Annotated in this window: 52 protein-coding genes and 3 pseudogenes (1 of these 55 running past the window's edge); 28 read left to right on the plus strand and 27 right to left on the minus strand. The window is 38.3% G+C overall.

The window, feature by feature from the left end:
* Window positions 1–498 (plus strand): tetratricopeptide repeat protein (locus CY0110_RS09375; protein WP_035799007.1); only part of this gene is annotated, 498 nt, incomplete at its 5' end.
* Window positions 499–654: 156 nt separating this feature from the next.
* Here the strand turns inward: CY0110_RS09375 and CY0110_RS09380 are convergent.
* Both CY0110_RS09380 and CY0110_RS31635 read right to left on the minus strand, forming a co-directional pair.
* The gene (locus tag CY0110_RS09380) at window positions 655–2,355 is read right to left on the minus strand and encodes an LIC_10190 family membrane protein (RefSeq protein WP_008275171.1); all 1,701 of its coding nucleotides are present in this window, start codon (window positions 2,353–2,355) and stop codon (window positions 655–657) included.
* A gap of 114 nt (window positions 2,356–2,469) precedes the next feature.
* Window positions 2,470–2,589 carry an IS1 family transposase gene (locus tag CY0110_RS31635; RefSeq protein WP_085961795.1) on the minus strand — a complete coding sequence of 40 codons (120 nt, stop codon included), beginning with the start codon at window positions 2,587–2,589 and terminating at the stop codon, window positions 2,470–2,472.
* Between the two features lie 90 nt (window positions 2,590–2,679).
* On the opposite strand from CY0110_RS31635, the pseudogene CY0110_RS29915 reads away from it, so the two are divergent.
* Both CY0110_RS29915 and katG read left to right on the plus strand, forming a co-directional pair.
* A pseudogene (locus tag CY0110_RS29915) lies at window positions 2,680–2,799 on the plus strand (ISAs1 family transposase); the annotation flags it as partial.
* 85 nt (window positions 2,800–2,884) lie between these two features.
* Window positions 2,885–5,176, plus strand: coding sequence for a catalase/peroxidase HPI (gene katG, locus CY0110_RS09385; protein ID WP_008275172.1), 2,292 nt, complete (start codon window positions 2,885–2,887; stop codon window positions 5,174–5,176).
* 705 nt (window positions 5,177–5,881) lie between these two features.
* Here katG and menD read toward each other — a convergent pair.
* From menD to CY0110_RS09455, 14 genes are all read right to left on the minus strand, one after another.
* A complete protein-coding gene (gene menD / locus CY0110_RS09390) occupies window positions 5,882–7,645 on the minus strand; it encodes a 2-succinyl-5-enolpyruvyl-6-hydroxy-3-cyclohexene-1-carboxylic-acid synthase (protein WP_008275173.1) in 1,764 nt (587 codons plus the stop codon).
* Between the two features lie 183 nt (window positions 7,646–7,828).
* Entirely contained in the window at window positions 7,829–8,605 is a 777-nt protein-coding gene (locus CY0110_RS09395) for a polyprenol monophosphomannose synthase (protein ID WP_008275174.1), read from the minus strand.
* A gap of 81 nt (window positions 8,606–8,686) precedes the next feature.
* Window positions 8,687–10,231: a GAF domain-containing sensor histidine kinase gene (locus CY0110_RS09400; protein ID WP_008275175.1), complete on the minus strand. Its 1,545-nt coding sequence runs from the start codon at window positions 10,229–10,231 to the stop codon at window positions 8,687–8,689.
* Between the two features lie 334 nt (window positions 10,232–10,565).
* Window positions 10,566–11,597: a DUF1611 domain-containing protein gene (locus CY0110_RS09405; RefSeq protein WP_035799013.1), complete on the minus strand. Its 1,032-nt coding sequence runs from the start codon at window positions 11,595–11,597 to the stop codon at window positions 10,566–10,568.
* A 147-nt stretch (window positions 11,598–11,744) separates the two neighbouring features.
* Window positions 11,745–12,044 carry an HU family DNA-binding protein gene (locus CY0110_RS09410; protein WP_269719946.1) on the minus strand — a complete coding sequence of 100 codons (300 nt, stop codon included), beginning with the start codon at window positions 12,042–12,044 and terminating at the stop codon, window positions 11,745–11,747.
* 349 nt (window positions 12,045–12,393) lie between these two features.
* On the minus strand, window positions 12,394–13,215 hold the full coding sequence (locus CY0110_RS09415; protein WP_232285706.1) for a hypothetical protein: 822 nt from the start codon (window positions 13,213–13,215) through the stop codon (window positions 12,394–12,396).
* Window positions 13,216–13,652: 437 nt separating this feature from the next.
* Window positions 13,653–14,144 carry a tRNA adenosine(34) deaminase TadA gene (gene tadA / locus CY0110_RS09420; protein WP_008275179.1) on the minus strand — a complete coding sequence of 164 codons (492 nt, stop codon included), beginning with the start codon at window positions 14,142–14,144 and terminating at the stop codon, window positions 13,653–13,655.
* Between the two features lie 157 nt (window positions 14,145–14,301).
* On the minus strand, window positions 14,302–15,429 hold the full coding sequence (locus CY0110_RS09425; protein ID WP_008275180.1) for a 5-(carboxyamino)imidazole ribonucleotide synthase: 1,128 nt from the start codon (window positions 15,427–15,429) through the stop codon (window positions 14,302–14,304).
* A 68-nt stretch (window positions 15,430–15,497) separates the two neighbouring features.
* Window positions 15,498–16,001: a pentapeptide repeat-containing protein gene (locus CY0110_RS09430; RefSeq protein WP_008275181.1), complete on the minus strand. Its 504-nt coding sequence runs from the start codon at window positions 15,999–16,001 to the stop codon at window positions 15,498–15,500.
* A gap of 85 nt (window positions 16,002–16,086) precedes the next feature.
* Window positions 16,087–16,986 carry a 50S ribosomal protein L11 methyltransferase gene (gene prmA, locus CY0110_RS09435; RefSeq protein ID WP_008275182.1) on the minus strand — a complete coding sequence of 300 codons (900 nt, stop codon included), beginning with the start codon at window positions 16,984–16,986 and terminating at the stop codon, window positions 16,087–16,089.
* 117 nt (window positions 16,987–17,103) lie between these two features.
* Window positions 17,104–18,681: a phosphoglycerate dehydrogenase gene (gene serA, locus CY0110_RS09440; protein WP_008275183.1), complete on the minus strand. Its 1,578-nt coding sequence runs from the start codon at window positions 18,679–18,681 to the stop codon at window positions 17,104–17,106.
* A gap of 267 nt (window positions 18,682–18,948) precedes the next feature.
* The gene (locus CY0110_RS09445) at window positions 18,949–21,063 is read right to left on the minus strand and encodes a xanthine dehydrogenase family protein molybdopterin-binding subunit (protein WP_008275184.1); all 2,115 of its coding nucleotides are present in this window, start codon (window positions 21,061–21,063) and stop codon (window positions 18,949–18,951) included.
* A gap of 21 nt (window positions 21,064–21,084) precedes the next feature.
* The gene (locus CY0110_RS09450; protein ID WP_008275185.1) at window positions 21,085–22,080 is read right to left on the minus strand and encodes an FAD binding domain-containing protein; all 996 of its coding nucleotides are present in this window, start codon (window positions 22,078–22,080) and stop codon (window positions 21,085–21,087) included.
* A complete protein-coding gene (locus CY0110_RS09455) occupies window positions 22,073–22,645 on the minus strand; it encodes a (2Fe-2S)-binding protein (RefSeq protein ID WP_008275186.1) in 573 nt (190 codons plus the stop codon). The genes CY0110_RS09450 and CY0110_RS09455 overlap by 8 nt, the downstream gene beginning before the upstream one ends.
* A gap of 114 nt (window positions 22,646–22,759) precedes the next feature.
* Between CY0110_RS09455 and CY0110_RS09460 the strand changes: the two genes are divergently transcribed.
* From CY0110_RS09460 to CY0110_RS28535, 6 genes are all read left to right on the plus strand, one after another.
* Window positions 22,760–23,407 carry a pentapeptide repeat-containing protein gene (locus CY0110_RS09460; RefSeq protein ID WP_008275187.1) on the plus strand — a complete coding sequence of 216 codons (648 nt, stop codon included), beginning with the start codon at window positions 22,760–22,762 and terminating at the stop codon, window positions 23,405–23,407.
* A 280-nt stretch (window positions 23,408–23,687) separates the two neighbouring features.
* On the plus strand, window positions 23,688–24,725 hold the full coding sequence (locus tag CY0110_RS09465) for a permease (protein WP_008275188.1): 1,038 nt from the start codon (window positions 23,688–23,690) through the stop codon (window positions 24,723–24,725).
* Window positions 24,726–24,758: 33 nt separating this feature from the next.
* Complete coding sequence (locus tag CY0110_RS09470; protein ID WP_008275189.1) at window positions 24,759–25,580, plus strand: TIGR03943 family putative permease subunit; 822 nt, start codon at window positions 24,759–24,761, stop codon at window positions 25,578–25,580.
* Window positions 25,581–25,599: 19 nt separating this feature from the next.
* Window positions 25,600–27,105, plus strand: a complete 1,506-nt coding sequence (locus CY0110_RS09475) for an Ig-like domain-containing protein (RefSeq protein ID WP_008275190.1) — start codon at window positions 25,600–25,602, stop codon at window positions 27,103–27,105.
* A 90-nt stretch (window positions 27,106–27,195) separates the two neighbouring features.
* The gene (locus CY0110_RS30840) at window positions 27,196–27,381 is read left to right on the plus strand and encodes a PDDEXK family nuclease (protein WP_008275191.1); all 186 of its coding nucleotides are present in this window, start codon (window positions 27,196–27,198) and stop codon (window positions 27,379–27,381) included.
* A gap of 8 nt (window positions 27,382–27,389) precedes the next feature.
* Window positions 27,390–27,764, plus strand: coding sequence for a Uma2 family endonuclease (locus CY0110_RS28535; RefSeq protein ID WP_232285709.1), 375 nt, complete (start codon window positions 27,390–27,392; stop codon window positions 27,762–27,764).
* A 249-nt stretch (window positions 27,765–28,013) separates the two neighbouring features.
* Here the strand turns inward: CY0110_RS28535 and leuC are convergent, their stop codons facing one another.
* The 5 genes and pseudogenes from leuC to CY0110_RS09510 form a co-directional block, all read right to left on the minus strand.
* The gene (gene leuC, locus CY0110_RS09490; RefSeq protein WP_008275193.1) at window positions 28,014–29,417 is read right to left on the minus strand and encodes a 3-isopropylmalate dehydratase large subunit; all 1,404 of its coding nucleotides are present in this window, start codon (window positions 29,415–29,417) and stop codon (window positions 28,014–28,016) included.
* A gap of 127 nt (window positions 29,418–29,544) precedes the next feature.
* Window positions 29,545–29,775: a Txe/YoeB family addiction module toxin gene (locus CY0110_RS28540; protein ID WP_071943817.1), complete on the minus strand. Its 231-nt coding sequence runs from the start codon at window positions 29,773–29,775 to the stop codon at window positions 29,545–29,547.
* Window positions 29,776–29,839: 64 nt separating this feature from the next.
* Window positions 29,840–30,493, minus strand: a complete 654-nt coding sequence (locus CY0110_RS09495; RefSeq protein ID WP_071943820.1) for a rhomboid family intramembrane serine protease — start codon at window positions 30,491–30,493, stop codon at window positions 29,840–29,842.
* Window positions 30,453–31,360 (minus strand): annotated as a pseudogene (locus CY0110_RS29215) (IS630 family transposase). Before CY0110_RS29215 ends, CY0110_RS09495 begins: the two are co-directional and overlap by 41 nt.
* A gap of 64 nt (window positions 31,361–31,424) precedes the next feature.
* Complete coding sequence (locus tag CY0110_RS09510) at window positions 31,425–32,582, minus strand: hypothetical protein (RefSeq protein WP_008275195.1); 1,158 nt, start codon at window positions 32,580–32,582, stop codon at window positions 31,425–31,427.
* Between the two features lie 255 nt (window positions 32,583–32,837).
* Here CY0110_RS09510 and CY0110_RS09515 point away from each other — a divergent pair, with 255 nt between their 5' ends.
* The 3 genes from CY0110_RS09515 to psbA all read left to right on the plus strand — a co-directional run bounded on the left by CY0110_RS09515 (window position 32,838) and on the right by psbA (window position 35,593).
* On the plus strand, window positions 32,838–33,818 hold the full coding sequence (locus tag CY0110_RS09515; RefSeq protein ID WP_008275196.1) for an ABC transporter ATP-binding protein: 981 nt from the start codon (window positions 32,838–32,840) through the stop codon (window positions 33,816–33,818).
* A 44-nt stretch (window positions 33,819–33,862) separates the two neighbouring features.
* Complete coding sequence (locus tag CY0110_RS09520) at window positions 33,863–34,357, plus strand: ureidoglycolate lyase (protein WP_008275197.1); 495 nt, start codon at window positions 33,863–33,865, stop codon at window positions 34,355–34,357.
* A gap of 165 nt (window positions 34,358–34,522) precedes the next feature.
* Window positions 34,523–35,593 (plus strand): photosystem II q(b) protein, encoded by a 1,071-nt coding sequence (gene psbA, locus CY0110_RS09525; protein WP_008274631.1) that lies wholly within the window; start codon window positions 34,523–34,525, stop codon window positions 35,591–35,593.
* Between the two features lie 250 nt (window positions 35,594–35,843).
* On the opposite strand, the gene CY0110_RS09535 is transcribed toward psbA, so the two are convergent.
* Entirely contained in the window at window positions 35,844–38,147 is a 2,304-nt protein-coding gene (locus CY0110_RS09535) for a transglutaminase TgpA family protein (RefSeq protein WP_008275199.1), read from the minus strand.
* A gap of 225 nt (window positions 38,148–38,372) precedes the next feature.
* Here CY0110_RS09535 and CY0110_RS09540 point away from each other — a divergent pair, with 225 nt between their 5' ends.
* The 4 genes from CY0110_RS09540 (at window position 38,373) to CY0110_RS09555 (ending at window position 42,879) form a co-directional block, all read left to right on the plus strand.
* Complete coding sequence (locus tag CY0110_RS09540; RefSeq protein WP_008275200.1) at window positions 38,373–39,125, plus strand: Uma2 family endonuclease; 753 nt, start codon at window positions 38,373–38,375, stop codon at window positions 39,123–39,125.
* A 109-nt stretch (window positions 39,126–39,234) separates the two neighbouring features.
* Window positions 39,235–40,335, plus strand: a complete 1,101-nt coding sequence (locus CY0110_RS09545) for a TRAP transporter substrate-binding protein (RefSeq protein ID WP_008275201.1) — start codon at window positions 39,235–39,237, stop codon at window positions 40,333–40,335.
* 36 nt (window positions 40,336–40,371) lie between these two features.
* A complete protein-coding gene (locus tag CY0110_RS09550) occupies window positions 40,372–41,133 on the plus strand; it encodes a DUF6816 family protein (RefSeq protein ID WP_008275202.1) in 762 nt (253 codons plus the stop codon).
* Window positions 41,134–41,208: 75 nt separating this feature from the next.
* Window positions 41,209–42,879, plus strand: coding sequence for an alpha-glucosidase (locus tag CY0110_RS09555; RefSeq protein ID WP_008275203.1), 1,671 nt, complete (start codon window positions 41,209–41,211; stop codon window positions 42,877–42,879).
* Window positions 42,880–42,980: 101 nt separating this feature from the next.
* On the opposite strand, the gene CY0110_RS09560 is transcribed toward CY0110_RS09555, so the two are convergent.
* A complete protein-coding gene (locus CY0110_RS09560) occupies window positions 42,981–43,166 on the minus strand; it encodes a PCP reductase family protein (protein WP_008275204.1) in 186 nt (61 codons plus the stop codon).
* A gap of 120 nt (window positions 43,167–43,286) precedes the next feature.
* Between CY0110_RS09560 and CY0110_RS09565 the strand changes: the two genes are divergently transcribed.
* Window positions 43,287–44,744, plus strand: a complete 1,458-nt coding sequence (locus tag CY0110_RS09565) for a RecQ family ATP-dependent DNA helicase (RefSeq protein WP_008275205.1) — start codon at window positions 43,287–43,289, stop codon at window positions 44,742–44,744.
* A 27-nt stretch (window positions 44,745–44,771) separates the two neighbouring features.
* On the opposite strand, the gene CY0110_RS09570 is transcribed toward CY0110_RS09565, so the two are convergent.
* From CY0110_RS09570 to CY0110_RS09575, 3 genes are all read right to left on the minus strand, one after another.
* Entirely contained in the window at window positions 44,772–45,542 is a 771-nt protein-coding gene (locus tag CY0110_RS09570) for a phosphate/phosphite/phosphonate ABC transporter substrate-binding protein (RefSeq protein ID WP_008275206.1), read from the minus strand.
* A gap of 523 nt (window positions 45,543–46,065) precedes the next feature.
* Entirely contained in the window at window positions 46,066–46,227 is a 162-nt protein-coding gene (locus CY0110_RS30370) for a hypothetical protein (RefSeq protein ID WP_008275207.1), read from the minus strand.
* 85 nt (window positions 46,228–46,312) lie between these two features.
* Window positions 46,313–47,221, minus strand: a complete 909-nt coding sequence (locus tag CY0110_RS09575; RefSeq protein ID WP_008275208.1) for a c-type heme family protein — start codon at window positions 47,219–47,221, stop codon at window positions 46,313–46,315.
* 515 nt (window positions 47,222–47,736) lie between these two features.
* Between CY0110_RS09575 and CY0110_RS09580 the strand changes: the two genes are divergently transcribed.
* The 10 genes from CY0110_RS09580 to CY0110_RS09625 all read left to right on the plus strand — a co-directional run bounded on the left by CY0110_RS09580 (window position 47,737) and on the right by CY0110_RS09625 (window position 56,574).
* Window positions 47,737–48,030, plus strand: a complete 294-nt coding sequence (locus tag CY0110_RS09580; RefSeq protein WP_008275209.1) for a hypothetical protein — start codon at window positions 47,737–47,739, stop codon at window positions 48,028–48,030.
* Window positions 48,031–48,116: 86 nt separating this feature from the next.
* Window positions 48,117–48,410, plus strand: a complete 294-nt coding sequence (locus tag CY0110_RS09585; protein WP_008275210.1) for a hypothetical protein — start codon at window positions 48,117–48,119, stop codon at window positions 48,408–48,410.
* An 86-nt stretch (window positions 48,411–48,496) separates the two neighbouring features.
* A complete protein-coding gene (locus CY0110_RS09590; protein ID WP_008275211.1) occupies window positions 48,497–48,790 on the plus strand; it encodes a hypothetical protein in 294 nt (97 codons plus the stop codon).
* Window positions 48,791–48,958: 168 nt separating this feature from the next.
* On the plus strand, window positions 48,959–49,282 hold the full coding sequence (locus tag CY0110_RS09595) for a hypothetical protein (RefSeq protein WP_008275212.1): 324 nt from the start codon (window positions 48,959–48,961) through the stop codon (window positions 49,280–49,282).
* 19 nt (window positions 49,283–49,301) lie between these two features.
* The gene (locus tag CY0110_RS09600) at window positions 49,302–49,673 is read left to right on the plus strand and encodes a hypothetical protein (RefSeq protein WP_008275213.1); all 372 of its coding nucleotides are present in this window, start codon (window positions 49,302–49,304) and stop codon (window positions 49,671–49,673) included.
* Window positions 49,674–49,816: 143 nt separating this feature from the next.
* Entirely contained in the window at window positions 49,817–50,254 is a 438-nt protein-coding gene (locus CY0110_RS09605; RefSeq protein ID WP_008275214.1) for a hypothetical protein, read from the plus strand.
* A 21-nt stretch (window positions 50,255–50,275) separates the two neighbouring features.
* Window positions 50,276–51,382, plus strand: a complete 1,107-nt coding sequence (locus tag CY0110_RS09610; RefSeq protein ID WP_008275215.1) for a hypothetical protein — start codon at window positions 50,276–50,278, stop codon at window positions 51,380–51,382.
* A gap of 274 nt (window positions 51,383–51,656) precedes the next feature.
* On the plus strand, window positions 51,657–54,131 hold the full coding sequence (locus CY0110_RS09615) for a caspase family protein (RefSeq protein WP_008275216.1): 2,475 nt from the start codon (window positions 51,657–51,659) through the stop codon (window positions 54,129–54,131).
* Window positions 54,132–54,202: 71 nt separating this feature from the next.
* Window positions 54,203–55,396 carry a sigma-70 family RNA polymerase sigma factor gene (locus tag CY0110_RS09620; RefSeq protein WP_008275217.1) on the plus strand — a complete coding sequence of 398 codons (1,194 nt, stop codon included), beginning with the start codon at window positions 54,203–54,205 and terminating at the stop codon, window positions 55,394–55,396.
* Window positions 55,397–55,401: 5 nt separating this feature from the next.
* Window positions 55,402–56,574, plus strand: a complete 1,173-nt coding sequence (locus CY0110_RS09625; protein WP_035799020.1) for a DUF1822 family protein — start codon at window positions 55,402–55,404, stop codon at window positions 56,572–56,574.
* 107 nt (window positions 56,575–56,681) lie between these two features.
* On the opposite strand, the pseudogene CY0110_RS09630 reads toward CY0110_RS09625, so the two are convergent.
* Window positions 56,682–56,918 (minus strand): annotated as a pseudogene (locus CY0110_RS09630) (IS701 family transposase); the annotation flags it as partial.
* 186 nt (window positions 56,919–57,104) lie between these two features.
* Here CY0110_RS09630 and CY0110_RS09635 point away from each other — a divergent pair.
* Window positions 57,105–57,671, plus strand: the 5' portion of a protein-coding gene (locus CY0110_RS09635) for a glycosyltransferase family 4 protein (protein WP_008275220.1). The gene runs 585 nt beyond the window's last position; the window shows 567 of its 1,152 coding nt (coding positions 1–567); it begins with the start codon at window positions 57,105–57,107; its stop codon lies beyond the right edge, outside the window.

The following is a 57,671-nucleotide window of genomic DNA, read 5'->3' on the forward strand; positions in this document are numbered from 1 at the left end:
TTGATTACCCGTTGTCCCTATAGTGCCATTGATTATAATAACCGAGGTTTAATGTATTTGAAAATAGCCAATTATGATCAGGCCATGGCTGACTTTAATGAGGCGATCACGTTAAATCCTAGTTTAGATCGAGCTTATAATAATCGGGGTAACTGTCACGCTCATCAAGGAAACTTAAGTAAAGCCATCGAGAACTATGAAAAAGCTTTAGATATTAATCCTTATAACCAAAAAGTCTGGATTAATCACGGGATTACTCTTAGGGAACTAGGAAACTATCAATTAGCCATTGAAACATTGGAACTGGCCAAAATTATTGGCGATCGCTACCTGGGGCGGATTTATGCAGAACGCGGCTATACTCATTATCTGATAGGCGATTGGAATTATGCGATCGCTGATTATCGTAGGGCTTTATCCTATTTACCCCAAGGCGATCGTTATCAGCATAAAGTAATGAAATGGTTAGGCCAAGTATTAGAACCGCTTATTTACTAAGGTCACTGAATAACTGGTCACTGATCAAGATGGTTTGTGTAAAACTGTGTAAGGATTGAGGTCTAGCAATTAGGAATTAACAGAAGGAAGCAAACCATCGAAATGACCAGCTTTTGCCATCAAAGACTTCTCGAAAAAATTAAGTTAATTTTATCTTCATTCAGACAATTTCTTAACAAAACCCCCTTGAATCCTAAGACCAGGATTTCTCAGTTCGATGTCAGAAATTTCTTGAGGACTACAAGGTATGACAGATGCTTTACAACTAGCGTCTACGGGAGAAAAATAAGTTACATTATTAACTTGTTTTTTAATCAGCCTTGTATCAGATAAAGGAGAAGGCAGCAAAACATTAGGATTACTTAAGCTGATGACCATCATCGTACCTAAAATGACTAAAATAATTCTCCGAATACCACATATACTCTTAGATTTCCTTAACCTAATTAGTTCTTTATTTTTAATTAGAAATCGTTGGTTTAAAAATATACTTGATGATAACGCTGGTAATATCAATAAATAACCTAATCCAAAACGAATTAATGGGCCTTTTACAAAAATAAAGATTATGCCCAATATTGCCACTCCAGATAACCAAATTTCTCCGTGTACCGATTTCCGTAATCTCTTCGATAACGCGATTAAACAGCCTAAACTTAGTACAGTCAGAATCATCATCACTAAATTAAGGTTTTTAGCTGTTATCCATTGACTTATCAGCCAAAATAGAGGAATTGTGTCCGTTGGCGGTTCTCCAAACCAATTTTCTAAACTACTGGTTTCTGCTGCAAATTGTTGAGTTGCCTGTAAGGGTAGAGACCAAGGAACATCAAGACACAACAAAGAAGAAGGATACAGGGGACAGCCAGATGTCCATAGACCAGTTACAATCATCGGAATGACTAATATGGTTGTGAATATCATTCCTTGTATCAGTCGCCCTAAAGATTTTCTCTCGTGCCATATATAAAAAATACCTGCAACCAATAATAAAGGGGTAGCTGACAATTTAATGGTGATTGCTCCAACTCCCAGTAATAAGGGAATTAAAGAGAGTTTTTGCTTGAAGATAGAAGGATTATTTGTGATCTGGGAGGAATTTGTCGTTAACAACATTGTCCAGGCTGTCATACCAATCCCTAAAGCAATTGGCCAGTCTGGGGATAAAGAAACGACAATCAATTGCATTTCGTCAGATATTGCTAGATACAGCAATACTAAACCATTAAATGAAATGGCAAACCAATCATATAATTGAGTTTGTTTTCTGATGCCTCGCCATAAACTCAAAAGGAAATGACCTAACATGACCAACAACATAAAACTGTTGACCAAAGCTCCGGCTCGAAAGTTGACCAGACTTCCATTGAATGGTGCAATTAAAGAAAACCAAGATGAGGTAATCCCCAAATTTTTCAGGATTAAAACAATTCCCGGTACTACCCCAAATTCAGATAACCAGCGTATTGCTCCGTAATGATACCATTTTGACTCTACCCAAGTTACTTGTGAGGTCGTCAGTAGGGCAACGGTCAAACTTAAGGTAAGGATTACTAGAAATAAATTGATGGATAGCTTTGATTTTAAAATTCTAATTTCTTGACGTATCGACGGTAACAAGATAGATAAAAAGCTACAGCCCAAAATAATAATAATTCCTGTCAGGAACGAGAGGGGAACCAATAAAGAAATAGCCAGCAATAAATTAGCTAAAATAATAATTCCCAACCACAGAGCAATAAAGAAGCGATCGCCAATACGCCTGAATTGTTGGGAAAAACAAGTTTTAAGAATTAGTGTACCTAAAAGATAACTGGTACAAGCCAATAGTAGCCAAATTAAAAGAAAATAAACCATTGGAGCTTAGAATAAGTCAAACTGGTCGTGGGATAAATTTGTTGATCACTCTGTAATGTCTCTATGAAACTCACATTTATTAATGTATAAACCAATGTACGATTTGGTTATTGGCTAGGCTTTCAAGAAACAGATTGTTTTTCTTTGTAGTTTTTTTATTCTGGTTCTTAATGTCAAGTGTTTTCTTTCAATAGAACGGCAATGAGGACATTCAACAGCTATTAACAGAGTCATTAAAATGCTTTTTTGAGTTCTTCGTTTTGCACTTTATCTAAAATAAAAATATATATCATCCTCCTTTCAACAGATTTTCTCTACGACCGAATCATCACTATTGATCCAATGGGGACTCGAACCAAAATTGTCCAACAGATTCGTCACCAAAAAGCTCACTACATCCTCACTCTTAAAGCCAACCATCCCACTTTATTTTCTCAAGTGAAGTAAAACAAAGCAATTAGCTTTAGTAAAAATATACTATGGATAATATAGATAAAATGAAAGACGACAATAGAAAGGATTGAACTGAATGGACAACAACCCTCCTAATACTCCTGCACAATGTCCCTTTCGTGGAACTCGCGTTGGAGGCGCACTCGGCTCTAAACCGCAAACTGATGATTGGTGGCCGAATCGACTTCAGGTCGAGCTGCTTCACCAAAATTCACCCCAGGCGAACCCGCTAAGAGATTTTAACTACAAGAAAGCGTTTGAAAAGATCGACTTCGAGCAGTTGAAAAAGGATATCAAAATTCTACTAACAGATTCAAAGGACTGGTGGCCGGCTGACTACGGTAACTACGGGCCTCAGATGATCCGCATGGCATGGCACTCCGCGGGAACTTACCGTATAGCAGATGGTCGTGGCGGAGCGAGCCGAGGTATGCAACGCTTCGCTCCGATCAATTCTTGGTGGGATAACGGTAATACAGATAAATCACGACGGCTACTCTGGCCAATTAAGCAGAAATACGGCGCAGCACTTAGCTGGGCTGATTTAATGATCCTGGTTGGCAACTGTGCGCTGGAAATTATGGGTCTGAAGACTTTTGGCTATGGCGGTGGTCGCATTGATGCTTGGGAGGCAGATCGCGCCACCTACTGGGGTCCTGAATTCTGGAACGGTCAGGCTTTTGGAGAAAATGGTAAGCAGCACGAGGGACATCCAGATGAGATGGTCACTCGAACAATTCGTTGGGTCGGCGAACCGAAGGACGAATACTACGACCTCGAAAATCCGGTGGCTGCTTCGCACCAGGCGTTGATCTACGTCGATCCCGAAGGTCCTGGCGGAAACGGCGATCCGATCGCATCGGCCCGTGATATTCGTGAGACTTTTGCTCGCATGGCGATGAACGATGAGGAAACTGTAGCCTTGATTGCGGGTGGTCATGCTTTTGGCAAAAGCCACGGTATGGTTGCGCCAGACAAGATCGGACCTGCTCCCGAAGGCGCGCCGATTCAAGCAATGGGACTGGGGTGGCAAAATCCCGAAGGCACGGGCTTTGCCGAATATACGATGACAAACGGCATAGAAGGCTCATGGACACCAAACCCAACTCAGTGGGACAATAGCTATCTAGAAAATCTCTTCAAATACGAGTGGGAAAAGACCAAGAGTCCAGCCGGTGCAGTGCAGTGGCAGCCAAGAGATCCTAGTGCGCCGAAGACACCAGATGCCCATAAGTCTGGTGTGGAGCATTCGTTGATGATGATGACTTCAGACATTGCGTTGAAGGAAGATTCCGCCTATCGTAAGGTCTGTCAGCGTTTTCTGGATGATTTTGATTATTTTAGTGACACATTTGCACGCGCTTGGTACAAGCTGACCCATCGGGACATGGGACCAAAAGTACGCTATCTCGGTCCAGAAGTTGCAGAAGAAGATCTGCCTTGGCAAGATCCGATTCCAGCACTCGACCACGAGGTTATTGACGATGCCGATATTAGTTCTCTTAAAGATAAGATTTTGGCGAGTGGACTCTCGGTTTCGGCATTGGTGTCGGCAGCTTGGGCATCAGCATCGAACTACCGTGACTCCGACAAGCGCGGTGGTGCCAATGGCGCACGCGTTCGCTTAGCTCCCCAGAAAGACTGGGAGGTGAACCGCCCGCAGGAACTCAGTCAAGTTCTATCGACCCTGGAAGAAATTCAGTCAGAATTTAACGGCACTCAGTCGGGTAACAAAAAAGTCTCGCTCGCTGACCTTATTGTCCTCGGTGGTTGTGCTGCAGTTGAGAAGGCTGCCAAAGATGCAGGAGTTGATGTCAGTGTTCCATTTACTCCAGGTCGAATGGATACGACTCAAGAACTAACAGATGTTGAAAGCTTTGAATGGCTCAAGCCAGTCTCGGATGGTTTCAGAAATTATCATAACGAGGCGGTGGGCTATAAGGTGAAAGCAGAGCGTATATTTCTTGATCGCGCACAACTTCTTACACTAACTGCGCCTGAGTGGACAGTTCTTGTTGGTGGTCTTCGCGCCCTTGATCAGAACTGGGATCGTTCAAAGCATGGTATCTTCACTGATCGCCCTGGTGTTTTGACCAATGACTTTTTCTGTGTCTTGACCAGTATGGACTACGAGTGGAAGCCGACTGACGATTCCGAGATGCTTTTTAATATCTGCGATCGCAAAACAGGCGAAACGAAGTTTACTGCGACACGCTGCGATCTGATCTTCGGCTCGAACGCAGAACTGCGTCAGGTGGCTGAAGTTTACGGGGCCGATGACGGTCACGAGCGCATGGTTAAGGACTTTGTCGTAGCTTGGAACAAGGTGATGATGCTTGATCGCTTTGACGTTTGCGCTCAAGTGTAATTGTTATATCAGATGAGTTTGTCAATGATTAAGCTCATCTGGTACAACAATTTCGGCAAAAAACCCTGCTGCCCTTCCTCTAAGATAATAATAATATCCAATGAATTGCTCAATTTGTTTTAGGAACTGGTTTTGATATAAGGATCGCTTAGCACAGTAGACAGAAAAAATTATTATTAAAAAGCTAATAAAGTAGTGAAAAATAAAGAAAAGACTGAAATTAAGACCGTAATAGCTAATACTTCAAGCTCATCAGACTGCATAACATAAATTCTCCCAAACATTCATTTGAATTAAATAATAACATAGCTTGAATTTCCAATATCCAGTGAAAATATTGTTGTTTAGACAAGAATATTTCTTGTTTTCCGTAAATATAGCAAGTCTAGATTATTAGTGATCAGGATGGTTTGTTTTAATGTCTTGGGGAATGTTATACCAAATCCGCTTATTTTAGTAGAGTAACATTTTTTCTCCCTGCTCCCTGCTTCAAGACTTAATACTATACTATCTAAAACGGATCTAGTAAAATAATTAATTTTAACCCGCTTTATTCAGGTTCAAGCTTTTTCGCTTTTTGTTTTACGAAGCTTAACAAGAGATTTTTGTATTAAGTTTTATTTTTATTTCATTTCTTTAACTCATTTTTTGTATTTTATATATACATTAATTGCCAATAAAAATATCCAATTATATGAATTAATATTAGGTTTCAATATCATCGATAATAGATAGTTTTTCTAAACTATTTTGTAACCAAATGGCATCTCTTTTTCGGTCTGTTTGTAACTCTAAAACGCGGATTCCAGTTGAGGGTAAAGGATTTACTAATTGTTTCAATTGTGTCCAGTTTTTAATTAAAATATGTTCAATATTATAAGTAAAACATAATTGAGAAAAATCAATATGCTGGGGAGTTGCGAAATAAGATTCAAAGAACGATTTTTCTTTAGAAATTGGTAACATTTCAAAGATTCCTCCCCCATTGTTGTTAATTAAAATGATGGTCAAATGTCCTTGAAACTGTTGACAAATTAACCAACCATTGGTATCGTGTAAAAGAGCTAAATCTCCTGTCACCAACACACTATTTCTTGCTTTATAAGCGATTCCTAAAGCCGTTGATAAAGTTCCTTCAATTCCATTTGCACCTCGATTAAAATAAGGCATAAATTGACGTTTATTCGGCATCCAAAAAAATTCGGCGTAGCGAACTGGCATACTATTGGCAATAAAAATAAGTGTTTCTTCTGGTAAACTTTTAGACAGGATAAAAGGGAGTTTTGCTTCTATTAAATCCTGAGTTTGATCAAAGTTAGCTGTTATATTGTGATTGACAATTTTATTAACTTTTTTCCATTGGTTAAGATAAGATAAATCTACTTTTTGGGGTTTATATTTTTCATCATATTCCATGTTTAAATGATGAATATCGGCTCGAATATGATAGGTATGATTGTGAAGGGGATCAAGACTATCTGACCGACTATCAATGACCCAATGTTTTACTTGATGATTGATTAACCATTGTCGTAATTGTTTACTGGTGGGAAATTCTCCAATTTGAATAACAACATCAGGAACTAACTGAGCAGCTACTTCATTATTACGAAGCAGAATATCATAGGTATTAATGAGATTAGGAAAATCTTGTACGTAATTTCTTAAAGGAGATAATACTTCTCCTAAGACTGGATAGTTTAATAACGTGGATAGACGAAAAATTTGCTTACAGTATCGAGAGGGATGCTTAGAATTAAAAACACCAGCAATAATAATTCCTTTTTCCTGAGAAAGCCAATGGTTTAAATAATTATATAAATAATCTGTGCTTGCAATTTCTTGATTACCTTGATAAATATTGACAAAAAAATTATCAAAGTTTATATTTGCGTATAAATTAGCAATATTTGGTTCAATAATAGGGGCTAAAGGTTCACGAAAAGGACAGTTTAAATGAACAATTCCCTGATAAGGAACTAAAGCATGATTCCAAGCAGTGATAATGGTTTGTCTAAGATAAGATAACAGTTTCATCTCTACCGAAGGTAAGGATAACTCTGTATACCAATTAGGATAATTACCATATAATTTAACTTGATCAATGGTTTGTCCTGCATGACAATTTCTTAATTCGGGAGGACGATCAGCCGTAAAAATTAATAAAGGAACTTGACTTTCTTTTCCTTCAATAACCGCAGGATAAAAATTAGCTCCGGCTGTCCCTGATGTACAAATTAAAGCTACAGGAAGATGCGTTCGTTTAGCGATTCCTAAAGCCAAAAAAGCAGCCGATCGCTCATCCAAAACAGGTATGGTTTCAATATGAGGATGATTCGCAAAGGCAAGGGTTAAAGGAGTCGAACGAGATCCAGGACAAATAACAGCAGTGGTTAACCCTAAACGAGATAATGTTTCTGCAATAATAGAAGACCATAAAGTATTAATATTGCGAAAATCGAGGTGCATTCTTTATTAATTGGCTAATAATTTTCTATAGTGACGGTCATTGTCAATCAATCTCAATCTAACTATTAACTTTGTCTATTTTACTTACTCAGACTTGACTCAAGTTCTTCCCCTCAGACTAATATTATTAAACAGTTTAGATATGTAATGAACATTGTTTAAAAATAAGTAGTTAAATCACGATTAACTGCTTTGATTTAACCAGAGCATAACAATAGTAGAAACATATTTGCGTCCTTTACTCAGATAATCCCAGAGGTTAATCCCTGTTTTACTTTCTCCAGAGGTACGAGGCACACAAACATAGGGAACTTCTTTCATCTTATAATTTAATCTAGCTGCTCGACATAATAAATCAATACAATACTCCCCATAGTCTCCTTGTAAGGGGATTTTTTGTAATACTTCTGCTCGCGCAGCAATAAAGCCACTGGTATAGTCATGAACTTTACGTCCCAACAATAACATAGCAAAGTTATTAATAATCCAACTGAGTACCCGTGCCATCAAACCATGAGCAATATCCGTTCCCCCTTCAATCCAACGGGAACCCACAGCGACATCAGCCTCTTCCTGTCTAATAGCTTCAACTAATTTTGGCACATCTTCAGGGGGCATAGACAAATCACAATCCATCCAGGTAATAATTTGAGCATTGTAGGTTTGGATGGCTTCGTCAATCCCTCGTTGAATAGCAGACGTTAAGCCTTTTTCTTGAAGGCGACGCACTAGGGCAATACCAGACTTAATTTCCTTTTCGTCAGGAGAATAGGGAGCTTGAGCGGCCATGTCTGCTACAATTTTCCAGGTGCCGTCAGGGGAGTTATCATCAATTACCAAAACTAAGTAAGGAGGAGAGACACTCGCCATCAGACGTTCAATTAAGTCAGTGATATTACCACTTTCGTTAAAGGTGGGTAAAATGGTACAAACCAGAGCATTGTCGTCAACCTTGGACATGGGCGTAATTTTAGAAAAAGATATCTCAACGTCATTAAAGACACAAAGTATTCTAACTTAGAATGGCAACCAGACTATGGGTTAAAAATGTCGGTAAGTATGGGGTTCTGCATCTGTACCAATTTTAGGCAACATTAAGACGTAACGATAGCCAGACTCTCGAGAACCTTGAACCATAATTTTGCCCCCATGATTTTCAATGAGATGACAACATAAGAGTAAACCCAATAATTCTGGAGAATGTTGAGACTTCAGTTGATTTTCTTCCTCTGAATAAATTATTTTTTCTAGGGAAGAAGCTCGCAAGACATAATCATTGGATCTTGAAATGATAGATTCTGTTTGTTCAAGAGAATTCAAAGAATTATGAAGTTGGGCTAATTTTTTTTGGGCTGAGGAGGGATGGAAATTGACTTGAGGTAAACCGTCTCCTAACCAAGGATGAGAGACCCAAACAGCAATATTTAAGGTTTTGGTGCGACGAGAAATATGAATACGAACTTCTCCTCCCACTTCTCCTGATTCTAGGATGCTCAAGATCAAATAATATAACCCTTGGCGTACAATTTCTTTATCTAGAAGCCAAATTCGTTTACCGGGTTCAACTGATAAGCGTAAAGTTTGTCGTTTCTGGTTGACCACTTCAGCTAAACTGTTAATAGTATTTTGAGCCAACATCTCAATATTGACCGGGTTTAATTGTAGTTCGTTATGAGCATCATGGGAGATTCCTAACGTCAATATTTCCTTGACCAAAGAATTCATCTGTTGGCCACTACCGTAAATAATTTTTAAATATTCTTTTTGTTTGGTTGTTAAGGAACCAAACACTTCACCCTGTAAAACACTTGACATTCCAATCACGGAGGTTAATGGGGTACGAAATTCCTCCATTAACTGGCGTAGTAATTGCAGTTTAATAGTGTTTATAGATGCGGATGCGGATGAAGTCTTAGACTCAGGACTTTCAGAACCTGCAACATTAGATATCATCAGGTTTAAGCATTCATTCTCTTGAGAGGATTGAGTTTTGAGCAGATGATTCCGTTCAAATTCCCGTAAACACCAACGAGCAGTTATGGTTAGAAATTCTACATCTCTGGGGGTAAACTGACGGGGAACTAAATCCATCACCGTTAACGTTCCTAAACATTGCCCTTCTGCTGTGATTAAAGGAGTTCCTAAAAAGGCTCGAATTCCGTAATGCTGCACTAAAGAACTTTTAGCAAAAATAGGGTCTTGTAAAGTATCATGAATAGCTAAAGGTTGTTCACTGTCAACCACATAGGTACTAAAAGCTTCTTGACGAGGAATCTTGCGCGTCGAGGCTAAATCATTCATTAAGCCTAATCTTGATAGTCCTACGGCTGATTTTAGCCAAAACTGATCTTGAACCATTATCCCCAATAGACAAATAGGAGCGTCTATGAAGTGGGCAGCAGTTTGGGTCGCCTCATCAAATATAGGAATTATCTCAGTATCTAAAAGTCCTAAGTGTTTTAAAGTTTTGACTCGTTTTTGTTCTCGGACGGCTGGACTCAACCCATCTAAGCGACAAAAAAGACGACTAGTTGAGTTGAACATAGTATTAATATTGACCCCTAAATTGACTGCTTGCACTTGCATCACAAAATCCCACTGACTTGAGGTTTAGAGAAACTACGCAAATATAACCAAAACTATAGGTAAAGAAATGCTTACCTTAGCTGATATCTTCCTTGATATCGCTTTTTTACTGGTCAATTTGCTAATTTTAAAGTTCCCAAAAAATTTTGATTCTGAACATATTATCGAAAAACTTCTAGAAATTTTCGATTAAATTCGTAATCTTACCCCTTTGTCCCTTCTCTAATTCTCTATCTTTTAACCATATTCTCCTAAGTATTGAAGCCACTTTATAAGAACTTTATAAAATTTTTGAGGATTGTGGTGAAAATTACTTAAGTTAAGAAAATTGGTGTTATGTGACACTATCTAAAAAGCGATCGCTATCAAACCTAATGACATCGGTACAGGGTAGTCCAGTCATCTGTTGAACCTTATCTATAGCTTTTTGAGCGTCTTGTGTGTCTAAATGAAAGGTATTAAGGGCGATCGCTTTAACGTTAACGGTATCGGTTGCACCACCAACCTTAGCTACCTGTTCATAGAGTTCTATCACTTCTGGTAAAGGAGGAATTGCAACGTGGGGTGCGTGTTGAATATGGGTTTGTCCTGCACGATGGACTAAAATTAAGACGGTGGGTTGACTCCCTCTAATTAGGGGTAAGGTAGCGGTTGAGCCTGGATGTAGTAATGATCCTTGGCCTTCTATCCATAACACATCATAATCATTGGCTGCTTCTAATACCATTTTTTCTACTGCTCCAGCAGCAAAATCGACTCTAATAGCATCTAGAGCAATTCCTTCCCCTGCAATCATGATACCCCCTTGTCCAGTACCGAGAAATTTTGATTTTATCCCCCGTTTTTGAGCAGCTTTGTGGCATTCTAAACTGGTTGACATTTTGCCCACAGACATATCAGTACCAACGGTTAAAATGCGCTGACAACTGAGCGATCGCGCTTTAGCTAACCCAATACTTAACCCAGAGGGTTCTTGACGAATATCCCAAATCCACTGTTGAGGTTGCAACCTATCAAAATAGGGGTTTAAAGGAGTATGTAAGCCATTCACCACTGATAAACCAGCCCTCACCCCTTGTTTAACTTCTTCTAGCCAAGCATCGGGTAAAATTCCCCCAGAAGGAGCAATCCCGATTAATAAGACATCAGGATTGTAAGCTAAAGCTTCTTGAACATTGGAGACAATGGGAATATTTTTAGCAATACCTGTGACTTCTTTTAAAGATTGTCCTCCACAGTCTGCATCGATAACAGCAGCGATCGCACTTTTTCCGTAACGTAAATAAGCGAGTCCTGTTTTCCCATGAGTTCCTTTGATTCCTTGATGGAGTAAAATAGCGACACGATGATTAGCTGTCAAATGCACAGTCAGTTACTCTTTATAGATGATTATTAACTAATAATATCTCCTAATTAATTTAGAGAAAAAAAAATTCCCCAATTTAAAAGATTTGGGAAATCTTAATAACATTAAGCTGAAAACAGCTTTTATAGTCTTGGTCATTACACTGAGTTATAAAGACTCTACAACTTTTTCTTTAAAGAGTTTTCCTGCTGAAAATGCAGGAACAGTTGTTGCAGGAATGGTAATGGGTTGTCCAGTTTGGGGATTCATTCCTTTACGTTCTTTTCTGTCTCTAGGTTCAAAAGTTCCAAAACCAACTAAAACCACTTTATCCCCATCAGCAACGGTTTCCATAATAGTATCTGTGAGTGCATCAAGGATGTGACTCGTTTCTTTTTTGGTAAGACGAGTCTTAGCGGAGATCATATTGACGAGTTCTTCTTTATTCATTGTTAATTGATAGACAATTCTGACTGAGGGTGATTATAGCTGACAATTAACCATTAAGTCACTAGAAAAGAGACAAAAGTTAGCGTTTTTTTTGTGGTGTCCCATGTGTTGACCCCCCATCTATTTCTAGTTACCAACCCATTAAGCTTATTGTTTGGTTTAGTAACATCAGATATTCATCATTGTTTTTACTAAAACTTACTTTTTATTACCAAAGCTGTCTTAAATAGAAAACCCAAGCATAAATACTTAGGTTTTTCCTGTCTTCATTCACTGGACTTAAATATTAAATTGTGTAAGGCAATAGGAAACAGAAAACAAGGCAAAAAATTAATTATATCTCAGTCAGAGAAAAGCTTTCGATTCGTTAACGGTGTATAAAGACTCCTAGTCCAATTAAAATAATTCCCCATAGTTTCTGTTCTCTAATGTCTTCTTTTAGAACCAGTTTAGCTCCTAACATACTGATAATATAAGTTAAGGCTGTGGCTGGACGAACAAAGCTAATATCTGCCCAGCTTAAAACAGAAATGAAACTAAAAAAGGCGATTCCTTGACAAGTAATCCCACTCAAGATAATAGGGTTAGTTAGCACTTTAATGACCATTTTAGTCACTTCTACAAAAGTTACTTTTTTCATTTCTCCTATTCTTTTCATGCCAAGGGCTAATAATAGATCTCCACTGGCATCAGAGACAGAACTAATCATAATAGCTAACCAGGTTTTAGAAACCGCTAGGCTAAAAGGTAGGAAAAATAATGGTAAATTACGAGACTTCATATTACTATGATAATCTTGGGAAAATTGTGAGGTTTGACTATCACTCAACCCGACAAATAAGACACCACAAGATATGATAAATGTGCTTAACCAACGCATTCCAGTTACATCTTCCCCTAAAATAGCCCAAGCAAATAATCCGTTTAAAACATAACTAGAGGCATGAATGGGTAGAACATAACTAAGGTCTAATTTAGAAATAGCGGTAAGATAAAGACTTAAAGAAACAATTAGGATTCCTAAGCCCATTAGAATCCAATAATTCGTTAAAATATAGGCTATTAAATAAAAAATAATCGTCGGACTCGAAAAATCAAAGCCAACAAAATCTTTCATTCCTCGACTCAGAAGGATATCGCCCAATACCTGAGTGATTGACAAAGATGCTAATAATAGAAAAATTTTCACAGTGCTATGGTGATTACTCAATGAGTTTTACTGCCTTGTTCAATTGTCTCCTGTTCCTTTGTTAGGTTTCTATTAATTATTTATTAAACCTCCTGATTAACCTGATCTCTATGTTATGGTCATTAAAAATTTAAACCATAAATACTAACACTTTATGAGACATTATGATTTCGATCCTAACAAAAATTAACAGCAAAAACTAATTTTCGGCTATTTTATAAAAAATACTAATCAATAACCCGACAAGCTTTAGATTACTCTAGCTAGTGACCAAAGATTAAGAACAGTGGCTCAACAGCTTAAAACTTCTTAAACATTGATTAGTTACAGTGAGGAGTAAGCAAAACAATTAAGTGGGTAAAATATCCCATCGTAAATTGGTGACTGACTTAACAGAGTAAAATGTTTCCTAATTATTAGAATTATCGACAAAATACTTAATTTTTTTGCTGTCTTTTGTTTATAAACCATTTTTTTAACTGTTGACGACATTCTGCTTCGAGGATACCTGATAACACTGAGAGATGATGATTAGAAGCTACACTATCAGGTAAATTCAAAGCAGTGCGAATACTGCCTGATTTGAGATCATCGACCCCATATACTAATAATCCTAATCGAGATTGAATAATCGCACCGGCACACATAATACAAGGTTCGAGAGTGACATACAAGGTACATTCTTCCAAGTGCCAAGATTTTAGTGTTTGACTAGCTTGACGAATAGCTATGATTTCAGCGTGGCCAGTGGGGTCATGATTAACTTCTTTACTATTATACCCTTCAGCAAGAATATTGCCCTGACGATTAATAATTACTGCGCCAACAGGGACATCTCCTAAGTTGGCTGCAATTTCTGCTAATTTTAACGCTTCTTTCATCCAGTGACGGTGAGTGTGATAATTTCCCCAGGGATCAGGTTTTTTCATTAAACTATATTTTGCACCTTCAATAAAACTATACCGCTACGGGACAGGCAAAAGTGAGGTTTCCTCAGAGTATAATTTAATTTTAGGTAGCCGTTATGCGTTAATTAAATCTTAGTAAGTGATAACTAATAACTGTTCACGGATAACTGGTAACTGATCACTGATCATTGTACCAAATTGATTCTATTTCTTTTGCAATACTTTGTGGCTCAATTTTATTATCTTGAATTAACCTTGTAACATGGCCTAATTTACGACCTGGACGAGACTCTTTTTTTTCGTACCAATGAATGTAAGTATTAGGAAGCTTAGCCATTTTTTCACGTTTTTCTTGATAATCATGATGGGAATTTTCGTATCCTAATAAGTTCACCATCACTGCCCCTAAACAATTTAATTTAGCAGATTCTAATGATTGATCAGTAATTGCTCTTAATTGCATTTCAAACTGAGAAATATCACAAGCATCTATAGTATAATGTCCAGAATTATGAGTTCTAGGCGCAATTTCATTGACCAACAATTTACCTTCTGGGGTTAAAAAGAATTCAATGCCGAAAATGCCAATTACATCTAATTCTGTTACTAAATGTTCAGCAATTTTTTGAGCTTCTTTTTGTACTGTTTCAGAAATATTAGCAGGGGCAATCACCCAATGGCAAACTTGTTCTTTTTGATAGGTTTCTACCACGGAATAGGTAACAATTTCTCCTTTGGCATTACGAGCAACCATTAAGGCTAATTCTTGCTGAAAACGAATATATTCTTCTACCATTAAAAGGCGATTATTTGCCTGTTTTAATACTGGGTTTAATTCTTCTGTATTCTTAATAATAAAAGTTCCTTGACCATCATAACCGTGACGACGGGCTTTAATGACTAAAGGAAAGTCAAAATGATTAGATGATAATTCTTCTAAAGTCGTAAATTTTGGAACAGGAATATTGATATTTTTTAAATAACTTCGTTGTTTATATTTATCTAATAAAGGGTATAAGGTTGATAATTTGGGACGAAAACTAATCCCTTTACTTTCTAATTTTTGTAGAGCTTCTAAATTAATAAACTCATTTTCAAAGGTAATAATATCGCATTTTTCTGCTAATTTTTGAGTAGCGTTAGCATCATCAATAGGGGCTAAAATGACCTCATGGGCGATCGCTACAGCTGGATCATCTTTATGAGGGGTTTGTATGAATAAATCTATGCCTAATTTTTCGGTAGCGGTGGCCATCATCCAAGCTAGTTGACCCCCACCAATAACACCAACACGCTTATTACTCATTACTTATTATGAATCAACTTTAATAGTAGACATTTAGGTGGGCTAAGAAAGCCCATCCGATGATTAGTTTATTGACATCCTAGGGACTCACGGGTACTTATCCCAGTTTTTGGGTTGACACCATCAGCGCGATCGCAGAGTTTTTCAACTTCATAAATATCTAAGACCGCTAAACTAAAATCAGCCCCTGTAATTTTAGCATCATCAAACTTAGTACGCATCATGATGGCTTCAGTTAAGACGGCATCGGTTAAATCAGCCCCTTTAAAACTGGTAAGGTAGGCTAAACCATTGGTTAAATCAGCCCCGTGGAGATCAGCCCCGATCAAGGCAGAACCGTTAAAAACAGCCCCTCTAAGATCCGCTTTACTAAAATTAGAGTCTGTGAGATCGGCATTGGTAAACTGGGCGTAAGTGAGACTTTTCTCAGAAAAATCTTCCCCGATGAGTTTAACATCTTCGTAGGAGGCAGTTGAACCGGTTACAGCTGAAGAACTAGCAGCATAAGCCGTGGGTGTTATTAACCATAGTAAGGAAAAAACCACAATTGTTAATCTTAATAAGTATTTCATCTCTTTGAATCAAACTTGTAACAAAATTACATCTTCCATCATAATATGGGGCGTATCTTATCGATCAGGGTGAAACATATCAGCGTTAATCTTTTGGGGCTTTACGAATTTGAAAACAACACCATTGTTTCCGTTTCCATAAAGCTGCAACGATCCAACCTTCTTGTTCTAGGGTATCAGCGATCGCTTGAGATTGTTCAATTAAGATACCACTTAAAACCCCCCAAGTATTGGGTTTAGCTAATTTAGAAAAATGAGGAATTAAATCAATAATTACCTCAGCTAAAATATTACAAACGATCCCATCAACTCCATCATTAACCAATTCTAATAATTCGCTCAAACTCCCTTGATTAATGACTAAATGATCAGGATGAATTTGATTAAGATGACGGTTTTCTCTAGCTGCTTTGACTGCTAAGGGGTCAATATCGACAGCATAAGCTTTACTAGCCCCTAATAAAATTGCTCCAATGGAGAGAATACCCGAACCCGAACCAATATCGGCAATGACCGTATTTTCTTTGGGTTTTGATAAGCGCATTTCTAAAGACTCTAAACATAACTGAGTAGTGGGGTGGGTTCCGGTACCAAAAGCAACTCCTGGATCGAGCCGTAGAATCAGTTTATCCGTTTCTTCTGGGGGAGTTAACCAAGCCGGATAAACAATAAAGCGATCGCCGACTTCTGTGGGTTCCCAGTGTTCTTTCCAACTGCTGGCCCAGTCTTCTTCCTCAATTAATTTCCAACGAGTTAGGGGTTGGGGTAAATTTAACACTAAAGCATCTTGTTGCAACCACAGGGATAATGCAGAGATATCTAAGGACTGGTACTGAATTTGTGGGGCATAAGCTTGAATGATGTATGATTTTCCTTTAATTTCCCGTGACGTTCCTGAACAGCCAAACTTATCTAAGCGCCAAGTAATTGATTCTTCTAGATGAGGATGACACAAAATGGTGATTTCCCACCAACTGTTAGACATAGGACGTTTTTATCAATAAAAGGAACTCGAAAATGGGGGGACTAGGGGGCAGGTAAAGTTGTTTATCTATTTTACTATTACCTATTCCCTGTTCCCTGTTGCTTTTTCCAAAAAGAGTTAAAGTTTAACCGTATAAGCGTCTCGAATACCGGAAACTTTAGTAATTTCGGTCAAGAGTCCTTCTGGTAGGGGATCGTCTAAACTGAGAGCCATCACAGCATCTCCCCGTACAATTTTCCGTCCTACTTGCATACTAGCAATGTTCACGTTGAAACTGCCTAACAGAGAACCAATTTTACCTATAATTCCCGGCATATCGCGGTGGACGGTAAATAACATATAGTTACTCGGAGGCACGTTAATGGGAAAACCATCTACATCGGTAATACGAATTTCACCATCACTTAATAAAGCTCCAGTCACCGAATGCTCTCCCAAAGATCCTTGTGCCGACAGATGTAAAGAACCCGAATAGTCTCGAAGGGAAGCGTCACGAGTTTCAATAATGCGTACACCTCTTTCTTTGGCTTCAATGGCTGCATTGACGTAATTAACCCGTTCTCGCAAGGCTTGAGAAAGCAACCCTTTGATAGAAGCTACCACAATAGGTTGACCCTTGATACTGGCTAATTCTCCTTGTAAACGGACTGTTAAGCGTTCAATGCGTCCGCCGGCTAATTGACCCACTAAATTGCCCAAGGTTTCGGCTAATTGTAGATAGGGACGCATTTTTTCCATGACATCGGGGGTTAGTCCTGGAATATTCACCGCAGAACGAGCCGGCAGTCCTAATAAAACGTCACGAATTTGTTCAGCCACATCAACGGCCACATTAACCTGTGCTTCTGCGGTGGAAGCCCCTAAATGGGGGGTTAAAATAATGTTTTCGTAGTCTCTGAGTTTTGATTCTCCAAGGGGTTCTTCTTCAAACACATCTAAAGCAGCCCCGGCTATTTTACCTTCTGCGATCGCTTCTGCTAGGGCATCTTCATCAATGGTTCCCCCTCGCGCACAGTTAATCAGGCGGGCGGTGGGCTTCATTTTACTGAAAGCTTCCTTATTGATCACGTGGGTGGTTTCGGGGGTTTTGGGAATGTGAAGGGTAATATAATCAGATTCTGCAAAGAGGAGATCAAGATCCACTAAAGTACAACCTAATTGATCCGCTCTTTCTTTTGAAATAAAGGGATCATAAGCTAATAATTTCATACCCATTGATTTGGCTACATTAGCCACATGAGATCCAATTTTTCCTAAACCGACAACCCCTAGGGTTTTCTTATAGACTTCTGCCCCGATAAAGCGTTTACGTTCCCATTTGTTATTTTTAACGGATTGATTGGCTTCAGGAATGTGACGAGATAAGGATAACATCATGGCCAGAGCGTGTTCTGCTGCTGCGATGGTGTTTCCTTCTGGAGAGTTAACCACCACAATACCCTGACGAGTAGCGGCCGGCACATCGATATTATCGACACCAACCCCTGCCCGTCCAATAATTTTCAGTTGGGTTCCGGCCACAATAATTTCTTTGGTGACACGGGTCCCAGAACGCAGCATCATGGCATCGTATTCAGGGATAATTTTTACTAATTCTTCTGGGGGTAATCCCGTTTTAACATCCACCTGTGCCACTTGTGAGAGGATATCAATACCAACTTGGTCGATGGGGTCTGATACAAGAACTTTTGCCATAGTAATTCGTCTTGGTAGGGGTGATCGTTTCTATACTTTGCTCTCATGGTTGCAGTAGCTTATTGTAGCGGGCAATCTACCCCTAAACCTTAAATCGTTAAGAAGTTTTCCAGTTTCCTATTAAGTATCTTGACAACAAGAAACGTTACAGTTGAAATGCAGCAGAAAATTCTGAGGTAGAAGCCAGGAGTATCGTTTTCTAATTTAACAATTGTAATAATCTCAAAGCAAAGTGATATCAGTTCTTGACAATAGCTAGAGACTTGATTAATTATTAATCATTAACTTATCAGGTGTCATAGGTAAATCACGAATGCGCTTACCTGTGGCATGATAAACAGCATTAGCGATCGCTGCTGAAACCCCAGTAATCCCAATTTCTCCTAACCCTCGTACACCAGCCGGATTAAAATTGTAGTCTGGTTCTCCAACAAAAATAACCTCGATGCGAGGAACATCAGCATGAGTAGCATAATGATAGGTTGCCAAGTCATAAACGGTAGGCAGACCTAAATAAGGGTCAAAATCGCAGTTTTCCATCAAAGCATGACCAATACCCATAATAATAGCCCCTCGCACCTGAGAAGCAGCCGTTTTCGGATTCATCACACGCCCGACATTCATCACTGACAACCAACGCTTAACCCGTAACCTAGCAATTTCCTCATCAACACTCACCTCACAAAAATGCGCCCCCCAAGACTGAAACGCCCATTTTTGACCTTCTTCTCCTGGAGATGATGAAGCAGTGCCTTCTATCGCTTCTTGTCCTGAGGTTTTTAGGTATTCTAACGCCTCTATTGCAGTGCTTTTTTGAGCCTGTTTCAGAACTTCTTGACAAGCAGACATAACCGCAGGAACCAGAGTGGCCGTCATTTGAGATCCCCCGGCCATGCCACCATTAGGTAGAGAAGAGTCCCCTATTTTGACTTGTATCTGTTCTACTGGCAACTGTAAAATTTCAGAAGCCGTTCCAGCCACAATGGTATAACATCCTGTTCCCATATCATTGGCACTGGTTAACACTTCTGCGCTGCCATCAGCCAATAACCGCACCGTCACTGTAGCCATACCCCGCAACGCTGGAAAGGTAGAAGCGGACATCCCCCAACCAATTTGTTGGCCATCACGACTCATTGAACGCACTTGACGAGGTTCTTGAAACCAGCCAAACTCTTTTACCCCAACCCGTAAACATTCAGAAAAAGCTTTAGCCGAGAACGGTAAATTTTTCTGTTGATGTTGGTGGGTTTCGTTTTTTAAACGTAATTCTACAGGATCAATATCTAAAGCCCAGGCCAATTCATCCATAGCTGACTCTAAAGCCCATAACCCCGGATTTTCCCCCGGCGCACGCATGAACGTAGGCACTCCCACATTAAACACTGCCAGTTCTTGTCGCGTTCGTAAATTATCCGCTCTGTACATAGCGGGTGTAATGCCGGTGCAGGGTTCCGTAAAAACATCCACTGGTGAAGTAAAAGATTTGGCTAAATGGTCAATGGCTAGTAAAGTACCGTCATTTTTGACTCCAATACTAAGCGTTTGCTCAGTTTGAGAACGATGTCCAGCATTAGCGGTCATTTGACGACGACTGAGAACTACTTTTAAAGGACGTTGTAGTTCACGAGCTACCGCTACACAGAGAATAGCATGAGACCAAGGAAAGGCTTTTGAGCCAAACCCCCCACCAATAAAGGGGGTAATAATGCGAACCTGTTCCTTAGATAAGTCAAACAATTCTGCATAGGTTTGTTGACTTCCTACCACCCACTGAGAGGGTTCGTAAACCGTCAAAGCGTTGTTCCCTTCCCAATGAGCAATAATAGCGTGAGGTTCCATTGGTGCTTGGAGTTCTGTAGCGGTTGTATAAGTGGCGGTAATATGAATGTCCGCTTGATCCATCGCATCAGATAAGTCCCCAGTCTCAAACTCTCCCTTTTTAAAAGTCATATCTTCCCCAAACATCGAAGGTGCATCCGAAAATTCGACTTGTTCTGGGTCTATGTCAGGGGGTTGACTGCTATATTCTACTTCAACTAAATGGGCTGCATGACGGGCTTGTTCAAAGGTTTCAGCTACTACTAAACCAATAATTTGCCCACCGTAGTGAATTTGATTATCCGATAATGGCAGTCTGGCCTCATAAATTTTTGAGTCCATAAAGTTATTGGTAGGTTCAGCAATGGATGGCCGATTTTCGTGGGTAATAATTTTAATCACGCCAGGGGATTTTAAAGCGGTTTCAGTATTAATACTGACAATTTTTCCAGAGGCAATGTTAGCCGTTATCAAATAACCGTGAACTAAACCTGCAATTTGATGTTCAGCCCCATAAGTGGCTGTTCCAGTTACTTTAGCGGTTCCATCTTTGCGATTCATAGTAGTTTTATAAGTATTAATTTAAACGACTCCACCACCTTGGGCAGACACTTTCAGGGCGCGAATTATGGCTCTTTTGGCCAGTTCAACTTTAAAATGGTTCTGGCTTAGGGGTTTGGCATCTTGTAGAGCAATTTCGGCTGCTTGAGTTAAGGTATTTTCTTCAAGGGACTTACCGATTAAAAATTCTTCTGTTTCGGTTGCTCGCCAGGGTTTATGAGCGACACCCCCTAAAGCTAGGCGCACACCTTCTATCTTCTCACCCTCTAAACTAACGGAGGCTGCGACGGAAACTAAGGCAAAAGAATAGGAAGCGCGATCGCGTATTTTTAAATAAACCCCTGATGAGTTTTTAGAGGTATCAGGAATTTTTACCCCAGTAATTAACTCCCCTTGTTCTAAATTACTATCTTTTTCAGGTCGATTTCCGGGTAAACGGTGAAAGTCTAAAAATGCGATTTGTCTAGTTCCTTGAGGACTAATAACTTCTACCTCTGCATCCAAAGCAGCTAAAGCCACACACATATCCGAAGGATGAACGGCTACACAGTGATCACTACTGCCAAGAATGGCATGATTGCGGTTCATTCCCTCAATGGCAGGACAGTCGGTTTCGGGTTCTCGTTTATTGCAGGGAAAGGCTGTATCGTAATAGTAAGGGCAACGAGTGCGTTGTAGAAGATTTCCCCCTACTGTAGCCATATTGCGAATTTGTTGAGACGCACCGGAAAGAATAGCTCTAGCTAACATAGGATAATGACGACGAATGTCTTGGTTATCGGCTACTGCAGTATTAGTGACCAATGCTCCTAACCGAAGGCTTCCATCTGCCATTGTTTCAATGGTTTGTAAGTCTAGTTTAGAGATATCAATTAATTGAGAAGGCTTATCTAAAAACACTTTTAAGCGATCAACTAAGTTGGTTCCCCCGGCAATAAATTGGGCATGGCGATCGCTTGTTTTCTGATTGGCTGCCTCTAAGGGAGACTCAGGAACATGATAGGTAAAATTATTCATCGACTTGTTTTAGTCCAGACTGACTGACTCTAACTTCAGCGATAGGGGATGGTGCTGTTTGCCCTAAAGCCTGTTGTACGGCTGCTACAATGCCATTATAAGCACTACACCGACAGAGATTACCACTCAATCGTTCTTTAATTTCTGCTTCGCTCACGTCAGTTATGGATACTTCAGACCCTAAATTTGGTGTTACTGCGCTGGAAACTCCTTGTTTTACTTCCTCTAACAAAGCGACGGCTGCACAAATTTGTCCAGGAGTACAATAACCACATTGAAAGCCATCATTTTCGATAAATGCTTGTTGTACTGGATGAAGATTATCTTCTGTGCCTAACCCTTCAATGGTGGTAATTTCTTTTTCTTGTTGCATCACTGCTAAAGTTAGACAAGAATAGATTCGTTGACCATCTATCAATACGGTACAAGCTCCACATTGTCCATGATCACATCCTTTTTTTGTACCAACTAATCCTAATCTCTCTCTTAAAACATCTAATAAGGTAACACGGGGTTCAATACTTAGGTCGTACTTTTTGTGATTAATACTCAGGGTTATATCCATGGCCAAATAGCATAAAAATTAATTGTCAACCTTGTAATTGATCGCAGACAGACAGATTTTATTAGATCCTATCATTATTAATACTATGTTGAATTTTTCATTTTGAAGTGCGTTATGGATGCTGAAGAATTGCTCAAAAGGTATGCTGCTGGCGAAAGAGATTTTTCTGGAATCGATTTGAGTGGGGCTGACCTCCGAGAAACTAACTTGGAAGGAATCGATTTAAGTGGGGCTGACCTCCGAGAAGCTCAATTGAAATTTATTGATTTGAGTGGGGCTAACCTCAGTGGGGCTGATTTGCGAAAGGCTTTTTTGAAAAGTGCCAATTTGCGAAGGGCTAACTTCAATAATGCCAACTTGCGCTTTGCGTTCTTGATGCACGCCAAGATGGATGAAGTTACTGCCATTGATGCCGATCTCCGAGACACTATTTTGGAAAATGCCTGGATAGAAAATGCTGTTCTCAGGAGAGCCAAATTGAAGCGTGCCAAGATGTCTAGAGGTGTCTTTACTGAGACTGATTTCAGTCATGCCGACCTGTATTTTGCTCGGATTAAGAGTGCTGGTATGTTTAAAAACAATTTTACTGGAGCTAACCTTAATCGTATCAGTACCAATCAAACTTCTTTCCACGAATGTAACTTCACCAATTGCTGCCTCAGAAAAGCTCATATTCCCGAAATGGAAATTAGATTGAGAGATGCCATCTTCTGTAACACCATCATGCCCGATGGAAGTATCAGAAACGACCATTGTCGATGAATCAAAAGATATAAAACGCTTCGCCGAACCTTGAAGGCGATCGCTGATCTTGTAGTATGAATGAATATCTATTATGAGTAACTAAGATAAAACTTGGAGGAATTTTATCACTATACCTAAGCTCAAACCTGAAATTCTTAACTATACTAGATCAGTTATATTAAGGAAATATTAAAAATCATGATAAAGTTATTTTTGTTTCAAGTAATAATTTAAGCGAACTTTATTCATCTAACTTACGTCTAAATAACCCTAACCAGCCTGATCGGGCAATCGTATAATGACACAATTACACAACGCCTTTACCTTATTCCTCAGTTTGCTGGTGGAAGCCTTTCCCTTTCTGCTGTTGGGGGTATCCTTATCGAGTGCCTTACTCTTGTTTATCGATGAGGGAAAGTTAATTGCCAGTCTTCCCAAAAATCCCTTATTAGGAGCGATCGCCGGCAGTTGTATCGGCTTTCTTTTTCCTGTATGTGAGTGTGGAAATGTGCCAGTAGCGCGACGGTTTCTGATGCAGGGACTGCCTAATTCGGCGGCCATTGGCTTTTTATTGGCAGCACCGACCATTAATCCTATTGTCATCTGGTCTACCTGGGTGGCATTTCGGGGTCAACCAGAAATCGTCTTTTATCGAGTTCTTTTTTCTCTGATTATTGCCATTACCATTGGCTGTATTTTCAGTGTGCAGAAAGATCCCCGTCCCATGTTACAACCTCTGTTGGCACAACGAATTACCCAGTTATCCCGTCAACCAAGGTTCGCTCGTTCTGCCAAAAAAGAACCGAATTTAAAAGAGTCTATGCTATTACAGTCAGGAACTTTTTTACTAGGAACGGGGAACGGTTTGATGCGACTCGATGAAACTTCAGCAGCTACATTAACCCTGAGTCGGGATCAGTCGTCGGTGACGGTAAAACGCTTAAAACTGTTTCTTGAAAATGTCACTCAAGAACTACGGGAATTAGGAGGAATGTTAATTTTAGGGAGTGCGATCGCTGCTTGTTTACAAGTGTTTGTTCCCCGCGAAATTGTCTTGAGTTTAGGACAAGGAACCATTAGTTCTATCTTGGCCATGATGTTATTAGCGGCCATTGTTTCTATCTGTTCAACCGTTGATGCTTTTTTTGCTCTATCTTTTGCTTCAACCTTCACCACCAGTTCTCTGTTAGGGTTTCTGGTGTTTGGACCGATGATCGATATCAAGGCCATCGGTTTAATGCTTTCAATTTTTCAACCTAGAATGATAGTGTATTTATTTGCACTGGCCGCGCAGTTAACCTTTATCTTGGCTTTGTTTCATAGTTACTTTCTCTAAAATAGCTATGATTACAAAAGTCAAATAATGTTTATGAATGTACTATCCAAACTAAAACCCTCCCCTAAGCTAAAATTTCTCTTACCAGGGTTAGATATTTTAGCCATTCTCGCTTGGGGTGTATTACTCTTCAAATATTGGGTAACGGGTCAACTCAAATTATTAATTCATCCTAACTATAATTGGCTTGTTTTCATAACTAGCATTTTCCTATTGATTCTAGGAGGTGTGAAAACTTGGTTATGGATTCAAAGCTTCCGTCAAAAAGGCAATAACGGGGAAACGGTACAACATATCAGTATTTTTCCTCCAGGATGGGGCAGTTGTTTATTGATTATTGCTGCGATCGCAGGTTTACTCATTCCCCCAACTATTTTTGATAGTCAAGTGGCGTTGCAACGGGGTATTTCCGAATCTTTACCCATCACCCAACGGGAAACCCAAAGCTTTAGCGTTACTGTTAAACCAGAAGAACGATCACTCATTGACTGGATCAGAACCCTCAATGCTTATCCCGAACCGGATGCTTATCAAGGTCAAAAAGCCGATGTAACAGGATTTGTGGTGCATTCTCCTCTCTTACCAGAAGATTATATTTTATTAAGTCGTTTTATTATCACCTGTTGCGCGGTGGATGCTTATCCAGTGGGACTTCCCGTGAAAGTAGAACGCGATCGCAGTAATTATCCCCCCGATACTTGGTTACAAATAGAAGGGGAAATGATGACGGAAACCCTTGCTATTGATACCCAAACCATGCAAGAAACCCCCACTCAAAAACGTCAGTTAGTCTTATCTGCTAACAGTATCACAACCATTCCTACTCCTGATGATCCTTATGGGTATTCCAATTAATAGATAATCAATCCTTATTATGCTTAATAAACTTACATTACAAGAACCCATTGATAAACTCTCTGTGTTATTAATTGGAGGGTTTAGTGTCCTGATTGCTGGTTTAATGATTGGAGATAAACTTTGTGGTAATAATTGCTTTTTAAGAAAAGGTCCACAAGTCGAGAATTTTACTTGGCAAAATGAAACCGTTGATAGTAAAGATCGAGCTTTTATTTTGACCTTTGATCGTCCGATGGATAAAGCAACGGTAGAGAAAAATTTAGTGATAAATCCTCCCCTTCCTGGTAAAGTAAGTTGGGCAGGCCGTCGCTTAGCATATACCGTAGAAACCCCCGTTCCCTACGGCCAAACCTATCAAGTCCAATTAAGCGATGCAACCGAAAGATTTAGGGAAAATAAACAACAAGGACAGGTCATGGAACCTTTTGTCGGAACCTTTCAAAGTCGCGATCGCGCTTTAGCTTATATTGGAACCCAAGGGGAAGAACAAGGAAGACTTGTATTTTATAACATCACCCAACAACATAAAAAGATTTTAACCCCACCGGATTTAGTGGTGATGAATTTTGAATTTTATCCCCAAGGCAATCGTATTTTATTTTCTGCCTATGAGAAAGGATTAGGAATTGATGGTCTACGACAATTAGAACTTTATAGTGTTACTACTGGAGTTAATAATGGAGTCGAAGATACTCAAAATAATTCTGCTGGCAAAGTAGAAGAAATTTTAGATAATGAAACCTATCAAAATAACCAATTTGATTTATCTGCTGATGGAGAAACTATTGTTATCCAAAGAGTAAACCGTGAAAATCCGGCAGACTTTGATCTATGGATAGTAAAACAAGGAGAAAAACCTGAAAGATTGAAGATAACAGGAGGAGATTTTGAAATAACACCAGATAATCAAGCCTTAGCTGTTGCCAGAGGTGAAGGAATTGGAATTTTACCCTTAGAACCGGAATCAGACCCCTTAGACTTTTTACCTAAGTTTGGTCAATTATTAGATTTTTCCCCTACAGGTAATTCCGCAGCAATGGTTGATTTTAATACAGATAATGCGAATTTACGCTACACCCGCTCATTATTTTATGTTAATAATCAAGGCATTCAAAAAGAACTTTTAAATACACAAGGATCAATTATTGATTGTCAATTTACTCCAACAGGAAATCAACTATATTGTTTACTAACAGAACTATTAGAAGGAGATGACTATCAAGAACAACCTTACTTTGCTAAGTTTGATATTAAAACAGGAAAAGTCACACCTTTAGCTAAATTATCTGATTATCAAGACATTAAAATTAGTCTATCCCCTGATGGTTTAGCGTTATTATTCGACCAAGTTTTAACCAGTGATGACCCTAGTTTAGAGGATAATTTAACCAATAATTCGGGTCAAGCTATTGTCGGAGGAAAATTATGGTTATTAATTCCTCCGATTAATAATGATCCTAACAGTAAAGCCGACTTAAAAGAGTTACCTTTAGTGGGTTTTCGTCCTCAATGGTTACCCTAACTGATTCTAACAGTTTGATTTGAAGGATTAATTACTCGTTTTTTTAGCTTTTTCAAGTAAAATTATGTGAACGTAATAAGGGGAGCAGATATGGCATCAACTATTTATAAATGGTCGATAGATGAATGGCACGAACTGGTCAACTCTGGAGTATTAGAAGGTAAACCCGTTGAACTTTTGGAGGGAGATATAATTGAAATGAGTCCCGAGGGCATTGAACATAGCTATACTAATCAAAACATAGCTATACTAATCAATCTGTCAGCGATCATTTAAGAGATTTACTGAAAGGAGTAGCTCAAATCAGAGATTCTCATCCAATAACCTTAGATAATTCAGAACCAGAACCAGACATAGCGATAGTTCGGTTACCTGAAACTATCTATCGTAATCATCACCCCTATTCTCAAGATATCTATTGGTTGATCGAAGTATCTAATAAAACCCTGAAAAAAGATTTAGAGGAGAAAATTATTACCTATGCTCGTAATAGGATACCAGAATATTGGGTAATTGATTTGAAGAATAAAAAACTGATTGTACATACTGAACCTCACAATAGCCGTTACTTACAAATTATTGAGTTTAAATCAGGAACAATTACATCTCAAGCCTTTCCTAAGATTAAGATTAACTTAGAAAAATTACTACTGTACTGATTTTTAGAGAAATATTACCAGTGAACAAAAATAACCGCTCACTGGTAACTGTTCATTGTTTAACTGACATCTTGCACGCCTTACAAAAAAACTTAATAATCTAAGCACTCAGCAGTAAAGAAGAGTGAAGTTCTGGCTAAGGGCGAACAGTTTTATAAGAAAATAGCTGATAGCCTAGGACAAGCGCACCTAAGCTGATGGCTAAAGGCTGAGAAACTAGATAATTTATCGTAGGTGCAAGATGTGAGTTTAACTTAATTCTCGTACATCAGAAACCTTACCATTTACCGCAGCAGCAACCACCATCGCCGGACTCATTAATAAAGTGCGTCCTGTTGATGATCCTTGACGGCCTTTAAAGTTACGATTAGAAGACGAGGCACTAATTTGATCCCCTTGTAATTTATCTGGGTTCATCGCTAAACACATGGAACATCCAGCCTCGCGCCATTCAAACCCTGCTTCTAAAAAGATTTTATCTAACCCTTCCTTTTCTGCTTCGACTTTAACCCGTTCAGAACCTGGAACCACAAAGGCTTTAACCCCATTAGCTACATGATGACCCTTGGCAAACTTGGCCGCTTCTCTTAAGTCGCTAATACGGCCATTGGTACAACTACCGATGAAACAGACATCTACTTTTGTACCTTTTATCGGTGTTCCTGGAGATAACTGCATATAACTGTAAGCTTCTTGGGCGATGGCGCGATCGCTTTCGGGTAAACTCTCAGGAGTAGGAACTGGTTCGCTAATACCGATCCCTTGACCCGGAGTAATACCCCAAGTCACGGTAGGTTCGATTTCTGAAGCATCGAAGGTAACCACATCATCGTACTCTGCATCAGCATCAGAAGCCATACTACGCCACCATTTAACTGCTTTATCCCAGTCTTCTCCTGTGGGGGCAAAGTCCCGTCCTTTTAAGTAGTCAAAGGTAACATCATCTGGGTTAATATAGCCACATCTTGCACCCCCTTCGATGGACATATTACAAACGGTCATCCGTTCTTCCATCGACATAGATGCAAAGGTGCTTCCTGCGTATTCGTAGGCGTACCCGACACCTCCTTTAACCCCTAGTTTACGAATAATATGAAGAATTACATCTTTGGCATAGACTCCAGGGGGTAAGGTGCCATTTACCTCAATTTTACGCACTTTTAGCTTAGAGAGGGCAAGGGTTTGGGAAGCTAACACGTCTCGGACTTGAGAGGTTCCGATCCCAAAAGCAATCGCCCCAAAAGCCCCGTGGGTGGAGGTATGGGAGTCCCCACAAGCAATGGTCATGCCGGGTTGAGTTAGTCCTTGTTCTGGGGCAATAACATGGACAATACCTTGATCTCCTGATCCAATATTATAGAAGCGAATACCGTTATCTTTGGCACTCTTTTCTAATGCTTGCATCATCTCTTCTGCTAGGGTGTCAACAAAAGGACGGGCTTGGTTTTCCGTGGGGACGATATGATCAACAGTAGCAACGGTGCGATCGGGATACATTACTTGTAGTCCTCTTTCGCGCAACATGGCAAACGCTTGGGGACTGGTAACTTCGTGGATCAAATGCAGTCCGATGAAGAGTTGAGTTTGTCCTGAAGGTAATATTTGAACAGTATGGGCATCCCAAACTTTATCGAAGAGGGTTCCTTTACTCATGGATGTTTCTGGCTTTTCTTTATCACGCTATCTTTTATTATGGATGGTTTTAGGAGTTTGTTGGGAACTTTTTCGGTTTAATCTTAATATTAGTTTCAAAAATAAGGATAAACTATTCATAATGAGATCAAACAGAAACAACTTGAATTATTTTAGTTTCATCATTAATAGAATAAACAAGACGATGTTTAATATTAATACGTCGAGAATAATAACCTTTCAAGTTACCCGATAGTTTTTCGTAGGGAGGCGTATAAGGATTATCTTTGAGAATTTCAATTAATTGTTTAACATTATTTTGTAAGTTTGTTGCTTGAATTTTTTTAACATTATTAAGGGCTTTACCACTAAATTCAATCTTCTACGTCATCTAACGCCCTTAGTTACTGATAAATGATTTAGGCTTGCTATATTGCGAGAAATCAACTAATAACCATTTTGTAAATAGTAAAAAAAGAGGCGATCGCAATTATTCCTGCTGAAATCATGCCTATAATTTTTAGAGGACGAGACACTACCATGCCGATTCTAAACTGACGATGAGGAATTAATTTCCATCCTAATAATACTCCTGCTAAAAAACCGCCTAAATGAGCAGGATTATCAATCACTTGATAAGCTAGTAAACCTGCTAGAAATGTATAAATCGTGCCTTTAATTAACATCTGTTGATGGGCAGCAGGAAATAAATGCTTATGTTTTCTTCCTAAAATAAATAAAAAGCCCAATAATCCCATAATGCCACCAGAGGCACCCACAGAAGGAACGTCGGGTATAAACAATAAACTAAAGACACTACCGGACAAAGCAGAAATTAAAAAAACTAAAGGAACATAAGCGCGGTGAGTGATAACTTCAATCAATTTACCAAGAACGAATAAAGCACCTATGTTAAACATAAAATGAAGGATATTGCCATGTAATAATGTTCCTGTTAATAGTCTCCAGACTTCTCCTTGCCAGATGTCTGGTTTAACAATTCCTGCTGTTTCAATTGAAGAACTTATGTCAGGAATAAAGAAAATAATTATAGCCTTACGGATACACGTTAGGACATTTTTTGAAAGCTGTATCAACACATTCTCTAACAGTCTCAAATTCTTTAACTCTCTGTTTCATCCAAGTTTTGAGAACAGACCACCAACGTTCTATCTTGTTTAAATCGGGAGAATAAGGAGGTAGATACCAAATTTCACATCCTACCTTTTCGACTGTTTCTTTAATACTTTGTCCTTGGTGGAAAGTAGCGTTATCAATAATAATTATATCCCCTGGTTGAAGTTGAGGAATCAAACTTTTTTCCAGCCATGTTTCAAATAAATCTCGATTACACGACCCCTCAAAAGTTAATGGAGCAAATATTTTTCCTTCTTTTAATGCAGCCACCCAACTAACTCTCTCTTTTCTCTTTCCTGATTTGAGTGCATAACATCTTTCTCCCTTGGGACTATAACCATATGGATAATCATCTCGATTATCAAATCCTGCTTCATCTACATAAACTAAATTGTGCGACGGTTTTTTGTGAAGTTGGTCTTTAAATTCTTTTCTTTTATTTTCATCTCTTTCTCGATATCCGTAAGTTTTTTTTTCTAGTTATACCTAACTTTTTAATTCCATCACTCACGTTTTGCTGTGTGACATTTTCTCCCCATTTCTCGGCTATTTGTTGCTGTGTTTTATCTTTATGTTGTCTGACAAACTGTTTGAATCTCTCTAAATCTTGAATTTTGCGATTATTTTTAGGAGGACGCTTGGCGGTCTCGCGGGAGCGAGTGCGGCTGCACCGCTTTGAAGTCTCCTGTTTCTTGTTCTCTTTTTAGCCATAAATCGAGAGTATTACGACTAATTTTCATTAATCGGCAAATAGCTATCTTCTTTTCTCCTCTATAATAAGCATTTACGGCTTTTTTTCTCAAATCGTAGCTATAAGGAGCAGGCATTTTTTTCTTGTTTTCGTGAGCGCTTTAATTCTAGCTAATTTTGTCCTAACCTAACCCCGTATTGCTATACTTGTACGATAGCCACTAAAGTTATACAACCAGTTAAGAATTTTGTCCAAGGTGCGTGAGAATTCTTCATCCATGCTGTATAACGATTTTCTTGACTTCTTTGGGCAAGACGTTGGGGAGTTTTGAGTCTACATTGATATAATTCCCAACTATGTTCTAAAGCGGGAATAATTGCGATCGCTACCAAATTAAATAGCATAATTTGTCTGATTGCGGTTGACTCATTTGCAGTCATTGAATTTGAATCTATCCAATTCATCCAAAATATTCCCCCCCACATCAAACAGTTAATTACATCGAGTCTCAATGCTTGTTTAAAGTGGGTTTTTTCTCTGGCGTACAAAGCATCAACTAACCAAGATACTTCTTCTGGAGAAACTAAATGAGGAGTATCAGGAGTCCAAACTAAATTAATGAGTTTTTTACTGTCAGATTTCACATTTTCAATCAAAGATGGACGAGAACAAGTAACCAATTTTTTTCCTGTACAGTAGCCATAAGTATTCGTTTCTAATGGAGTAGAAAATATATCTTGTTCCATCCAGGGAGGTGTATTGTTTCTTGTTGGAGAAATTGAATTTAACTTTAATTTGAGAGAATTATCCTTGTAATTTGACTGTTGTTTCTGCTCATTTTTTAGTTTATTTTTGCCTTTACTATGAAGGGGAACTTTAGCAAATAATTCATCTATGTTTACTAAGGCAAGATGTAACGAATTAGTTTTATCAGTGCGCTCGATTATTACTTGATTAAATTGCTTTTGATTTTCTAAAAATAAAGGTATCCATAAAGGCGTTGTGGAATTAGAAAAAAATACACGAAGATACTTGTAGCAAAAAAAACGATATGGCTCTACTGTTTTGATATCATCCCAAGGGACAAAACTATAATGACCAACCCAATTATAACCAAGAATTCCTTGAGATTTTACGGTAATTGCGAACACATAATAATAATACACAGCAATAGCTATACATATAGCGAGGAGAGTCGTTATAAATAAAGCAGAAACAAAAGTAACTGAATATTTTAAATTTCCAAAACTATCGACCCAGAGGACAAAAAAAGGGACTGAAATAAACATCCAGAGATTAGGGGCAGTAGTAAACCAAATAAAAGCCCATAAAGACGAACGAAACTTTAAATCTGACATAACGAATTAATATAAATAAAAGCGGTTATTAAATAATATAATTTATGTTCAAACTAATAAGCTGTGATTGACATCACTTGGCGATTAAAATACTATAACTTTATATAAAAAAAACTACTAGAATTGAATATTGATTATTATTAGGTGATAAAAGATTTTATAAAAATTCTTAACAAAGTTAATTTTATTTGGAGAATAGGGAACAATGGAAGTAGAACATTTCTAGATAGATCACCAATTACACCCTTAAAAGCAATGAATTCCGTTACCGAAGTCCAACCACAAGAACAACAAAACGAATTAATGCCAGTGGTACAAACATGGAATTTAAGTAAAGTATATCGCACTGGCTTTTGGATGAATCAAAAATTGCGATCGCTCAATGATTGTTCATTCTCTGTCTACAAAGGAGAAACCTTTGGGTTACTTGGTCCCAATGGTGCAGGAAAAACAACCCTCTTAAAAATGTTATTAGGTATTGTCCGCCCGACAACAGGTCGTGCTGTATTATTAGGGTATCCCGTCGGGAATCTCTCCGTAAAACAAAAAATCGGCTATTTACCCGAAAACGCTTATTATTATGATTATTTAACCGCTTGGGAATTTCTGGAATTTGTCGCAGGTTTATTTCAAATTCCCAAATCAATCCAAAAAAGACGCATCCCAGAATTAGTTGATCTAGTGGGATTAGCGCAAAAAACCGCCAAAAAGAAACAATTACGACAATATTCTAAAGGAATGCTGCAACGGGTAGGTATGGCCCAAGCCTTAATTAATGACCCTGAAGTGGTCTTTTTTGATGAACCCATGTCCGGACTTGACCCCTTGGGACGCTATCAAGTCAGAGAAATCGTCTTATCCCTCAAAGAACAAGGAAAAACCATCTTTTTTAACTCTCATGTTTTAACCGATATCGAAAAAATCTGCGATCGCATTGCCTTATTAGCCAGAGGGGACTTATTATGTGTTGGGTCCCTCGAAGAAATTTTAGGCCGTTCTGATGTTTATCAAGTAATTGTCAAAGGTGGCAAAAAAGAAGCCCTAAACTCCTGGATTTCAGGCATTAAAGAGATTGATCACACTTGGCACGGACAATTAACTGGAAATCCTCACGATTTTATCGAATACCTCTCAACCATAGACGCTCAACTTCTCAGTTTAAACCGCGCTCGTGCTTCTTTAGAAGACTATTTTGTACAGCAACTTAGAGAAAGAGGGATTACATCAAGTCAATAAGGTTTTATGTATTAGGATCAGGGTAAAACAACTTGTTATCTAATATGACTAAAGTAACCACTGTTCAATCTTTACCACTGATTGATATTACCACAGAGAACTTTAAACCTTACGGACAATTAATTACTCCTTCCGAGGATGGAAATGTTTACGATGAAACTGATGCTCAACTAGACTTAGATAATGGTGTTCCTCGGTTCTATATTATGCGATTAAAAGAACGGGGTCGTCAGTTTCATCGTATTACTCGTCATCAACAATGTACTCAATGTCTGGGGTCATTAGAAGGGAAACAATGGTTTATAGCCGTTGCGCCTCCTAATAGCGAGAATTATCCGAATATCGAGAAATTACAAGCTTTTAAGATTCCTGGAAACTGTTTTATTAAGCTAGAAGTCGGTACATGGCACGCAGGTCCTTACTTTGATCATGATTCTGTAGACTTTTATAACTTAGAGTTGAGTGACACCAATGTAGTTGATCACTTTACCTACAACTTCTCAGAGCAAGATAACTTAACCTTTGAAATAGCTTCGTAACTAATAGATTGTCCTGTCTTCTCACCACTCTAGATAAGTGTTGCTTATTGGTTACATAAGAAAATATTTGGTTAATATTCTTTACAAAACTTGACGATTTAGTTAATATAAGAATGTCAATACAAAACGTACCTTGACAAATAAATAAAGGAATCATAACCAACTATGACTACTACACTACAACAACGCGAGAGCGTTTCTTTGTGGGAACAGTTTTGTCAGTGGGTGACCAGCACCAACAACCGCATCTATGTCGGTTGGTTCGGTACCTTAATGATCCCCACCCTCTTAACTGCTACCACCTGTTTCATCATTGCTTTCATCGCTGCTCCTCCCGTGGACATCGATGGAATCCGTGAGCCTGTAGCTGGTTCATTACTCTACGGAAACAACATCGTTTCTGGAGCGGTAGTACCTTCTTCTAACGCTATCGGTCTACATTTCTATCCCATTTGGGAAGCTGCTTCACTTGATGAGTGGCTTTACAACGGCGGTCCTTACCAGTTAGTAATTTTCCACTTCTTAATCGGAATCTTCTGCTACATGGGTCGTCAGTGGGAACTTTCCTATCGTTTAGGAATGCGTCCTTGGATCTGTGTTGCATATTCTGCACCTGTATCCGCAGCGACCGCAGTATTCTTAATCTACCCCATCGGACAAGGATCTTTCTCTGATGGAATGCCTTTAGGAATCTCCGGAACCTTCAACTTTATGTTCGTGTTCCAAGCTGAGCACAACATCTTAATGCACCCCTTCCATATGTTGGGTGTTGCTGGTGTATTCGGTGGATCTTTATTCTCCGCTATGCACGGTTCTTTAGTAACCTCTTCTTTAGTTCGTGAAACCACTGAAATCGAGTCTCAAAACTACGGTTACAAGTTCGGACAAGAAGAAGAAACCTACAACATCGTAGCTGCTCACGGTTACTTTGGTCGTTTAATCTTCCAATATGCTTCTTTCAATAACAGTCGTGCCTTGCACTTCTTCTTAGGAGCATGGCCTGTAATTGGTATTTGGTTCACCGCAATGGGTGTATCTACCATGGCCTTCAACTTAAACGGATTTAACTTCAACCAGTCTATCCTTGATTCTCAAGGCCGTGTAATCGGAACCTGGGCTGATGTATTAAACCGTGCAGGAATCGGTATGGAAGTAATGCACGAGCGTAACGCTCACAACTTCCCCTTAGACTTAGCTTCTGCTGAGCCTGTATCTGCTCCTGTCATCAATGGTTAATTCCTTGAAATTAACTAAGTAATACAAAAAGCACTCCCAAATTTGGGGGTGCTTTTTTGTTGTTTGTAGTAATACCAAATCCGCTTATTTTAGTAGAGTAACGTTTTTTCTCCCTGCTCCCTGCTCCCTGCTCCCTGCTCCCTGCTCCCTGCTCCCTGCTCCCTGCTCCCTGCTCCGAAAGTTAATACTATCTAAAGCGGATCTAGTATAATCTAACCCACCTAATAGATTAAATAGATTAAGTGTTCGCTTAGTCAAAATTTCTTTTTTTAACACTCTTAACTAACCGTTGATATTGTTGCTTTAAATAGCTAATATTTTGATCATTTTGTCCATATCGCCAACTAATATAAGCATGAGAAATTTCGTCAATAATTTCTGCTTGTTCCTTTGGATGTTGGTAATAAGATACCTCTACATATTCTAAGGGAGTTTGGGCGTAATGTTTGGGGTATCCTCTTGACTTCAGTATCCTTAACATCTCTTCATATAATTGCACCATTGGCGGTAATTTTGCGAGGCGACGATAATAACTAAATTTCCTTAATCTACCCCAACCTAACCAACCTAATAACCCTAAAATAACGGCTAATAAAAGCCCCACTAATGTACCAATTAAACCACTAGAAATGAATCGCCATAACCATCCTAAAATGCTAATAAATCCAACAATAACTTTAGTCCAAATAATGTTAAAAAAGTTAGTCACAGGAGAAGGCAACCACCCTGCTACCCAGTTCCAAAATTGCTTTAAAACGCTAAAAGTTTGCTCTTCTTCTAGAGACGGTGGGAATAAATCATGGCCAGGAATGGGATCAAACGTATACCAACCAAAATAAGGAAAATAAACCTCAGTCAACGCATAAGCATCGGTGTTTTTAACCACATAGAAACCCGTCAAAGGATTAAATTTTCCTGGGGCAAACCCAACAGTTAATCTAGCAGGAATACCCACTGAACGCAACATAATGGTTAAAGCAGTGGCAAAGTGATCGGGAATACCGCCTTCATACTTAAACAAGAAAGATTCTACTAAGTCTTCACTATCCTTAAAAAAGGGCAACTCTTCTTGAATAGTATAATTTTGTTTAATTGCTTGAGTTAAAAATAAGACGACTTCATAAGGCGAGTTAAATGATTGATTATTTAACAATTCTAGGGTTTTGTTACGTACTTTCTCTTCAATTTCTGCGGGAACATTTAGATAAGTTTCTTTAATTTTATCAGAATATTCAGGAGGAGATTTTTGTAATTTTGTGCGATCACGATAAGGCACTTCTGAAACTACCGTATAAGTTAATCCTTCTAATAAACCCACAGGCGATCGCAGATTATTGAGATCATCAACTCCTATTTCTTGTGCTGGAAAATAGAGATGTTTGGGTTGAGAGAGAGAAGGAACAATATTAGGTAAATCAGCTACTGCTGTATAGCTTTGAATCACGCTCTTGGTTTTCATTGCAGTGTTAGGAAAGTGCAAGAAAAATTTATAAGACCAGCGATCACGTTTAATTGTATCAAACTCTTCTTCGTTAGTAATTTCCCACCCTTGTCCTGTATAGTGATCAAAAGATAAAGCTTTCCAAAAACCAGGAGATTGCGATCGCACCCTCATGACAATTTTGGGTTTCATCTCTCCTCGTAAGTTTTGATTTATTTTAGTATTAAATCCATAATATTGACTGTCATCAACTTGTCCTTTTCCTTGAGATGAATTACTATTTTCTTGTCCTTGTGTACCTTTTTTCTGATTATTATAACCTGGGTTAATAATACCTTTATTTTGTCCACTAAATTTTTGACTGTCTGCATCCAAAGGACTATCAACAGGAAATGTTTGTAATTGATATCCTGGAAAACGTGGCATTAAAGTAAAAATAGTTAAACCAAACAGTAAGGTGATAGCAATTAACACACTAATGCTTTTAAAAGAAACAGGAGAATAGTTAACAGTTTTTTGGGATTTTTGACGAGATTTAAACAGTCTTTTGAAATTGTGATCAATCGTTTCTAAGTCTAACCGTGATCGATAATCTAATACTAATGTAGGAATCGCTAAAATTAAAAATAATAGTAACCAAGGGGCAAAAGCTACTGTCTGGGAAATGGTTCCAGCAACTCCTAATAAAATTAGACCAATAACCATTGAATAGCCTAAATCTTTGCGTCTCGGTAAATCAAAACTATGTAAAACTTGTAATTGAACTAATAATTCTGCTAAGACAATACGACTATCATTAAGATTTTGAGTTAAGCGAAGTAAGAAGAAAGAAAGTACCGTTAACATCCCCATAGCTAAGAAAAATTTAAGGGTAATATTGCGATGTTTACGGCGATACCAACTCCAAACACCACCTATAATACTTAAAGGAATCGCCCATAAACTCATCTGAGTTCCAGCAGCAATATCAGTAGCAATAATTCCCACAATGACTAAACATTGTACTAAAACACGAAAAACAGCAGACTCTTCTGTTTTTAGAGGGGGTGCAGATTTAATTTGTTGACGGAATTGTTGAAATAAGGATAATGGTTTTCTAGAAGTGTTTGTCATACAACAAGCAACGTCAAATGTTGCAAAACGTTTATAGTGCTTAACAAACTAAATGTCGATTAATAGCTTGCTATTATAAGAGTTCCCAATAATGAAACTTTTATTAACGTGACTTCTGAATTAATACAATATTTTGGATTGTCTGATCACTGATAACAGGTCACCGATCACTGATTAATTTAACTGTGTTATTATACGCTTATACTAGGCTAAGGGTTTAAACTTATGACGACCCTAGATTTCTCTTCTGATGTTATTTGTCCTCCTACAGATTTATGGAGTGATGAACCTCCCTTGGAAAGTGATCTTCATTTACAACAAATCATTCTCCTTTTAAGCTGTCTAGAGAGTTTTTGGTCAGATAGAAATGATTACTATGCAACGGGCAATCTGACGATTTATTATAATGCTGAACAACTGAAAAAACGAGATTTCTGCGGACCTGATTTTTTTGTGGTTTTAAATACAGAAAAACGTCTTCGCAAAAGTTGGGTTGTTTGGGGAGAAAATGGTCAGTATCCTCATGTAATTGTAGAAATTTTGTCAGATTCTACGGCAAAAGTTGATAGAACAAAGAAAAAAGAACTCTATCAAAACATCTTCCGCACTCCTAATTATTTCTGGTTTGACCCTGTTAGTTTAGAATTTCAAGGATTTAGGTTATCTGAAGGAAAATATGAACCCATTAATCCTAACGAAAATGGTTATTTATGGAGTGATCAATTAGAATTGTATTTAGGAATTCATGAAAAAAAATTACGTTATTTTACCCCTGACGAAGAATTAATTTTAACCCCTCAAGAATTAGCTAAACTTGCTCAAGAAAAATTAAAAGATTTAGAAAACACTCAATTATTAGCAGTTGCACGTCTTCAAGAATTAGGATTAACCTTAGAACAAATAGCAGATGCTTTAAGTTTATCCGTTGAACAAGTCAGGGTTATATTATCACAACAGTCTTCTGACTCGAAAAATTAATTAGATGATGACTCACTACGCATAAAAAAACTGACAACAGGTCACTGGTAACTGATAACTGACAATATCTGCTATTTTGATACATGACCTAAAATACCTCATGTAAACGATGAAACGTCGCCACTTCCTCAGTAATGCTGCATTAGGAGCAACTACCGCCACCGTCCTCAGTTCTTGCCAAAGTCAGTCTGTAGAAGGAAACGGAGGAGGTTCTAGCTTACCTACCCTTCGCTGGAAAATGCAAACCAGTTGGCCCAAGTCCTTAGATACCATTTTCGGTGGGGCCCAGACGGTTTGCGATCGCGTTAAGGCGATGTCCGGTGGAAAATTTACCATTACCCCTTATGCAGCCGGTGAGATTGTGCCAGGGTTAGAAGTGTTAGACGCGGTACAACAGAGAACCGTCGAATGTGGTCACTCTCCCAGTTACTATTATGTGGGAAAAAATCCAGCTTTGGGCTTCGGAACCGCCATGCCATTTGGTTTAACGGCCCAACAACAAAATGCTTGGTTTTATCATGGAGGTGGCCTCGAAACCATGCACAAACTCTATGCAGATTTTAACGTTATCAGCTTTCCTGCAGGGAATACTGGCGCGCAAATGGGGGGATGGTTCAAACGTCAGGTCAACTCAGTTAATGACCTCAAAGGCTTGAAAATGCGGATTCCTGGACTGGGAGGGGAGGTAATGAGTCGCTTAGGGGTTAATGTGCAAGTTTTGCCTGGGGGTGAGGTTTTTCTGGCCTTAGATACTGGGGCCATTGATGCAGCCGAATGGGTGGGTCCTTATGATGATGAAAAATTAGGACTAAATAAAGCAGCTAATTATTATTATTATCCGGGTTGGTGGGAACCAGGGGCAACCTTAGACTTACAAATTAATAAAACTGCTTGGGATCAATTACCGCAAGAATATCAAGAAATTTTAAAAACAGCAGCAATGGAAGCAAACTTAAATATGTTAAGTCAATACGATGCTCAAAATCGTCTTGCATTACAATCTTTAATTCAAGGAGGGACTCAATTAATTCCTTATTCTAATGAAATTTTAACCGCAGCCCAAACCGTTGCCTTTGATTTATACGAAGAAAACGCCGGTAAAGATGCAACATTTAAAGAAGTATATGAAAATTGGAATAAATTTCGACAAGAAATTATTCAATGGAATAAAATTAATGAATTAAGTTACACTCAGTTTGTCTTTAAATAAAAATACCTGATCACTGATAACTGGTCACTGAAGAAAATGAAATTTTTTGTAATTTTACTCCTCAATTTATTCTTGATTCTTGCCTTTACTCAAAATAGTCAAGCTGGAGACATAGCTAATAGATTAACCGCTTATCCTAACTGGAATAGTAAACCGAATATTAGTCAAGCAGAGACGGATTTAATCTATCCTGAATGGATGGCAGGAACTTGGTCAGTTACCAGTATTCTAAGAAAACAAAAAGCCCCCTTAGCCCCTGAAATTTTGACCCCAGGCTTTGAAAACAATAAAAAATACTTAAATCAATCGTTTACCTTTCAAGTTCGGTTTAAACCACAAAACCTATCACGTCCGAGTATCCTTTCTCTTTCTTCCTTATCCCCTCAAAAAAATCTAATTGTAGCTGATCGCACCTTCAACGGAGAAAATATTGCTAAAGCCTATCTAGGGGATAATCAAGTGCTTTCAGTTAAAGTTCCTCCTGATAATCCCAATCGTCAAATTACCTTTTTAGCTGACAATAATGAACTTATTTCTACCGTAACAGGTCGAAGTCAAGAAACTCCAAATCCTCAGGAATTTTTAACCACAGAAATCACACAACAACTCTTTCAAAGACCTTCTAGTATTTATCTCAATGAAGTAGAAACCACCACAGATTATCAATTAATTAATCCCAATAAAGTAACTGCAAAACAAGTGACCGCCATTTATTTATCCCCTGAAGATCCTGCCTATTTTAAAGCTATGAATCGTCCCGTTGCACTATACGAATACCAATTGATTTTAGAAAAGTAATTCAGATAAATCAACAGAAGGAACTCCCCATCCTGGTAAAATTATTATATTAGGTTCTAGGAGTTACTCTATTATATGGTAAGTGTACAACCAGAATATCCTTGGTGGTATGGATGCGTCATTTACGAAATTTATATTCGTAGTTTTTACGACAGTAATGAAGACGGAATCGGCGATTTAAGGGGTATTATTGAAAAGTTAGATTACTTAGCCTCCTTGCCCATTGATGCTATCTGGATCACCCCTTTTTTCCAATCTCCTATGGAAGATTTTGGGTATGATGTCTCTGATTTTTATGCAGTTGATCCCCGTTTTGGAAACATAGACGATTTTGAAGCATTGATCGAAGAAGCCCACGCCCGTAACTTAAAAGTTATTATTGATCAGGTGTGGAGTCATACCGCTAGTATTCATCCTTGGTTTATCGAAAGTTCTTCGAGCCGAGATAATCCCAAAGCTGATTGGTTCGTGTGGTCAGACGGCAAAAACGGCAGAAAACCCAACGACTGGCTGTCTATCTTCGGCGGAACTGCCTGGAAATGGCATCCCGATCGCAAACAATTCTATTTTCATAATTTTCTCGAAACTCAACCGGATCTCAATTGGCATAACCCCGATGTGGTACGAGAAATCATGAAAGTAGGTGAATTTTGGCTAGAAAAAGGGGTCGATGGTTTCCGCTTAGATGCCTGTAATTATTATATGCACGACCAGAATTTAGTGGATAATCCCCGACGTACCGAAGGAATGCCAGAACTTGAGGGGGTATCTCCCATGAATCCCTATGCACAGTATATTCACCTCCATAATATGGACCAAGTGGAGAATATTCGTTCTCTGCGACGGATTCGCAAAACCCTGGAAAAATATCCTGGTACCATGTCTATGGGGGAAATTGTAGTCACCAGCGATCCCATGCGCCAAACGGTAGAATATATTAGAGGCGATCGCCGATTACATACTGCATATAATTGTTCTTTATTAGTCAATAAAAAGCTAACACCGAGATTAGTGGCTGATTTGATCGAAGATTTATCTTTGCATCTTGAAGCTGATGAGAGGGAAATGATCTGTCTAACTACCAGTAATCATGATTTTCCTCGCGCTAAGTCACGCTGGGCTCCAGATGATCCTTCTTTAACCCCCTATCTCGAAAGATTACTGATCGCTTTGTTACCCAGTTTACGAGGATTAGTTTGTTTTTATCAAGGAGAAGAATTAGGGTTAACTGAAAGTTCTATTTCCTTAGAGAAAATGAAAGATCCTTACGGGATTTATTTCTATCCCTACTTTTCGGGACGAGATGGCTGTCGTACCCCCATCCCTTGGGAACCGGATAAAAAGAATTTTGGTTTTAGTGAGAGTGATGAAACTTGGTTAGGAATTGACGACAGTTTTGAATTATTATCTGTTGCAAAACAAGAACATGATCCCGACTCTTTGCTGAATTTCTTCCGTTGGTTTGTCAAATGGCGTAACCGACAACCGGCATTAAAATATGGAGCGATCGAATTAGTCGAAGCAAGTGACGACATATTAGCATTTCTACGTCGCACTCCTCTCCAAGAATTACTCTGTGTTTTTAACCTTAGTGAACACAATCGTTCTTATTTTGTTTCTTTTCGTTACGGTAAACCGATTATTAGTTCCGAAAGTCACGACTTTCCTACCACAAATTTAGGCAATGGTCAAAGAATGATTGAAATGGGGCCGTTTGCCTTTGCCTTTTTTGAACGGGAATCTTAACAGTTAATGATGAAATAAATTAATGGAGTAACGAAATGTTCAAAGAAGCAGTTATCAGTTTTTTATACTTGGTCACTGGTAACTGCTCACTGAGAACTCATCTATTGCCCAAATTCTAAGCGCGCTTGTTCTACCATTTCTACGGTAACCTCATCTGAGTCTGCTGCTCTAGCTAATTCTTCAATTCTTTGACGGGCTTGAGTTCTGACAAAAAAGGGAATATTTTTCAGTTTTCTTTGTGCTTCTTGCGTCCAACGGGGACTATCTTCAAATTTCAATTCGCTCATAATTTCTGTCAATTTTAGGGCAGATTTTCTCTCAATTTCTATTATATCATCATTAAAGTGTCAAAGGCTAGATGGGTTTTTATCAAAGCTAACAACCATTAATTATTTAATAAAAGAATTATGGATTGTGACAATCAAGATTGGATTAATATTTATCAGACTTTTGAAAAAGTATGGGGTTATCAAGAATTTAGACCACCACAAAAAGAAGTCATTAATTGTTTATTAAACGGACAAGATGCTTTAATTATTATGCCAACAGGTGGGGGCAAATCCATCTGTTTTCAACTGCCTGCTTTACTCAAAAAAGGTCTGACGATTGTTATTTCTCCTTTAGTTGCTTTAATGGAGAATCAAGTTAATGAATTAAAAAGTAAACAATTACCCGTAGAGTTATTACATAATGAAATACCGAGACAGCAGCGAAAAAAGACCTTAGATAAGATTAATAAACAACAAATTAGATTATTGTATCTTTCCCCTGAAACTTTATTAAGTCTTCCTGTGTGGCAATTATTAATTAAACCCCATATTGAGATTAATGGATTAATTTTAGATGAAGCACATTGTTTAGTTCAATGGGGGGAAACCTTTCGTCCTAGTTATAGCCGTTTATCCGCAGTTAGAGAAGAATTATTAAAGCATAAACCAGCTCAAAAAATAGCGATCGCAGCCTTTACAGCCACAGCAGACCCTAAATCACAAGAGATTATCAAAAGAAGCTTACAATTAAAAAATCCACAAATCTTTTCTATTAGTCCCTATCGAAAAAATCTCAATTTAGCTATCAAAATTGCTTGGACTCCTCGCTGTCGTCGCCATCAACTTTTAAACTTTATTAAACAGCAACAAAAACAAAGTGGTTTAGTTTATATTCGCTCTCGTAAAGATAGTGAAAAGTTAAGTCAATGGTTACAAGAATTAAATTATAAAGTAGCTGCTTATCATGCCGGTCTAAGTCCTATACAAAGACGGGAAATTGAAGATAAATGGTTAGAAGATAAATTACAATTTGTTGTTTGTACTTCTGCGTTTGGTTTAGGAATTAATAAACCAGATGTTCGTTGGATTGTACATTATCAAGTACCATTTTTATTATCAGAATATTTACAAGAAATTGGACGAGGAGGAAGAGATGGAAAGTTAGCCAAAACCCTCACATTAATCAGCGAACCCACAGGATGGCTTGATTCTAGCGATCAACAAAGAAACCAATATTTTCTGCAACAATTACAGAAAAACTACCAACAAGCAAAACAGTATTTGAAACAGATACCAAAACAAGGTAATATTATGACTCTTAAAGAAGAAATACCTAAAATTGAAATAATTTTATCCTTATTACATCGATGGAAAAAATCAAGATGGACAGATCCATTTAATTATGAGTTAGCTTCTAATTTATCAGACTTAAATATAAGTCAAATAACTAAAAAATCTCAACAAGAATCACAACAAATGAAACAATATTTAATGACTCGTTCTTGTCGTTGGCAATATATATTAAACGCTTTCGGTTTTTCAAAAGAAGCCAAAAACTTTCAATGTGGACATTGTGATAATTGTCTAAGAAAATAGTTGAATCCTCGGATAACTTAGTGGCATTCACTTGTATAGACGAACATTCTCAGTAGAAAATTGAGTTGTTTCCGGAAAAATATTTCTAACTCGTTCTACAACGGAGATCATGTAAGTATAATCGGGTACAGGAGAGTGAGGTACAAATCCAGCTTCATTAGCGATCGCTGAGGGTGTGTCATTTAAAATCTGCAAAATTTCTTCTGTGCGATGTGCTGAAATAGACGGCGCAATGAGGACAACACCGGGAGGAACGTTATGGGTATCGGTGAAAAGGAGACGAAATGTCCCAAATGGGAACTGACTCTGGTAGGTCTTAAATTCTTCTAGGGATAAAGACCCTGCGACGGCTTTACCCTGAGCCACACTTTCTAAGATTGCTTTAGGAGTTGATAAAAAGAAAATTTTATCTATAGTCAATCCATAAAGGTTAAAAATAGGAAAATAATAGCCCGTCGCTGAACCAATTTGGCCCAGGGCGATGGTCTGATCAGCTAAAGCTTTTAAAGTTTGAAAAGGACTGTCTTGTCGCACAACAATCACAGAGCGTAAATTCCCAATACCTTCTAAGGGTAAAAGGGGAATATACCCGTGTTCGGTCATGGCAATGGTTGCTAGACCAGGAGGCGCAAAAACCAATGACCAAGCTTGAGAGCGGATTCTCTCTAAGGCTTTTTTTTCATTAAAAGCGGGTTCTAATTCGACTAACGAGCGTGTTTGTTTCTCTAAATAACTCGTAAAGGTTTGGTATTGATTGATAATCTCGTTTCCTTGACCATAGCTAAGGGTTCCAATCACCAGAGGTTCGCCTTGCAGGGAATTACTTCGGCAGGACTGAACGAAAAGTATAATTAGGAATAAGCGTCTTGATAATTTCACTGTTATTCATTCTGTAGTAAGCAGATCAGCATCATTAAACAAACAAAATCTGTAGGGTGGGGAATGCCAATCCTAGATTTATCCTGATGTCGCTAGAATACCCTAACTTTTAGAAGATTAGGCTATTCTAGCGACAAAAATATAAACCGCGGACTCGAAGAGGGACGAAGTCTAGCGTCCACTAAGAATAACAAGTCAAATATCTTACTGAAATGTTACAATTTGAGTAAAATTTAGGATAAATCTTTCTGATGCTGGTCACTTAATCGATACAAATTAGAGGCTTAACAGCAGAACAGCATGAAATCCTGCGCTATCAATGTTATTTAGTAAAAAATATGTATAATATAGGACTATAAAGCGTTAGACAGTTCTTTTTAAGATAATAAGCAAATATTAATTAATTTAATCCTAACAAACTTTATTTCTTTCTACTAATAACTTAATTGAAACTGTATTTTAAACTTAGTAAAACGGGATAGGGTTTTTCAAAGACAAACTCGCCATAGTCCGCTAAATCATCCAATCCTAAAAAATTTAGTAAAATTTCACAAGCTAGGGTGATTAATAAACTTAAAAGTAATTTTTTCCATTTAACTTGCATTGCTTTACCCTCAAAGTGAAAATTAGTATCATGTGGGATACTAAATAAATAGGGTAAAAACCTAGTATTTATGCAAAAAACAACTTCATCCTTTGCGATGCTTGTTCAAAAGATCCATCGAAATAGCTAAACTTGATTTCATCCGATTAAATGCTTTAGCTAACGCACCAATTTCATCCTGAGTTTTCTGTTCAAATTCACTATCCATATCCCCCATACTGACAGATTCAGCGATTTTAGCCATTTTTTGCAGGGGACGAATAACGGTTCGCTTGAGTAAAAAATTAATTCCGATGACGATAACGCTAAAAACGACTAACAAAGTCAATAAAACCAACGAAAGAGACTGATTAGCTTGATTTAAGACTTCCTCTGCAGGCACAGAGAGGATCTGAACCGCTACGATTTCATTGAGATTCCAACCATATCCATTTTCAGTGCCATAAGTCGTTAATTGGCTTTTAGGAGCATCATTAGGATCTCCGTGACAACGCAAGCAACTCTCGTTTTTAATCGCTAAGGGACGAGCAATATAAAAGGATCTTCCACCGGGAAGGGTACGAAAACCAGAAATTTCTTGAATATTCGAGTCTTCTCGGAATGTTTCAATGAGTTCACTTTCAAAATTATCGGCTTTATCCCTTAAATTGGTCGGATTAAGGGTAGCTTCTTTATAGAAAAAACTTTTATACTCAGGAGCTTTGCGTAATTTTTGAAAAACTTCGGTTGCTGAATAAGCTGGAACCGTTTCGGAGATAAACAAAGAATCCATTTCTAATTGAGGAGCTAGGAGCGGTTGAATATTATTAGAAGTATAGTCTCGTACTGCATTCATCGTTTGTAGCAAAAGTAAGGCTTTAGACGTTACTTCCGCTTGGGCCCTTTGTTGGAGTATCCAGGATAATGTTAATCCACTTATCAGAATACCACTGAGAAAGATGCTTATCAGGAGTATATTAAATTTGGTTCCGAGTTTTAGATTATTAAGTAACATTACATTTACCAAAAAGTAAAGATAAAATTCGGTTCTAACTATTTTTGTTTTTTATTTCTAATAAGTGGTGATGTCTCACTCTCATCAGCGCGGCCTCGCGGAGCGAGTGCTGCCACATCGCCATCAGTGTACCTCACTCGTTGCGAGAAAGGCTAGATTCCCTGACCTGCATAAATATTTCAACCCGAACCTATAACTTATTACAACACAACAAGGAGAACTTAACCCATGAACCTAAATTTTATCATTCCCTGACCTGCATAAATATTTCAACCCGAACCTATAACTCATTACAACACAACAAGGAGAACTCAACCATGAACCTAAATTCTATCATTCCCTAAACTGCATAAATATTTCAACCCGAACCTATAACTTATTACAAGACAACAAGAAAAACCTAATAATAGAAATTTTCTGAATCCCTTGTTAGAAATATCTTAATTTTCTCTGTGTCTTATCTTCACTTATCAACATTTACTTTCGTTTTTCCACCCTATTTTGGAGTCAATCTCATGAAACTTTCTGTTCTTAGTTTATTAGCTGTATCCACCCTTAGTTTAATCGCTATTCCTGCTTTCGCTGACCAAGCCAATGTCCAAACCTCAGGACAAGTTAGTACCCAAGTTGGTGATAATAATACCTCTTCTCAACGCACTACTCAATCCAACCTTGATAGTCGTCGAGGACGGGGTGAAAATACAGGCAATGCTCAAGATAGTTATCAAGATTCCCTACAGGAAGGTAATGGTAATAATAGTTCTCAAGTAAGCAATCAACGTAATGTTGTTCGTAACGGTCGTCGTTAATTCTTGTTCTGACAAGTTAGTTTAATTCTTTCACTTGTTTTTGTTTCTTTAATCAACTTTTCTTAGCTTATTTTGGAGTCAATCTCATGAAACTTTCTGTTCTTAGTTTATTAGCTGTATCCACCCTTAGTTTAATCGCTGTTCCTGCTTTCGCTGACCAAGCCAATGTCCAAACCTCAGGACAAATTAGTACCCAAGTTGGTGATAATAATACCTCTTCTCAACGCACCACTCAATCCAACCTTGATAGTCGTCGAGGACGGGGTGAAAATACAGGCAATGCTCAAGATAGTTATCAAGATTCCCTACAGGAAGGTAATGGTAATAATAGTTCTCAAGTAACTAATCAACGTAATGTTGTTCGTAATGGTCGTCGTTAATTCTTGTTCTGACAAGTTAGTTTAATTCTTTCACTTGTTTTTGTTTCTTTAATCAACTTTTCTTAGCTTATTTTGGAGTCAATCTCATGAAACTTTCTGTTCTTAGTTTATTAGCTGTATCCACCCTTAGTTTAATCGCTGTTCCTGCTTTCGCTGACCAAGCCAATGTCCAAACCTCAGGACAAGTTAGTACCCAAGTTGGTGATAATAATACCTCTTCTCAACGCACTACTCAATCCAACCTTGATAGTCGTCGAGGACGGGGTGAAAATACAGGCAATGCTCAAGATAGTTATCAAGATTCCCTACAGGAAGGTAATGGTAATAATAGTTCTCAAGTAACTAATCAACGTAATGTTGTTCGTAACGGTCGTCGTTAATTATTCTCTTTAATAAAAGGAACAGTCAATAAGTTTTATAGGAAAAAAACTCTCTGTTGACTGTTCTATTTCTTCCTAAAGAGACTTCTGCTTAAACCAATTTCTGCAACTCTAATTCCTAACCAATTTTTACTATGTGGTGTCAGAGAAATGAAATGCAAAAACCTAATGTTTATAATCACTCTTCTTATCTTTTGTTTTCCGACTATTGCTCAAACTAAACCAATTAAAGTGCAAGCAGGAAATGTCAGAATTATTAGAGGAGAAGATAGACAAATTCAAGTCGATACAGGAAATATTCGTATGAGTGTTCCTTCACAACCAAGAGAACCCCGAATAGAAGATGATTACTTTATCCCATCAAATTCACAACAAACCCTTCAAAATTCTCATTGTGGTACAAGAAGTGTTCAATCAAGTCACCAGACTAATATTAATGGGTCTAGACGAACAGTAACACAAACGAATATTTCAAACAATATCTGTCAGTAATTCACTTAGGAGATTAACTATGAAAGTCCCTCATTTAAGCGTCGGTTTATTGTCAATTGCTAGTTTGATAACCATTCCATTTTTAGTTCCTCAATCTGCTTTTGCACAATGCGTACAATCTCATACAGGGGTTCAGTTAAATATGGGAAAATCACCAGCAGAACAAACCCATAATACTCAATTTGATAATCAAGGAAGTTGTACAGGTAATGTGAATTCGAGTACAGCGACTCAGGTTAACTTAGGTGGTAACAACCCACGTCAACATCAAGAAGTTCGTCAGGAAACTCGTGGGGGTCGTGGTAATCCTTCTGGAGTCAATGGACCGACAGTAAGTGTTGATGTGGTGACTCCAGTTAATGTTCAGACTCCTGAAAATTTTCCCTATTAATCTGCACTCAAAAACATGAGAAAAGGGATTGTAGATTTGAAATTGAGTCATGTTTTGAAATAGAAGAAACTTGTCTGGTTTTAATCTGCAATTTCTTGCTTATATTTAAACTTATTAGATAAATTCTTACGGAGAAGATGGTCATGAAACATAGAAACTTTATTTTTTTTTCTTGTTTAGTTCTTTTGGGAACAACTATGATTAGTATAGGAAATCACAAAATTAGCAATAATAATTCTTTTGCTCAATCTTATCAAGAACAGCAAACATCGGTTAATCTTAGCTTATCTGATTTAGATAGTCCTTGTATTCTCAGTATTAGTTCTTCACCATCTGAAACTCAATTAACAGGTGAAATATCTCTTAATGGTCAACTGATAAAAAGTTTTACAGGTCATAATAATGAGATTAATCTATCTCCTTATTTAATGTCAGGTCAGCAAATAATTTCCATTTCAGGTCACTATACTCCTAGTCATTCTTCAGTCAAAATTGAACTAACAGGAAACAGCACTCATATTAGTCAAGAAACAGGAGGAAGTGGACAAATTAAGCAACAGTTAATTTTTAACATTCAATAATCAATTTGGGGAGATTGACTCATGAAAAATACAATTAATTTCTTAGGATTAGCATCCGTTGGATTGTTAGGTTTTACCCATTTTCCAGTCAACGCACAGATTCCTCAAACAGAAATTCAGTCAGTTGTCCTTGGAGGAGAATTTAACGAAATTTCTCAACAAATCAATCAGTATCTGAACCTAAACTTTGTTTATTTTCCTCAGGTGCAACAATCAGTAATTTCCATTCCTAATCTTAATATTCAACAAACTTTTTTAGATAATCCTAATAATCAATTTATTCAAGAAAAAAATCAAAATTTTTTAGAATTTCCTTTAAGAGAAACCAGTTTAGTTAGTTTCGATCTCAATGATTTTTTGAACAATGATAATACTTTAACTGGTAAACAATTTATTACTCAAGAAGTCTTTGTCGAAGGAAATAGTAATATAATTACCCAAAAAAGTAGCCAAACATTAACGGATTTTTTCTGGTTGGACGAATCAAGTGGCATAACCGAAGACGACAATTTACTTCAATTTTTAGATAAACTGTTAGCTAGTCAAGCATTAGATTCCTTGCAATTTGGCTTACAAGATACCTTTGTTTTTGGCAACGATAATCAGGTTTCTCAACTAATTGATCAAACTTTTGAAAGTTTTATTTTTACACCCTATGATTTTGATTCTTGGTTTAATAATAATCTCACCAATCAAGACATAGGATTAGATCCCGTTCAATTCACTGTTCAAAATACCTCAATTATTGAAGATTCATTAACTCCTGTCAGCCAAAATAATCTAATTTCTCAAACCCTCAACCAAGTTATTAGTGGAATCTCTTTTATTAATCCCACTACGTTATCCCAAAATCAGGGTTTTGTTGATCCAAATAATAACTTATTAGCAGGAGCAAATAGCTCAGTAAATTTTGATATCAATGATTTTATTGATGGAATTTTAAAGAACACCAATATCGAAGTTACTCAAAAGAATCAGCAAAGCATTACAATCTCAGGAGATCAAAATACAAGCACACAAGAAAATGAACAAGTTTCAGCCGTTAGCGTCCCTGAACCCAGCATTGTCAGCATGATGGTAGTATTAGGTATTATGATTGGAATAGAATGGTTTTATGAGAAGAATTAAACATAGGTTGTAATGATCAATGATAATCCCTAGATAAGTTGAAAACTGACATTTACCCTTCATAGTATGGTAGAAAAGTCAGTGATTAGTCTAATTGAAAGACAAAAAAGCTAATTTAGTGATCATTCAGCCTCAAAAATTTTCCTTCATCAAACCCCAGCCTCCAATTTATTTTACTTAACCCTTAACCTCAAATCTAATCTTCACTTTATCTGATTGTCAGTGGGTACTCTAAACAAAACGATCATGAAAACATAAGTCCCATAATTAAGCCATGCCTCCCATTAGTCTTGGAACCAGTCACTCGAAATTGGCCTTAGAAACAGGTCAAGCTAAGTTATGGATTTTCTTAATTGGTGTTAACGAATATCAGGACTTGAATCTACCGAAACTGAGTTATCCAGCAGTTGATTGTCAAGGGTTAAGTGAGTCTTTAATTGAAGCTACCCAAGCTTTTCCACAAAAAAATATTACAATTTATCACGATTTTTCTGAACAAAAGCCCATTCTTGCCAATGTTAAAAGCAGTTTAGAAAATATTGTTACCTCAGCCCAAACCCAAGATACCATTCTTTTCTATTTTTCGGGTCATGGGTTATTAGACACCCCAAGTCAACAAACTGTTCTCTGTTTAGCCGATACACAAACCGAAAACCTTCTGAAGACAGGTCTAGTTCTACAAACATTACTCACAATGTTGAGTCGATGTTTGGCTCATTGTCAAGTGATTTGGCTAGATGCTTGCCACTGCGGAAATATGACTTTAAGGGGTGCTAAAGGAGCAACTCAACAACCCCTCTGGGATGACCCCACAACTCAATTATTGGACACTCTACGCCAAAGGGCTGCCAAAAGTAAAGGCTTTTATGCCTTACTTTCCTGTGACCAAGGACAGAAATCTTGGGAGTTTCCCGACTTAGGACACGGAGTCTTTAGTTACTTTCTGATGCGGGGTTTACGGGGTGAAGCGGCTGATATTACAGGGGTGATTAAAGCGGATCAACTTTATCAATACGTTTATAATCAAACCCTCAACTATATTGATAAGATTAATCAACAATTACGGTTAATTAACCAACAAAGACGGTATCGAGGAGACGCTCAAATTTATTCTGAATATTCCCTACAAACACCCAAACGCATTGTGGAGGGAGTTGGAGAACTGATTTTAGGGGTGAAATCTCCTAGTGCATCTCCCAATTATCAGCGTTATGGGTTAATAATAGGAGGCTTAAACGAAAATAAGACGATTCAAGCTTTAGAGGAAGTGTTAGCCAAAGAAGGGCAGTTTTCGACGACATTCCTTTCTTCAGTGGGAAAGCAAGAGTTAGAAGTACGAGAAGAGATTCAATCTTTCTTGCAACTTAGCTTTTTGTCAGAAGCGGATAGAACAACCCTTTCCTCTTCAGATACTTTATTGATTTATCTGCGAGGACGGCCTCAAGTTGAAGCAACAGGAGACTCCTATTGGGTCTTAGAAAATGGCACTAAACTAAGTCGTTCTTGGTTAAGACAGGAATTACGTCGTTCCCATGTAGCCCAACAGATTATTATTTTAGATGGTCAGGGAACCGGCTTGCTTGAAGAATGGATCGAAGAACTACAATTAGGCTTAGATCACGGACAATGTTTATTAGGGGCCCTCAACCCTAACGAAGAACCCAATTTATTTGCTGAACTCCTCCTCGATTCCCTGGTAGTCGCTAATCCCCAAACAGGATTATCAGGCGCTCAATGGCTAAGTTTATTGCAGCAAAACTGCGATCAACTCTATCTACCGTTTTCAGCTTGGCTTTCGGGAATACAAGGAGTCATTGATATTTTGCCTGGGAAAAATCACGAAGATTTAGCTTCAAAGCCCAAAATTGAACAAAATACTGTTACCTTTTCTCCTTACCCACCGTCTAATCCAGTTTCAGAGGTTGCCCAAGAAGAAGTCGCTATCACCCCTACCGTCCCTATTGACCATATTGTTAAGCCAACAGAAAAGCCCCTCATCAAGTCTGACCCTGACCCCATCTCTTCAGAAGAATACGCCACAGTATCAGCATTTTTAACCGAATTGGTAGGACCGATCGCTTTGCCTTTGTTACAGTCAGCTTTAGAAGAAACCAACAATAGAAAAGAGCTACTAGAAACCCTAGCACAATACCTCTCTTCTGCTCAAAAAATCCAATTTGACCAATGGGCGATCGCTATGTTTCAAGATAACAACAAAATCGACTCTCCCCCGCTCTCAGTTTCAGTTGAGCAACCGAAAGAACCATCACCCCAGACCAAAGAGGCAATCACCCCCTTGATCTCACCCGAACAATACAGTCAACTAGAATCGATTCTTAAAGCCATCATTGGACCTATCGCCCCTACCTTGTTAGCTCAAACAGCCCCACAAGTTCAACAGTTTGATGAATTAATTGCCAGTCTCAAAGATTACTTAAACCCCATTGAACAGACTGAGTTTGAACAACAGCTAGTCTTAGTGTTTGGCAAAATGGAACCCCTAAAAACACCCGTTATTTCAGAGGAGCTACCATTACTAAAACCAACCTATCAAAATTTAGATGAAACCTTGATTTCCGACTGTGAAAAAGCTTTAACCGAAATAATTGGCCCAGTTGCTCACTTTATTATTCAAACGACCCTAGAAGATTGTCCAGAGATGTCTCGAACTGAATTTATTGAGGTGATCGCTGCCAATATTTCCGATCCCCAAAAATCCGTTAAATTTCGTCAACAGTGGATCACTTGATTAGCAGATTAAAGTTTAAACTAGGAGTGAGATATAGTAAATTTAGAATAAAAAAGTCAAACAGATGAGCTATGCAAAAACGTGCGACTATTCTGGAGATTTTTTCCACTTTTTTACAGTTTGAGAGTGACTGGATCAGTCATTGGATAGTCGATGCCAAACTGCAACGGAGTATGCAGCAATCTTTGTCCCAATCCTTACAGTCTGAATATTCTAACCATTTTTGGGCATTTTACTGGCATAAAGTTTGGAAAACTCAAAAAAGCCCCCTAGCGTCCGCTCATCTTTGCGCCTATCTTCAGGAAGCAAGTTACTGGACAGCAAAAAAAATGGCTATGAACTTTTCAAGTAACCTGTCTGTAATGGACTTGTTTCAAATTGCTTTGCTCAAAATTGAGAAAATTTTTGACAAATTCAATCCCCAACAGGGAACAAACCTTGAACAATATGCCAGTCTGGTTTTTAGGAGTATCATTAAGGACGAATTACGTCGACGACGTGAAGTTGATCTCTGTACTAATTGGGCTTTATTGCATAAGCTAAGCCAAACCAAACTCGTTGAATCCCTTGATTTTCAAGGACTTAAACCAGAAGCGATCGCAGACTATGTCTTAGCTTGGAAATGTTTTAAAACCCTTTATGCCCCCAGCGAAGGCCAAACCACCCGCAAGATGACTGAACCTGACGGGACTATGTGGTCAGAAATTTGTCAATTTTATAACAAACAGAGCTTAAAAAAATCATTAGAACCCGATATCCTCAAAAAAAGACTAGAAACTTGTGCAAAAGCAGCGCGGGCTTATTTATACCCCAAATTTGTCTCCGTTGATGCCCCAAAGCCAGGACAAGAAGAAAAAACTTTACTCGATAGCCTATCGGCCGACGTTCAATATTCAGTCGAAAGCGAAATCATTGCCCAAGAAGAAGAAGAAAGTAGACAACAAGAGAGAAAAAAAATTAACGCCGTTTTATTGAGAGCCTTAATTAAATTTGATGTTCAATCTCAAAGATTATTACAAATGTATTACGGACAAGGACTCACACAACAAGAGATTGCTCAACAGTTAGAGATCAAACAGTACACTGTTTCTCGTCGTCTCGCCAGTCACAGAAAAACCTTAATCGTCACCCTAGCAAAATGGACTCAGAACACCCTGCATTATTCTCTCGATGCAGACGTATTAAATAAAATAAACATAATTTTGGAGGAGTGGTTAAAAGTTCATTACCGTCACCCCGACCTTAACGCAAGAGAAGTAGAGTGAGCCAAATGACTGCTAATTTAATTGTTTTCCCTGATTTTGACCCTAACCAATTCTATCTAGAACTATCTGAAGACACCCTAGAAGGCAGTTGGCAGCAGATTGACAGATATTCCTCCCTGAGTCGTCGCTGGCAAGCTTACCTCCACCAAGTTGCCCTCACTAGCTTTCTCAATTGGCTACAAGAAGAACAATCTATCAAAGCTAAGGTCTGGCCCAACCGTTCAGCGTTGCCCAGTTTTTTGGAAGTGGTGGACGGAACAGCTATCGAGTTTGATGGCGTACGGCTGTTATTGCTGGTTACAGATAGCTTAGATGTGGATGAAATGAGGGTTCCCCAAGAGTGGGTCGATATTCCTAGTTGGGTTGCGGATTATTATCTTGCTGTCCAAATTAATCCCGATGACGGTTATCTTAGGGTTTTCGGGTATACAACTCATCAGCAGTTGAAAACGAAGGGAACCTATGATGGAAGCGATCGCGTTTATTATCTGTCGGAGAACGATCTAATTGCCGACCTTGATCTCCTCTGGATCACCCGTCAATTGTGTCCCAACGAAATCCTACAAGAACCTATTGTTTCCTTACCCCCGTTACCTTTAGTCCACGCAGAAAACCTTTTAATTCGTCTAGGGCAATCATCAGTTCCCGTCCCTCGCTTAGAAATTCCCTTTGTATTATGGGGGTCACTGCTCGAACACGATGGTTGGCGACGGCAACTGTATGAAAAACGGATCGGCCTAACAGAACAATGGTCCGTCGTACAATGGCTTGAAACAGAGATATCACAGGTAGCCCAAGGGTTAGGATGGAATAGAACCCAATGGCAACCTAGTTTAGTGGCTGCTAGAGGTGAAAGTTTAGGATCTTCAATTGTTTTGTCTCGTCAGTTAGTTATTAAAGAACAACCCTATGAGTTACGGATTGTACCAAAAGGACTCCCAGAACAAAGAATTTGGCGTTTTGAGTTGTGGAGTTCGTGTCCGAGTCATTATATTCCTAGGGGGATGAAATTGAGACTTCTGACAGAAGATTTACAGTCTTTTGACAATAATGAGGATATTGCTCTTAATAATGTTGATTTATTGTTTGTCGAAGTTTCTTTAGGTTCTGGGGAAGGGTTGATCTGGGAAATTGAACCCTTCCCCGACAACTATGAGCGAGAAATTCTGCGATTTTAGATAGCTCATTTCAATGATGGGTAGTGTTGCAAAAACAGACGGCTTACGGGGGAACAAGTTTGTCAAAAGACTTGTTTTAAAAAGTGTTCAAAGGTTTATTCCCCTAATGTTGTTACCCAGACTTTCTTTGGCTTATTTAAAACTAAATTAATTTGTGTAAAAGCTTCATAGGGTAAGCTTTTAGCTAGTTCGTCTATACAGATAGGAGTAGTTATTTCTTCTTTTTCTAGAGTCACTTTTCTATTTCTGGCTATTCCTCCTAAATACTTCAATTTTTGGCTTTCCAATTCCTTTAAAAACGACGTATTATTACCATATCCTGAATCAATAATAACAATTCCTGGACAAGGATGGGGTATTCTGACCAACATTAGGATAAAAAACCTTGTGAACTGATAATTATCGTCCCAGACTAGACAAGCTACCTAAACTTTCCCCTTGTAGTTATGGGTAGCTTATGCTTATAATCCATACAATTACAACGAATTATCTTTTATCAGTTCGTGATAACTATCTGTTTTTATATTTGAATGCACATCGCTTGGCTTGGGAAAAAATCCCCTTTCTGTGGAAATGTAACCTATGGTCGGGAAATTACAAACGCCCTTCTAGACCGAGGTTATCAAGTTAGTTTTCTTCATTTTTCGCAAGAAGAGACAAACTCGACCCATTGGCGAGACTGTCGGGAAGTTGCCTTACCTTTTCTGTATAAATCGCAAATTTATACTATCCCAACCCCGAAATCCAGTAAGATTTTAATGGATGCTTTGGCTAAACTTAAACCGGATCTTGTTCATGCGTCCTTAACTCTATCCCCCCTTGACTTTCGACTGCCAGAAATTTGTCAGGCGTTAAATTTGCCCCTCATAGCTACGTTTCATCCCCCGTTTGACAGTAAATTACGCAATTTGAAGTCAAGCACTCAATTTTTAACCTATCAGCTATATGCGCCGTTTTTAGCCCATTACGATAAAGTGATTATTTTCTCCCGACTGCAACAAGAATTATTGATGAAATTGGGAGTTCATGAAGATAAACTAGCTATTATTCCCAACGGCGTTGACCCCATTAAATATTCTCCTGGACAATCATCTATC

It is taken from the genome of Crocosphaera chwakensis CCY0110, from assembly GCF_000169335.1.
GTDB lineage: Bacteria > Cyanobacteriota > Cyanobacteriia > Cyanobacteriales > Microcystaceae > Crocosphaera > Crocosphaera chwakensis.

Bases quoted from the DNA above. Each gene is read 5' to 3' on its own strand.
- CY0110_RS09380 (WP_008275171.1), bottom strand. From the start codon at position 2,355: ATGGTTTATTTTCTTTTAATTTGGCTACTATTGGCTTGTACCAGTTAT.
- CY0110_RS31635 (WP_085961795.1), bottom strand. From the start codon at position 2,589: ATGACTCTGTTAATAGCTGTTGAATGTCCTCATTGCCGTTCTATTGAA.
- katG (WP_008275172.1), top strand. From the start codon at position 2,885: ATGGACAACAACCCTCCTAATACTCCTGCACAATGTCCCTTTCGTGGA.
- menD (WP_008275173.1), bottom strand. From the start codon at position 7,645: ATGCACCTCGATTTTCGCAATATTAATACTTTATGGTCTTCTATTATT.
- CY0110_RS09395 (WP_008275174.1), bottom strand. From the start codon at position 8,605: ATGTCCAAGGTTGACGACAATGCTCTGGTTTGTACCATTTTACCCACC.
- CY0110_RS09400 (WP_008275175.1), bottom strand. From the start codon at position 10,231: ATGCAAGTGCAAGCAGTCAATTTAGGGGTCAATATTAATACTATGTTC.
- tadA (WP_008275179.1), bottom strand. From the start codon at position 14,144: ATGAAAAAACCTGATCCCTGGGGAAATTATCACACTCACCGTCACTGG.
- CY0110_RS09425 (WP_008275180.1), bottom strand. From the start codon at position 15,429: ATGAGTAATAAGCGTGTTGGTGTTATTGGTGGGGGTCAACTAGCTTGG.
- CY0110_RS09430 (WP_008275181.1), bottom strand. From the start codon at position 16,001: ATGAAATACTTATTAAGATTAACAATTGTGGTTTTTTCCTTACTATGG.
- prmA (WP_008275182.1), bottom strand. From the start codon at position 16,986: ATGTCTAACAGTTGGTGGGAAATCACCATTTTGTGTCATCCTCATCTA.
- serA (WP_008275183.1), bottom strand. From the start codon at position 18,681: ATGGCAAAAGTTCTTGTATCAGACCCCATCGACCAAGTTGGTATTGAT.
- CY0110_RS09445 (WP_008275184.1), bottom strand. From the start codon at position 21,063: ATGAATCGCAAAGATGGAACCGCTAAAGTAACTGGAACAGCCACTTAT.
- CY0110_RS09450 (WP_008275185.1), bottom strand. From the start codon at position 22,080: ATGAATAATTTTACCTATCATGTTCCTGAGTCTCCCTTAGAGGCAGCC.
- CY0110_RS09455 (WP_008275186.1), bottom strand. From the start codon at position 22,645: ATGGATATAACCCTGAGTATTAATCACAAAAAGTACGACCTAAGTATT.
- CY0110_RS09460 (WP_008275187.1), top strand. From the start codon at position 22,760: ATGGATGCTGAAGAATTGCTCAAAAGGTATGCTGCTGGCGAAAGAGAT.
- CY0110_RS09465 (WP_008275188.1), top strand. From the start codon at position 23,688: ATGACACAATTACACAACGCCTTTACCTTATTCCTCAGTTTGCTGGTG.
- CY0110_RS09470 (WP_008275189.1), top strand. From the start codon at position 24,759: ATGAATGTACTATCCAAACTAAAACCCTCCCCTAAGCTAAAATTTCTC.
- CY0110_RS09475 (WP_008275190.1), top strand. From the start codon at position 25,600: ATGCTTAATAAACTTACATTACAAGAACCCATTGATAAACTCTCTGTG.
- CY0110_RS30840 (WP_008275191.1), top strand. From the start codon at position 27,196: ATGGCATCAACTATTTATAAATGGTCGATAGATGAATGGCACGAACTG.
- leuC (WP_008275193.1), bottom strand. From the start codon at position 29,417: ATGAGTAAAGGAACCCTCTTCGATAAAGTTTGGGATGCCCATACTGTT.
- CY0110_RS09510 (WP_008275195.1), bottom strand. From the start codon at position 32,582: ATGTCAGATTTAAAGTTTCGTTCGTCTTTATGGGCTTTTATTTGGTTT.
- CY0110_RS09515 (WP_008275196.1), top strand. From the start codon at position 32,838: ATGAATTCCGTTACCGAAGTCCAACCACAAGAACAACAAAACGAATTA.
- CY0110_RS09520 (WP_008275197.1), top strand. From the start codon at position 33,863: ATGACTAAAGTAACCACTGTTCAATCTTTACCACTGATTGATATTACC.
- psbA (WP_008274631.1), top strand. From the start codon at position 34,523: ATGACTACTACACTACAACAACGCGAGAGCGTTTCTTTGTGGGAACAG.
- CY0110_RS09535 (WP_008275199.1), bottom strand. From the start codon at position 38,147: ATGACAAACACTTCTAGAAAACCATTATCCTTATTTCAACAATTCCGT.
- CY0110_RS09540 (WP_008275200.1), top strand. From the start codon at position 38,373: ATGACGACCCTAGATTTCTCTTCTGATGTTATTTGTCCTCCTACAGAT.
- CY0110_RS09545 (WP_008275201.1), top strand. From the start codon at position 39,235: ATGAAACGTCGCCACTTCCTCAGTAATGCTGCATTAGGAGCAACTACC.
- CY0110_RS09550 (WP_008275202.1), top strand. From the start codon at position 40,372: ATGAAATTTTTTGTAATTTTACTCCTCAATTTATTCTTGATTCTTGCC.
- CY0110_RS09555 (WP_008275203.1), top strand. From the start codon at position 41,209: ATGGTAAGTGTACAACCAGAATATCCTTGGTGGTATGGATGCGTCATT.
- CY0110_RS09560 (WP_008275204.1), bottom strand. From the start codon at position 43,166: ATGAGCGAATTGAAATTTGAAGATAGTCCCCGTTGGACGCAAGAAGCA.
- CY0110_RS09565 (WP_008275205.1), top strand. From the start codon at position 43,287: ATGGATTGTGACAATCAAGATTGGATTAATATTTATCAGACTTTTGAA.
- CY0110_RS30370 (WP_008275207.1), bottom strand. From the start codon at position 46,227: ATGCAAGTTAAATGGAAAAAATTACTTTTAAGTTTATTAATCACCCTA.
- CY0110_RS09575 (WP_008275208.1), bottom strand. From the start codon at position 47,221: ATGTTACTTAATAATCTAAAACTCGGAACCAAATTTAATATACTCCTG.
- CY0110_RS09580 (WP_008275209.1), top strand. From the start codon at position 47,737: ATGAAACTTTCTGTTCTTAGTTTATTAGCTGTATCCACCCTTAGTTTA.
- CY0110_RS09585 (WP_008275210.1), top strand. From the start codon at position 48,117: ATGAAACTTTCTGTTCTTAGTTTATTAGCTGTATCCACCCTTAGTTTA.
- CY0110_RS09590 (WP_008275211.1), top strand. From the start codon at position 48,497: ATGAAACTTTCTGTTCTTAGTTTATTAGCTGTATCCACCCTTAGTTTA.
- CY0110_RS09595 (WP_008275212.1), top strand. From the start codon at position 48,959: ATGTTTATAATCACTCTTCTTATCTTTTGTTTTCCGACTATTGCTCAA.
- CY0110_RS09600 (WP_008275213.1), top strand. From the start codon at position 49,302: ATGAAAGTCCCTCATTTAAGCGTCGGTTTATTGTCAATTGCTAGTTTG.
- CY0110_RS09605 (WP_008275214.1), top strand. From the start codon at position 49,817: ATGAAACATAGAAACTTTATTTTTTTTTCTTGTTTAGTTCTTTTGGGA.
- CY0110_RS09610 (WP_008275215.1), top strand. From the start codon at position 50,276: ATGAAAAATACAATTAATTTCTTAGGATTAGCATCCGTTGGATTGTTA.
- CY0110_RS09615 (WP_008275216.1), top strand. From the start codon at position 51,657: ATGCCTCCCATTAGTCTTGGAACCAGTCACTCGAAATTGGCCTTAGAA.
- CY0110_RS09620 (WP_008275217.1), top strand. From the start codon at position 54,203: ATGCAAAAACGTGCGACTATTCTGGAGATTTTTTCCACTTTTTTACAG.
- CY0110_RS09625 (WP_035799020.1), top strand. From the start codon at position 55,402: ATGACTGCTAATTTAATTGTTTTCCCTGATTTTGACCCTAACCAATTC.